37 protein-coding genes and 1 pseudogene (1 of these 38 running past the window's edge) are annotated in these 57,671 nt (G+C 72.2%); 32 read left to right on the plus strand and 6 right to left on the minus strand.

The window, feature by feature from the left end; all coding sequences use genetic code 11:
• From QK440_RS20605 to QK440_RS20625, 5 genes and pseudogenes are all read left to right on the plus strand, one after another.
• A partial coding sequence (locus QK440_RS20605) for an SDR family NAD(P)-dependent oxidoreductase (protein ID WP_282794635.1) occupies positions 1 to 3,766 on the plus strand: 3,766 nt, incomplete at its 5' end.
• A 61-nt stretch (positions 3,767 to 3,827) separates the two neighbouring features.
• Positions 3,828 to 19,484 carry a non-ribosomal peptide synthetase gene (locus QK440_RS20610; protein WP_282794636.1) on the plus strand — a complete coding sequence of 5,219 codons (15,657 nt, stop codon included), beginning with the start codon at positions 3,828 to 3,830 and terminating at the stop codon, positions 19,482 to 19,484.
• Positions 19,485 to 19,575: 91 nt separating this feature from the next.
• A pseudogene (locus QK440_RS20615) lies at positions 19,576 to 20,882 on the plus strand (SidA/IucD/PvdA family monooxygenase).
• Positions 20,879 to 21,007 carry a hypothetical protein gene (locus QK440_RS20620; RefSeq protein WP_282794637.1) on the plus strand — a complete coding sequence of 43 codons (129 nt, stop codon included), beginning with the start codon at positions 20,879 to 20,881 and terminating at the stop codon, positions 21,005 to 21,007. The pseudogene QK440_RS20615 and the gene QK440_RS20620 overlap by 4 nt, the downstream one beginning before the upstream one ends.
• Positions 21,004 to 22,206 (plus strand): cytochrome P450, encoded by a 1,203-nt coding sequence (locus QK440_RS20625; protein ID WP_282794638.1) that lies wholly within the window; start codon positions 21,004 to 21,006, stop codon positions 22,204 to 22,206. Before QK440_RS20620 ends, QK440_RS20625 begins: the two co-directional genes overlap by 4 nt.
• 152 nt (positions 22,207 to 22,358) lie before the next feature.
• Here QK440_RS20625 and QK440_RS20630 read toward each other — a convergent pair whose 3' ends face one another.
• A complete protein-coding gene (locus tag QK440_RS20630; RefSeq protein ID WP_282794639.1) occupies positions 22,359 to 23,033 on the minus strand; it encodes an LmbU family transcriptional regulator in 675 nt (224 codons plus the stop codon).
• Between the two features lie 344 nt (positions 23,034 to 23,377).
• Between QK440_RS20630 and QK440_RS20635 the strand changes: the two genes are divergently transcribed.
• The 12 genes from QK440_RS20635 (at position 23,378) to QK440_RS20690 (ending at position 37,027) form a co-directional block, all read left to right on the plus strand.
• Entirely contained in the window at positions 23,378 to 23,617 is a 240-nt protein-coding gene (locus tag QK440_RS20635) for a hypothetical protein (RefSeq protein WP_282794640.1), read from the plus strand.
• Complete coding sequence (locus tag QK440_RS20640; RefSeq protein WP_282794641.1) at positions 23,614 to 24,102, plus strand: Clp protease N-terminal domain-containing protein; 489 nt, start codon at positions 23,614 to 23,616, stop codon at positions 24,100 to 24,102. Before QK440_RS20635 ends, QK440_RS20640 begins: the two co-directional genes overlap by 4 nt.
• A gap of 441 nt (positions 24,103 to 24,543) precedes the next feature.
• On the plus strand, positions 24,544 to 25,509 hold the full coding sequence (locus tag QK440_RS20645) for an ABC transporter ATP-binding protein (protein WP_282794642.1): 966 nt from the start codon (positions 24,544 to 24,546) through the stop codon (positions 25,507 to 25,509).
• Complete coding sequence (locus tag QK440_RS20650) at positions 25,506 to 26,351, plus strand: ABC transporter permease (RefSeq protein ID WP_282794643.1); 846 nt, start codon at positions 25,506 to 25,508, stop codon at positions 26,349 to 26,351. Before QK440_RS20645 ends, QK440_RS20650 begins: the two co-directional genes overlap by 4 nt.
• 916 nt (positions 26,352 to 27,267) lie before the next feature.
• The gene (locus tag QK440_RS20655) at positions 27,268 to 27,882 is read left to right on the plus strand and encodes a response regulator transcription factor (RefSeq protein WP_282794644.1); all 615 of its coding nucleotides are present in this window, start codon (positions 27,268 to 27,270) and stop codon (positions 27,880 to 27,882) included.
• Between the two features lie 269 nt (positions 27,883 to 28,151).
• Positions 28,152 to 28,859, plus strand: coding sequence for an FMN-binding negative transcriptional regulator (locus tag QK440_RS20660; protein ID WP_282794645.1), 708 nt, complete (start codon positions 28,152 to 28,154; stop codon positions 28,857 to 28,859).
• Between the two features lie 10 nt (positions 28,860 to 28,869).
• Entirely contained in the window at positions 28,870 to 29,568 is a 699-nt protein-coding gene (locus QK440_RS20665; RefSeq protein WP_282794646.1) for an alpha/beta fold hydrolase, read from the plus strand.
• A 13-nt stretch (positions 29,569 to 29,581) separates the two neighbouring features.
• The gene (locus tag QK440_RS20670; protein ID WP_282794647.1) at positions 29,582 to 30,412 is read left to right on the plus strand and encodes an SDR family oxidoreductase; all 831 of its coding nucleotides are present in this window, start codon (positions 29,582 to 29,584) and stop codon (positions 30,410 to 30,412) included.
• Positions 30,413 to 30,743: 331 nt separating this feature from the next.
• Positions 30,744 to 33,641, plus strand: a complete 2,898-nt coding sequence (locus QK440_RS20675) for a non-ribosomal peptide synthetase (RefSeq protein ID WP_282794648.1) — start codon at positions 30,744 to 30,746, stop codon at positions 33,639 to 33,641.
• A complete protein-coding gene (locus tag QK440_RS20680; RefSeq protein ID WP_282794649.1) occupies positions 33,620 to 34,738 on the plus strand; it encodes a cytochrome P450 in 1,119 nt (372 codons plus the stop codon). The genes QK440_RS20675 and QK440_RS20680 overlap by 22 nt, the downstream gene beginning before the upstream one ends.
• Positions 34,739 to 34,764: 26 nt before the next feature.
• Complete coding sequence (locus QK440_RS20685; RefSeq protein ID WP_282794650.1) at positions 34,765 to 35,955, plus strand: cytochrome P450; 1,191 nt, start codon at positions 34,765 to 34,767, stop codon at positions 35,953 to 35,955.
• A gap of 16 nt (positions 35,956 to 35,971) precedes the next feature.
• Entirely contained in the window at positions 35,972 to 37,027 is a 1,056-nt protein-coding gene (locus QK440_RS20690) for a methyltransferase (RefSeq protein ID WP_282794651.1), read from the plus strand.
• Positions 37,028 to 37,057: 30 nt separating this feature from the next.
• Here the strand turns inward: QK440_RS20690 and QK440_RS20695 are convergent, their stop codons facing one another.
• Positions 37,058 to 37,516, minus strand: coding sequence for a flavin reductase family protein (locus QK440_RS20695; protein WP_349239304.1), 459 nt, complete (start codon positions 37,514 to 37,516; stop codon positions 37,058 to 37,060).
• Positions 37,517 to 37,835: 319 nt separating this feature from the next.
• Between QK440_RS20695 and QK440_RS20700 the strand changes: the two genes are divergently transcribed.
• The 5 genes from QK440_RS20700 to QK440_RS20720 all read left to right on the plus strand — a co-directional run bounded on the left by QK440_RS20700 (position 37,836) and on the right by QK440_RS20720 (position 44,507).
• A complete protein-coding gene (locus tag QK440_RS20700) occupies positions 37,836 to 39,434 on the plus strand; it encodes a tryptophan halogenase family protein (RefSeq protein WP_282794653.1) in 1,599 nt (532 codons plus the stop codon).
• 33 nt (positions 39,435 to 39,467) lie between these two features.
• Positions 39,468 to 40,820, plus strand: a complete 1,353-nt coding sequence (locus QK440_RS20705) for a cation:proton antiporter (RefSeq protein WP_282794654.1) — start codon at positions 39,468 to 39,470, stop codon at positions 40,818 to 40,820.
• The gene (locus QK440_RS20710) at positions 40,810 to 41,196 is read left to right on the plus strand and encodes a hypothetical protein (RefSeq protein ID WP_282794655.1); all 387 of its coding nucleotides are present in this window, start codon (positions 40,810 to 40,812) and stop codon (positions 41,194 to 41,196) included. The genes QK440_RS20705 and QK440_RS20710 overlap by 11 nt, the downstream gene beginning before the upstream one ends.
• A 120-nt stretch (positions 41,197 to 41,316) precedes the next feature.
• Positions 41,317 to 42,534, plus strand: a complete 1,218-nt coding sequence (locus QK440_RS20715; RefSeq protein WP_282794656.1) for a wax ester/triacylglycerol synthase domain-containing protein — start codon at positions 41,317 to 41,319, stop codon at positions 42,532 to 42,534.
• An 80-nt stretch (positions 42,535 to 42,614) separates the two neighbouring features.
• A complete protein-coding gene (locus tag QK440_RS20720; protein ID WP_282794657.1) occupies positions 42,615 to 44,507 on the plus strand; it encodes an acyl-CoA synthetase in 1,893 nt (630 codons plus the stop codon).
• Here the strand turns inward: QK440_RS20720 and QK440_RS20725 are convergent.
• Both QK440_RS20725 and QK440_RS20730 read right to left on the minus strand, forming a co-directional pair.
• Positions 44,497 to 45,783, minus strand: coding sequence for a wax ester/triacylglycerol synthase domain-containing protein (locus QK440_RS20725; RefSeq protein ID WP_282794658.1), 1,287 nt, complete (start codon positions 45,781 to 45,783; stop codon positions 44,497 to 44,499). The genes QK440_RS20720 and QK440_RS20725 overlap by 11 nt on opposite strands.
• Before the next feature lie 230 nt (positions 45,784 to 46,013).
• Complete coding sequence (locus tag QK440_RS20730; RefSeq protein WP_282794659.1) at positions 46,014 to 46,769, minus strand: SDR family oxidoreductase; 756 nt, start codon at positions 46,767 to 46,769, stop codon at positions 46,014 to 46,016.
• Positions 46,770 to 46,892: 123 nt separating this feature from the next.
• Between QK440_RS20730 and QK440_RS20735 the strand changes: the two genes are divergently transcribed.
• The gene (locus QK440_RS20735) at positions 46,893 to 47,327 is read left to right on the plus strand and encodes an Rrf2 family transcriptional regulator (RefSeq protein ID WP_282794660.1); all 435 of its coding nucleotides are present in this window, start codon (positions 46,893 to 46,895) and stop codon (positions 47,325 to 47,327) included.
• Between the two features lie 360 nt (positions 47,328 to 47,687).
• Here QK440_RS20735 and QK440_RS20740 read toward each other — a convergent pair whose 3' ends face one another.
• Positions 47,688 to 48,719, minus strand: a complete 1,032-nt coding sequence (locus tag QK440_RS20740) for a Rieske 2Fe-2S domain-containing protein (RefSeq protein WP_282794661.1) — start codon at positions 48,717 to 48,719, stop codon at positions 47,688 to 47,690.
• A 588-nt stretch (positions 48,720 to 49,307) separates the two neighbouring features.
• Between QK440_RS20740 and pcaC the strand changes: the two genes are divergently transcribed.
• The 9 genes from pcaC (at position 49,308) to QK440_RS20785 (ending at position 56,833) form a co-directional block, all read left to right on the plus strand.
• On the plus strand, positions 49,308 to 50,603 hold the full coding sequence (gene pcaC, locus QK440_RS20745; protein ID WP_282794662.1) for a 4-carboxymuconolactone decarboxylase: 1,296 nt from the start codon (positions 49,308 to 49,310) through the stop codon (positions 50,601 to 50,603).
• 112 nt (positions 50,604 to 50,715) lie between these two features.
• Positions 50,716 to 51,348 carry an MBL fold metallo-hydrolase gene (locus QK440_RS20750; protein ID WP_282794677.1) on the plus strand — a complete coding sequence of 211 codons (633 nt, stop codon included), beginning with the start codon at positions 50,716 to 50,718 and terminating at the stop codon, positions 51,346 to 51,348.
• A gap of 63 nt (positions 51,349 to 51,411) precedes the next feature.
• Positions 51,412 to 52,191: an exodeoxyribonuclease III gene (locus tag QK440_RS20755; RefSeq protein ID WP_282794663.1), complete on the plus strand. Its 780-nt coding sequence runs from the start codon at positions 51,412 to 51,414 to the stop codon at positions 52,189 to 52,191.
• Between the two features lie 223 nt (positions 52,192 to 52,414).
• Entirely contained in the window at positions 52,415 to 52,858 is a 444-nt protein-coding gene (locus tag QK440_RS20760; RefSeq protein WP_190135119.1) for a DUF3093 domain-containing protein, read from the plus strand.
• 140 nt (positions 52,859 to 52,998) lie between these two features.
• The gene (locus QK440_RS20765; RefSeq protein WP_282794664.1) at positions 52,999 to 53,439 is read left to right on the plus strand and encodes a DUF6278 family protein; all 441 of its coding nucleotides are present in this window, start codon (positions 52,999 to 53,001) and stop codon (positions 53,437 to 53,439) included.
• Positions 53,440 to 53,600: 161 nt separating this feature from the next.
• Positions 53,601 to 54,344 (plus strand): amino acid ABC transporter ATP-binding protein, encoded by a 744-nt coding sequence (locus QK440_RS20770; RefSeq protein ID WP_282794665.1) that lies wholly within the window; start codon positions 53,601 to 53,603, stop codon positions 54,342 to 54,344.
• Between the two features lie 15 nt (positions 54,345 to 54,359).
• Entirely contained in the window at positions 54,360 to 55,274 is a 915-nt protein-coding gene (locus QK440_RS20775; RefSeq protein WP_282794666.1) for a glutamate ABC transporter substrate-binding protein, read from the plus strand.
• 9 nt (positions 55,275 to 55,283) lie between these two features.
• Positions 55,284 to 55,928, plus strand: a complete 645-nt coding sequence (locus QK440_RS20780) for an amino acid ABC transporter permease (protein ID WP_282794667.1) — start codon at positions 55,284 to 55,286, stop codon at positions 55,926 to 55,928.
• Positions 55,925 to 56,833, plus strand: a complete 909-nt coding sequence (locus tag QK440_RS20785; RefSeq protein WP_282794668.1) for an amino acid ABC transporter permease — start codon at positions 55,925 to 55,927, stop codon at positions 56,831 to 56,833. The genes QK440_RS20780 and QK440_RS20785 overlap by 4 nt, the downstream gene beginning before the upstream one ends.
• Before the next feature lie 36 nt (positions 56,834 to 56,869).
• On the opposite strand, the gene QK440_RS20790 is transcribed toward QK440_RS20785, so the two are convergent.
• Positions 56,870 to 57,671: the end of an alpha/beta fold hydrolase gene (locus QK440_RS20790; RefSeq protein WP_282794669.1), read on the minus strand. The gene runs 842 nt beyond the window's last position; the window shows 802 of its 1,644 coding nt (coding positions 843-1,644); its start codon lies off the right edge, out of view; it ends in the stop codon at positions 56,870 to 56,872.

Here is a 57,671-nt window from a genome sequence, read left to right on the forward strand (position 1 = left end):
CGCGCCCGCCGCACCCGGCCCGCCGCCGCCCGCGGCCGCGGCGGACGGCCCGCTCGCCGACCTCGACGGCGGGCCCCTGACCGTGCCCGACGGCGCGCCCGCCACGCTGCAGGCGGCCCTGCGTACGGCGGCCGCGTACGCCCCCGACCGCGGCACGGTCTTCATCAGGCGCGACCACGACGACGACGTCCAGACGTACCCGGAGCTGCTCGCCGAGGCCGAGCGCGCCCTCGGCGGCCTGCGCGCGGCGGGACTGCGCCCCGGCGACTCCGCCCTCTTCGTGTTCGCCGACAACCGCGCCTACCTCACGGCCTTCTGGGCCTGCGTGCTCGGCGGGTTCGTCCCGGCGCCCGTCGCCGTCGCCCCGACGTACCGGACGCGCAACGAACCCAACCGCAAGCTGCGCAACGCCTGGGAACTGCTCGGCCGGCCGGTGCTGCTCACCGACACGGCCACCGCGGGGGCGCTGGCCGAGGTGCGCGCGCTGTGGGGCGAGCCCGACGTGCGCGTCCTCACCACCCACGACCTCCTGAAGGCGCCACCGGACCACGACTGGTACCCCGCGACGCCCGAGGACCCCGTCCTCGACCTGCTCACCTCCGGCAGCACCGGCGTGCCCAAGTGCGTGCGGCACACCCACGCCACCGTGGCAGCCCGTACGTACGCCGTCGCCGCGCACTGCGGACTGACCGAGCACGACGTCAGCCTCATCTGGATGCCGCTGGACCACGTGACCGTCGCGATGTACAACGTGCGCGACGTGTTCGTCAGGTGCTGGCACGTCAACGCGCGGACCGACCACTTCCTCGTCGACCCCCTGCTCTGGCTCGACTGGATGGACCGGTACCGGGTGACCAACACCTGGGCGCCCAACTTCGCCTTCTCCATGGTCAACGAACAGGGCGCGGAGATCCGCCGGCGGTCCTGGGACCTGTCCCGCGTCCGCGAGCTGGTCAACGCGGGGGAGCCCGTCGTCGCCGCGACCAGCCACCGGTTCCTCGAACTCCTCGCGCCGCACGGGCTGCGCGCCGACGCGATGGTGCCGTGCTGGGGCATGTCGGAGACGTGCTCGGGGGTCACCTACACCCGGCAGAGCCGCGCCGAGCCCACGGCCGGCACCGTCGCCGTCGACCCCGCGTCCTTGAGCGGCGCCGTCCGCCGGCTGCCGCCCGACGACCGGCGCGCGGCGGTGCTCTCCACCGTGGGACGGCCGATTCCCGGAGTCCGGCTGCGCGTCACGGGCGACGACGGGTCCGTCCTGCCGGAGCACAGGGTCGGTGAACTCCGCGTCCGAGGCGCCACGATGATGCGCGGCTACTTCCGCAACGACGAGGCCAACCGTGCCGCGTACGACGAGCACCGCTGGTTCCGCACCGGGGACCTCGCCTTCGTCAGCGACGGCGAGGTCGTCATCGCCGGGCGCGCCAAGGACCAGATCATCGTGCGCGGCATCAACTACCTGGCGCACGAACTGGAGAGCGTCGTCGAGCGGGTCGACGGCGTACGGCCCACGTTCGTGGCCGCGGCGGGGGTGCGGGAACCCGCCGCCACGTCCGACCGCCTCGCCGTCTTCTTCGTGCCCGAGGACCTGCCCGGGCACGACGAGGCCGCGGCGCTCACCCGGATCGCCGAGGACACGCGCCTCGTCCTGGGGCGCGAGGCCGGGCTCGCCCCGGACCTGCTGGTGCCCCTGCGGGAGGCCGAGTTCCCCAAGACCAGCAGCGGGAAGATCCAGCGGTCCGCGCTGGCCGACCGGCTGCGCGCCGGAGCGTTCGACGACCGCCTCATCACGACCACGGGCGAGACGGAGCGACGCGGCGTCGCCCGGCGCCAGTGGGCGCCCCTGCCCAAGCCCGCCCCCCGGGACGACGACGGCGTGCGGCTGCTGCTCGCCGACAAGGAGGTGCTCAGGCGGCTGCGTCCCGACGGCCCGCTGGTCGTCGCGGCCCGGGGCGAGGGGTTCGCCGAGGAGGTGCCGGACCGGTACCGCGTACGGCCGGACGACCGGGCGCGGATACGGGACCTGCTGCGGTCGGTGACCGGCCGGCACGGCGCGATCTCCACCGTCGTGTTCGCTCTCCCGCTGTCGTGCGACGGCGACCCCCTGACGAAGCTGACCGCGACGACGGCCGAACTGACCGCGCTGATCGGCGCGCTCGCCGAGGAGGAGTGCGGCAGCCCCCTCGTGCTCGTCCTCACCGCCGGAGCGCTGCACGTCCGCGACGGCGACCGGGTCGACCTCGGCACCTGCGCGGTGCCCGGCCTGGTCAGGACCGCGGCCGACGAGTCCGCCACGCCGCGGATCCGGCACCTCGACCTGCCCGCCGACCACCGGCGGTGGGAGCAGGCGCTGCGCACGGAACTGGCCGACCGGGACCGCACCGGCGTCGTCGCCGCGCGGGACCAGCGCCGCTGGCGGCCGGTCCTGGTCCCCGTCCCCGAGGACGGCGGCACGGACGGCGCCGCGCCGCCGGTGATCACCGGCGGCCGGTACCTGATCACCGGTGGCCTCGGCGGCATCGCCCTGGACATCGCGGGACACCTGCTGGCCGCGTACGGGGCCAGGCTGCTGCTCGTGGGGCGCTCGCCCGCCGAGGGGGAGAGGGCCGCCCGCCTCGCCGAACTGGCCGAGCTGGGCGACGTCCGGCACCACCGGGCCGACGTCGCCGACGCCTTCGCCCTCGAAGCGGCGCTCGCCTCGGCCGAGGAGGCCTGGGGCGCGCCCGTGGACGGGGTGCTGCACCTGGCCGCCGCCGACCCGACCGGGCAGTGGGCGGCCCTCGAACGGCACACCCTCGACCGGGAGACCGCGGCGGCCTTCGCCGAGCAGTACCACGCCAAGGTGGCGGGAACGCTCGCCGTGGCGCGGGTGCTGCACCGCCGCCCGGACGCCACGCTCGTCCTCTTCGGCTCCGTGAACGGCGAGTTCGGCGGCCACGCGTTCGGCGCCTACTCCGCGGCCAACGCCTTCCTCGTGGGCTTCGCCGACCACTGGCGGTACGAACGCGGCCGCTCCGTACGGTGCCTGGCCTGGAGCATGTGGAGCGGCGTCGGCATGAACCGGGACCGGCCGAGCGAGCCCGCGCGACGCCGCGGGTTCCTGGCCGTCGACCCCGACGAGGGCCTGAAGCTGCTCCTGGGCGCCCTGACCTCACCCCACCACTACCTGCTCCTCGGCCTCGACCTCGCCCATCCGCGGATCGTCGAGGAACTGGCCCCGCAAGCGCTGCGCGTCAGCGAACTCGTGGTCGCCTACACCAGGCGGGACGACCCCTCCACCCCGCGGGCCCCCGCCGAGGACGCCCACCCCGAGGCCGTGCGCGCCGCCCTGGAGCCCCATGTCCGCGCCTGCCCGGTGCCGGTGCGCCTCGTGGAGCTGCCGCGCATCCCCCGGCACGCCGACGGCACCGTCGACGCGCCCCGGCTCCTGCTCGACGCGGCCCCGCGCCGGGCCGCCCGCGCCCACACCCCGCCGGCCACCGAACTCGAACGGCGCCTGGCCCGCATCTGGTCCGACGCCCTCGACCGCCCGCGGGTGGGCAGGGACGACTCGTTCTTCGAACTCGGCGGCGACTCCCTGCGCGCCGCCCGGCTGCTCGGCCTGGTCGACGACCGGATCGCGGTCCGCATGACCACCCAGGAGTTCTACGCGGACCCGACGGTCGCGGGCATGGCCGCGGCCGTCGCACGACGCCGCACGCCCCCGGCAGACGTCACCCCCCTGCCACCCCCCTCCGAATCCCCCCTTCCGAGGCCCCCCTTCTGACGAGCGTGCGCTGTCTACCGGCCCTGGCTCGCGTGGCACGAATGATCGAGGAGCGGACGCAGTGATCCCTATCTCCTTCGCACAACGGCGGCTGTGGTTCATCGACCGGCTCGAAGGGCCCTCAGCGGTCTACAACGTGCCCTTCGAGGTGACGCTCCACGGCGAGCTGGACGTCACCGCGCTGCGCGCGGCCCTGCGGGACGTCGTCGTCCGCCACGAGTCCCTGCGCACGGTGTTCATCGAGGACGAGGACGGCGTGCCCACGCAGAAGATCGTCCCGGTGGACCGGCTTGCGCTGCCCGTGCCGGTGACGGTCGTCCCGCCCGACGACCTGGAGGCCGCGGTGGCACAGGAGGCGGCCCACCGCTTCGACCTGGCCACCGACATCCCCGTACGCGCGTGCCTGCTGCGGTCCGGGCCGGACCGGCACGTGCTGGTCCTGGTGGTCCACCACGTCGCCGTCGACGGGGAGTCGACGGAACTCCTCGCCCGCGACCTGACCACCGCCTACCGGGCCCGCGTCACCGGGCAGGAGCCCAAGTGGCCGGACCTGCCGGTGCAGTACCGGGACTACGCCGTGTGGCAGCGGGAGATCCTGGGGGACGAGCACGACCCCGACAGCGTGCTCGCCACCCAGCTCAGGTACTGGAAGGCCGAACTGGCCGGCGCCCCCGAGCAGCTGCGGCTGCCCACCGACCGGCCGCGGCCCCCGCGGCCGAGCCGCCGCGGCGACCTCGTGGCCGTCGCCGTCGAGCCCGGCCTGGTGGCCGCCGTCGAGGACCTGGCGGCGGCCAGGGGCGTCACCACGGCCATGGTGCTCCAGTCCGCCCTCGCCGTCCTGCTGCACCACCTGGGCGCGGGCGAGGACATCACGATGGGCGCCACCGTCGCGGGCCGCAACGACGACGCCCTGACCGACCTGATCGGGTTCTTCGTCAACACCTGGGTGCTGCGGGCCGACCTCGGCGGCAACCCGTCGCTCGGGACGGTGCTCGACCGCGTACGGGACAAGGCCCTGAACGCGTACGAGAACCAGGACGCCCCCTTCGAGCGGCTCGTCGAGGCCCTCAACCCCGAGCGCTCCACCGCCTACCACCCGCTGTTCCAGGTGATGTTCAGCTGGCAGAGCAACCCGCGGACGGACCTGGACCTGCCCGGCCTCCGGGCGTCGATGCGGACCGTGGCGACACCGACGGCCAAGTTCGACCTCGAGTTCAACTTCGCCGACGCCGCACCGGGGATGGTGTGCAACCTGGAGTACGCCACCGACCTGTTCGAGCGGGACACCGTCGTGCGCGTCGGGGAACGCCTGGTGCGGGTGCTGCGCCGGTTCGCCGCGGACCCCGACGCCCCGATCAGCGCGGTGGACGTGCTGTCCCCGGCCGAGCACGAGCTGCTGAGGCGGTGGAACGACACCGCCGCCCCGGTACCCCGGGCGACCGTCCCCGAACTCTTCGAGCGCCAGGCCGAGGCGACGCCCGACGCGGTGGCGCTGGTCCACGGCGGGCGCGAGCTGACCTACCGGGAGGTGGACGAGCAGGCGACGCGTGTCGCCCGCGCCCTGGTCCGCAGGGGCGCGGCCCCCGAGACGCTGGTCGCCCTCGCGCTGCCGCGGTCGGCGGACCTGGTGGTCGCCCTGCTGGCGGTCCTGAAGTCCGGCGCCGCGTACCTGCCCGTCGACCCCCGCTATCCGAGCGCCCGCCTGGAGCACGTGCTGGCCGAGGCCCGCCCGGTGTTCGTGCTCACCGAGGCGGGCACGGCCGGCGCGCTGCCGACGGGGGACCTCCCCGTGGTGTGCCTGGAGGACCTGGCGGCCGACGGCACGGGCCCGGACGTCACGGTGGCCGCGCCGCACCCGGACGGCCTGGCCTACGTCCTGTACACCTCCGGCTCCACGGGCACGCCCAAGGGCGCCGCGATCACCCACCGCGGCGTGGTCAACGGCGTGACCCAGCTCGCGGCCACGCTCGGACTGCGGCCGGGCGCCCGCGTGCTGGCCGGCACGTCGATCGGCTTCGACGTGTCCGTCTTCGAGATCGTCACCACGCTGGCCACCGGCGGCACCGTCGAGGTCGTGCGGGACGTCCTCGAACTGGGGGAGCGGGGCGGCTGGACCGGCAGCGTGATCAGCTCCGTGCCCTCGGTCTTCGCCGAACTCGTCGACCAGATCGCCCCGCGCACCCGGGTCGACAGCCTGGTCTTCGCCGGTGAGGCGCTGCCCACGTCCCTGGTGCGCCAGGTGCGGGAGGCGTTCCCCGGGGTCCGCGTGGTCAACGGGTACGGCCAGAGCGAGAGCTTCTACGCGACCGCGCACGTCATCCAGGACCCGCCCCCGCCGGACGCGTCGAGCAGCTCACCCATCGGCACCCCCCTCGGCAACATGCGCGCCTACGTCCTGGGCCCGGGACTCGCCCCCGTGGCCCCGGGGGTCGTCGGGGAACTGTACGTCGCCGGCGAGGTGGGCCGCGGCTACCACGGGCGCCCCGCGCTGACCGCCGAACGCTTCGTGGCCGACCCCTTCGGGCCCCCCGGGCAGCGCATGTACCGCACCGGCGACCTCGTCCGCCGGGACGCCGAGGGCCGGCTGGAGTTCGTCGGACGCGACGACGGCCAGATGAAGGTCCGCGGCTTCCGGATCGAACCCGCCGAGATCGAGGCCGCGCTGACCGCGCACCCCGGCGTGACCCACGCCGTGGTGACCACGCACGACCTGCCCACCGGCCGCCACCTGGTGGGCCACGTGGTCCCGACCGGGCGCACCGCGCGCGACACCGGCAGCGGCGGGCGCCACCAGAACGTCGACCTGTCCGCCGGGCTCTCGATCGCCGAGCTGCGCGCCTTCGTCACCAAGCGGCTGCCGGAGTTCATGGTGCCGGCCGCCTTCACGGTCCTCGACCAGCTGCCGCTGACCCCGACCGGCAAGCTGGACCGCGCGGCGCTGCCCGCCCCCGAGTTCACCGGCGGCGCGTACCGCGCCCCGAGCACCCCCGAGGAGGAGATCCTCGTCGGGGTGTACGCCGGAGTCCTCGGCGTGGACCGGGTCGGCATCGACGACGACTTCTTCACCCGGGGCGGCGACAGCATCCGCTCGATCCAGGTCGTCGCCCGTGCCCGGGCCCACGGCATCGAGCTGACCTCCCGCGAGGTCTTCCAGTGCCGCACGGTGGCGCGCCTGGCGGAGCTGGCCTGCTCGCGCTCGGGCACCGACGAGCACCTGGCGGAGCTGGACGGCGGCGGCGTGGGGTTCCTGCCGCTGCCGCCCGTGGCCCGGTTCATGCGGGAGCTGGGCGGCGGGTACGACCGCTTCTCCATGTCCATGGTGCTCGACCTCCCCGAGGGCATCGACGAGGCCGGTCTCGTGGCGACCCTGAACGCCGTACACGACCGGCACGACGTGCTCCGGTCCCGCCTGGACGCCGACGGCCTGCGGATCCCGCCGCCCGGCTCGGTGGACGCCCGCGCCCTGCTGCGCCGCGTGCCGTGGGACGGGCCGTGGGAGGAGCTGGCCCGCGCGGAACTCGACGCGGCCACCGGCCGCCTCGACCCCGCGGCCGGAGTCATGGCGCAGTACGTGTGGTGCGACCCGGGGCGGCTCCTGATGGTGCTGCACCACCTCGTGGTGGACGCCGTCTCCTGGCGGATCCTGCTCCCGGACCTCGCGGCGGCCTGGGAGCGGGTGCGGGAGAACCGGACGCCGACCCTCCCCGACGTGGGCACCTCGCTGCGCCGCTGGACGCACGCGCTGGCGGAGGAGGCGCCGCGCCGGACCGCCGAGATGCCGCTGTGGCGCTCCGTGGTCCAGGGCCCGGACCCGGTGCTCGGCACCCGCCGCCCCGACCCCGCCGTGGACGTCATGTCCACCGTCGAGCACCTGTGGGTGCGGCTGCCCGCCCGGGTCACCGAGGCGGTGCTGACCGACGTGCCCCGGGCGTTCCACGGCGGCGTCAACGACGGCCTGCTGGCCGCCCTGGCCCTCGCGGTCCGGCGGTGGCGGCGGGCACGGGGCGTCGACGAGAGTTCGCTGCTCGTACGCCTTGAGGGCCACGGCCGCGAGGAGGACGTGGTGCCGGGCGCGGACCTGTCCCGCACGGTGGGCTGGTTCACCAGCATGTTCCCCGTACGCCTGGACGTCGCCGACGCGGACGACGGCGTCGCGCCGGACGACGGCGGGCCGGACGGAGCCCTCGCCTCGGGCCCGGCCGTGGGCCGCGCCGTCAAGGCGGTCAAGGAGCAACTGCTCCGCATCCCGGACAAGGGGCTCGGCTACGGCCTCCTGCACTACCTCAACGAGGACACCGCGGCCGAGCTGGCGGGGCTGCCCTCCGGCCAGATCGCGTTCAACTACGTCGGCCGCTACTCCGAGGCCGACATGCCGGAGAACCTGCGCGGGCTCGGCTGGAACCGCACCCCCGGCACCGCCGAACTCCTCGCCGACCTCGACCCCGACATGCCCGCCCTGTCCGCGCTCGACGTCAACGCGCTGGTCACCGACACCGAGGAGGGGCCCCTGCTGACGGCCAGGTTCAGCTTCCCCCGCGGGGTGCTGACCGCGCCTGAGGTGCGCGAGCTGGCCGACCTGTGGTGCGCCGCGCTGACGGCCCTCGCGCGGCACGTCGCCGAGCCGGGCGCCGGGGGCCTGACGCCGTCGGACGTGCCGCTGGTGACGGTGCGCCAGGCCCAGATCGAGGAGTGGGAGCGCCGCTACCCGGCGGTGACCGACATCTGGCCGCTGACACCCCTGCAGTCCGGGCTGCTGTTCCACGCGATGCTGGCGGGCTCGGGCTTCGACCCCTACCACGTACAGCTCGTCCTGCACCTGTCCGGCCGGGTCGGCCCGGACCGGATGCGAGCGGCCGGACAGAGCCTGCTCGATCGCTACGCGAACCTGCGCGCCGCCTTCGTTCCGAACGGCGACGGCGATCACGTACAGGTCGTGTCCGACCGGATCGAGCTGCCCTGGCGGCACCTCGACCTCAGCGGCCAGGAGGGCCACGCCGACCAGGGCGCGGACCTTGAGCGGTTCCTGGAGGACGACCGCAGCACCCACTTCAACCTGGCGTCGCCGCCGCTGCTGCGCCTGTCCCTGGTGACCACGGGTGCGGACACCGCGGAGCTGGTCCTCACCGCCCACCACGTCCTGTTCGACGGATGGTCGGTCCCGCTGCTGCTGCGGGACCTGCTGAAGCTGTACGGCACCGGCGGCGACGCCTCGGCGCTGCCCCGCGTGCGCGGCTACCGGGAGTTCCTCCAGTGGCGCGCGGAGCAGGACCACGAGGCGGCCGCGCGCGCTTGGGCGGCGGAGCTGGACGGGGTGGACGGGCCCACCCTGCTGGCCCCGGGCGCCTCCGCGGTCGGCGCCGCCGACGTGGGCCAGGTGGCCGTCCCGCTGCCCCCCGCCCTGGCCCGCGACCTGTCCCGGCGCGCGGCCGAGCTCGGCATCACCCTCAACACGCTGGTCCAGGGCACCTGGGCGATCCTCCTCGGCCGGCTGACCGGCCGCTCGGACGTGGTGTTCGGCGCCACCGTCTCGGGCCGCCCGCCCGCCGTCCCCGACGTGGACTCCATGGTGGGCGTCTTCATCAACACGCTGCCCGTGCGGGTGAGCTGCCCCGCCGACGACACCCTCGCCGAGCTGCTGACCCGCCAGCAGGACCGCCAGGCGGCGCTGCTCGACCACCACCACCGCGGCCTGGCCGACATCCAGCGGGCCGCGGGCCTGACCCCGCTGTTCGACACCTTCGTGGTCTTCGAGTCGTACCCCATCGACCACGTCGGCCTCAGCGAGGCCTACGCGGGCACCGGGGTGACCGTCACGGGCCTGACGCCCTACGGAGGTTCCCACTACCCCCTCGCGGTCGTGGCGGACGCCGACCCGCAGCTGCGGCTCGTCCTCCAGTACCAGCAGCACGTCTTCGACCACGAGGTGGTCACCGGCATCGCCGACCGCTTCCGGTGGATCCTGCGGCAGTTCGCCGAGGACCCGCGGACACCGGTCGGCCGCGTCACCCTGCTCGACCCGGCCGAGCGCGAGCTTGTGGTCACCCGGTGGAACGACACCGCCCACGCGGTGCCCTCCGTCACCCTCACCGACCTGATCGAGGAGCAACTCGCCCGGACACCGGCGGCCGTCGCGGTGCGGTACGAGGACGAGGCCGTCACCTGCGCCGACCTCACGGAGCGCGCCGACCGGCTCGCGCGCCGCCTCGCGGCCCGCGGCGCGGGGCCGGAGACCGTGGTGGCGGTGATGCTGCCCCGCTCGGTGGAGATGGTCGTCGCCCTCCTGGCGACCCTGAAGACCGGCGCCGCCTACGTGCCGGTCGACCCGGACCACCCCGCCGACCGGATCGCCCACGTCCACGCCGACGCCCGTCCGGTGCTCACCCTCACCACGCCGGACGCGCCGCTCCCGAGCGGGGCCACCCGCGTCACCGTCGACGAGCCGGACCACCCCGTCGACACCGACACCGGCACCGACTCCGGACCCGGCACTGACACCGGACCCGGCACGGACACCGCCGCCGCTCCCGCGGGTGCCGGGCGCGGCACCCGCGCGACCCCCGCGAACCTGGCGTACGTCCTGCACACCTCGGGCTCGACCGGCCGGCCGAAGGGCGTGGCGGTCGAGCACGCCGCCATCGTCAACCGGCTGCTGTGGATGCGCGACCACTACGCGGTGACCGCGCGGGACCGCGTCCTGCACAAGACGCCCCTGACCTTCGACGTCTCGGTGTGGGAACTGTTCCTGCCGCTGCTGTCGGGCGCCACGCTGGTGGTGGCCAGGCCGGACGGGCACCGGGACGCGGCGTACCTGGCCGCACTGATCCAGCGGGAGCGGGTCACGCTCGCCCACTTCGTCCCGTCGATGCTCCAGGACTTCCTCCAGGACCCCGCGGCGGCCGGGTGCACCAGCCTGCGCGAGGTCGTCTGCAGCGGTGAGGCGCTGCCCCCGGCCCTGCGGGACCAGTACCATACCGTCCTCGGCGCCCGCCTGCACAACCTCTACGGACCCACCGAGGCCGCGGTCGACGTCACCGCCGCGCCGTGTCCGGCGGGGCCGGGCCCGGTCACCCTCGGCCGGCCCGTGTGGAACACCCGGCTCTACGTCCTGGACGAGCGCCTGGCCCCCGTCGCCCCCGGCATGGCGGGGGAGCTGTACCTCGCGGGCGACCAGCTCGCCCGCGGCTATGTCCACCGGCCGGGGACGACGGCCGACCGGTTCGTCGCCGACCCCTTCGGCGCGCCGGGCACGCGCATGTACCGCACCGGCGACCTGGTCCGCTGGGACAGCCAGGGACAGGTCACCTACCTCGGCAGGACCGACCACCAGGTCAAGATCCGGGGCTGGCGCGTCGAACCCGGCGAGATCGAGAGCGTCCTGACCGACCACCCCGGCGTCGAGCGGGCCGTCGTCCTCGCCCGCGAGAGCGGCGCCGGGCCCCTCCTGGTGGCGTACGTGGTGCCGGACCCGGGCACGGCGTCGGCCGTGGCCAACCTGTGCCGTCTGCGCCGCGAGGGACGGCTCGACGGAAAGGAGCTGCACGAGCTGCCCAACGGCATGACCGTCCACGCCCGTAACCCCTCGAGCACCGCGTTCCTCTACGACGAGATCTTCGCGCGCAACGCCTACCTCCAGGCCGGGATCACGCTGCCGCCGGACGCCCGGGTGGTCGACGTCGGCGGCCACGTCGGCCTGTTCTCGCTGTTCGTCAGCCGGCAGTGGCCCGACGCCCGGATCCACGCGTTCGAACCGATGCCCGAACTCGCCCGGATGTTCCAGCTCAACGCCGAACTGCACGGCATCGACGCCGTGGTGACCAACTGCGGCATCGGCAGCGCGCCCGGCACCGCCGAGTTCACCTACTACCCCGACCTGTCCCTGCTCTCCGGGCGCTTCGCCGACGAGGGCGAGGAGCGCCGCATGCTGGAGCTGGTCGTCGGCGACGACGGCGAGCGGGCCGGGCTCGACGAGGCGGAACTCGCCGAACTGCTCACGGAGCGGCTGCGCAGCGAGCGGCTCGACATCGAGATGCGCACGCTCTCGCAGGTGATACGCGAGCACGACCTCCCGGTGATCGACCTGCTGAAGATCGACGCGGAGAAGAGCGAGCTGGACGTCCTGCGGGGCATCGAGCCCGAGCACTGGCCGCTCATCCGCCAGCTGGCCGTCGAGGTCCACGACATCGAAGGACGCCTCGCCCACATCTCCGGCCTCCTGCGCGCGCACGGCTTCGACGTCACCGTGCGGCAGGAGGACCAACTGGCCGGCACGGACATGCACTCCGTCTACGCCGTCCGCCCCGGGGCCGCGCCCCCGCCGGCCGCACCCGCACCCGCCGAGCGGCGCTGGTACAACCCCCGGCAGCTCGGCGAGGACCTGCGCGCCCACGCGGCGGACCGCCTGCCCGCCCACCTGGTGCCCACGGCCGTCGTGGCCCTCGACGCCTTGCCGCTGACCGGCAGCGGCAAGCTGGACCGGGCCGCGCTGCCCGCCCCCGACCTCGGCGCGGGCGCGGGGCGCGGACGGGCCCCGCGCACCCGGCGCGAAGAGCTGCTGTGCCTGCTCTTCGCCGAGGTCCTCGGCCTGGAGAAGGTCGGCATCGACGACGACTTCTCGGCGCTGGGCGGCCACTCGCTGCTCGCCACCCGGCTGGTCAGCCGGATCCGGGTGGCCCTGGGCGTGGACGTGCCGATCCGCGCCGTCTTCGACGCGCCCACCGTCGCCGAGCTGGTCGAGCACCTGCCCACCGGTCCTTCGGAGCGCCCCGTACTGCGCCGCGCCGAGCCGCGGCCCGACCGCGTGCCGCTGTCACCCGCCCAGCACCGCGTCTGGTTCGCCCACCGCTTCGACGGGGCGTCCGCGACCTACAACGTCCCCATCGTGCTGCGCCTGGACGGCGCCCTGGACGTCGCCGCCCTGCGCAGGGCGCTGCGGGACGTGGTGGCGCGCCACGAGAGCCTGCGCACGCTGGTCGCGCAGGACGACGACGCCGTGCCCTTCCAGCGGATCCTGCCGATCGACGAGGTGTCCCTGGACGTCCCCGTCGTCCAGGTCGACCCCGCCGCCCTCGACGACGCCGTCGCCGGTGCCGCGGTCCACCTCATCGACCTGGCGACCGAACCCCCGGTGTGCGGCCGCCTCTTCCGGTGCGGCCCCCAGGAGCACGTCCTGCTGCTGCTCATCCACCACATCGCGGGAGACGGCGAGTCCATCGCCCCCCTGATGCGCGACCTGAGCACGGCGTACGCCGCCCGGCTGCGCGGCGCCGCGCCGGAGTGGCGTGAACTGCCCGTGCAGTACGCCGACTACACCCTGTGGCAGCGGCAACTGCTGGGGGACGAGGACGACCCCGCGAGCGTGCTCGCCACCCAGGCCGACTACTGGCGGGCCGAACTCGACGGCGTCCCCCAGCCGCTGCGCCTGCCGACCGACCGCCCCCGGCCCGCCGTCATGAGCCACCGCGGCGACCTCGTGACCTTCCCGCTGGACCCCGGCCTGATGACCGCCGTGGAGGAACTGGCCGCCGCCCGCGGCGCGACCACGTCCATGGTCCTCCAGGCGGCCCTCGCGGCGCTCCTCCGCGACCTGGGCTGCGGCGACGACCTCACCATCGGGTCCCCGATCGCGGGCCGCACCGAGGAGGCGCTGACGGACCTGGTCGGGTTCTTCGTCAACACCTGGGTGCTGCGCGTGCGGACACCGCGGAACCCCACGTTCGCCGAGATCCTCGACGAGGTGCGGCACCGCGCCCTGGCCGCCTACGACCACCAGGACGTCCCCTTCGAAAGGCTGGTGGAGCTGCTCAACCCGGAGCGGTCCACCGCCTACCACCCGCTGTTCCAGGTCATGTTCTCCTGGCAGAACGTCACCGACGGCGACTTCGAGCTGAGCGGGCTCCGGACGGTCATGGACACCGTCGACACCGCCACGGCCAAGCTCGAACTGTCGTTCATCATGGTCGACGTACCCGGACGCGGCGTGACCGGCTACGTGGAGTACGCGACCGACCTGTTCGACCGCGCCACCGTCGAGGACCTGGCGCACCGGTTCGTCGAGCTGCTGCGCGGCGCCGTGGCCGACCCCCGCGCCCCGCTCGGCGTCGTCGACGCCCCGGCCCCGGCCGCCGCCAGGCGGACCGCGCCCACCGTCGCGTACCAGGCGCCGCGCACGGCGACGGAAGCGGCGCTCGCCGCCGTCGTCGTCGACGTCCTCGGCATCGAGCGGGTCGGCGTCCACGACGACTACTTCCTGGCCGGGGGCGACAGCATCCGGTCCATCCAGGTCGTCTCGCGGGCCAAGGCGCGGGGCGTCGAGATCACCCCGCGGGAGATGTTCGAGCTGCGGACGGTGGCCAAGCTCGCGGCGCGGGCCGACGAGCGGGCCGCCCTCGCGCGCACCCCGGTGGAGCCGGGCGACAGCGGCCTCGGCGCCCTGCCGCTGCCGCCCATGGGGGCGTACCTGCTCCAGCACGGGACGGTCGACCGCTTCGCCATGGCCACCGTGCTCGACCTGCCCGCCGGCATCGACGAGGCGGGGCTCACCGCCACGCTGACCGCGGTCGTCGACCACCACGACATGCTGCGCTCCCGCCTCGTGGACGGCGCGCTGCGGGTCGGGCCGCCGGGCTCGGTGGACGTCCGCGCCCTCGTCACCCGGGTCGAGCGCGGCGACGGCGACGGCACGGCCGGCCTCCAGCGCGAGCTGGACGCCGCCCTCGGCCTGCTCGACCCGGCGGCAGGCGTGATGGCGCGCTTCGTCTGGGCCGACCCGGTACTGCTCGTCGTCGCCCTGCACCACCTGGTCGTGGACGCGGTGTCCTGGCGCGTCCTGCTGCCCGACCTCGCCGCCGCCTGGGACCGCGTCAGGGCCGGTGACACGCCGCGCCTCCCGGCGGTCGGCACGTCCTTCCGGCACTGGGCGCGCACGCTCGCCCACCTGGCGGCGACGGACGAGCTGACGGCGGAGCTGCCGCTGTGGCGGTCCGTCCTGGACGGCCCCGACCCGCTCCTCGGCGGCCGGGCCCTCGACCCCGCCGTCGACGTCCAGGCCACGGCGGACAGCCTGGACGTGGAGGTGCCGCCCGACCTGACGACGGCCCTGCTCACGACGGTGCCCGCCGCCTTCCGCTGCGGGCCGGGCGAGGGGCTCGTCGCCGCGCTCGCGCTCGCCCTCGGCCGGTGGCGCCAGGCGCGCGGCGTGAGCGAGCCCTCGACGCTGCTGCGCGTGGAAGGCCACGGCCGGGAGGAGACCATCGCCCCAGGAACCGACCTGTCGCGCACGGTGGGCTGGTTCACCAGCCTCTTCCCGCTCCGCGTCGAGCTGCCCGGGACGGCGCTGCGACCGGCCGCCGACGACGCCGATCCGGCCCTCGTGGACGCGGCCGTCGGCGACGTGGTCAAGGCCGTCCGCACCCAGCTGCTCCGGATGCCGCACAAGGGCCTCGGCTACGGGATGCTGCGCCACCTGAACGAGGAGACCGCCGCCGAGCTGGCGCGGTACCCCTCCGGCCAGGTGACCTTCAACTACCTCGGGCGTTTCACGGCGACGGACATGCCCGAGCACCTGCGCTCCCTGGGCTGGACCGAGGCCCCCTGCGCCGCCGGCCTGACCGTGCGGTGCGACCCGGACATGGCCCTGATGTCCACGCTGGACGTGACCGCGTACGTCACCGAGACCGCGGACGGGCCCCGCCTCACCGCCCGCTTCGGCTTCGCCGGCCAGGTGCTGACCCGGGACGAGGTGAGCGACCTCGCCGAGCTGTGGCGCACCGCCCTCGCCCAACTGGCGCGCCACGCCCCGCGGCCCGGCGCGGGCGGGCCCGTCCCGGCCGACGTGCCCCTGGTGGCGGTGCGGCAGGCGCAGATCGACACCTGGCGGCGGCGCCACCCCACGCTCTCGGACATCTGGCCGCTCACGGCCCTCCAGTCCGGCCTGCTCTTCCAGTCCCTGCTCGCCGGCACCGGCCACGACCCCTACCACGTACAACTGGTGCACGACCTGGCCGGAACGGTGGATCCGGCCCGCCTGCGCGGCGCGGGGCAGGCCCTGCTGGACCGCCACCCCAACCTGCGGGTCGCCTTCGCGGGCGACGCCGCGGGCGAGTGGGTCCAACTGGTCGTGGACGACGTCATGTTGCCCTGGCGGGAAGCGGACCTGCGCGACCTCACCGAGCCCGAGCGGGGCCGGGCGCTGCGGCGGCTCCTCGCCGACGACGCGGCCGCCCACTTCGACCCGGCGGTGCCGCCGCTGATCCGGCTCACCCTGGTCCTGACGGGAGCCGAGTCCGCCGTCCTGGTGCTCACCGCCCACCACGCCCTGCTCGACGGGTGGTCGGTGCCGCTGCTCATGCGCGAACTGCTGCGGCTGTACGCGGCCGGCGGCGACGCCTCGGCGCTGCCGCCGCCGCCCGCCTACCGCGACTTCCTCACCTGGCTGGGCGGACAGGACCGGGAGACCTCCGCCCGCGCCTGGGCACAGGAGCTGGACGGCGTCGAGGAACCCACCCTCCTGGCACCCTCCCGCCGGCCGCGGCCGGCGGCTCCGGAGAGCACCGCCCGGCGCCTGGAGGTCCCCCTGCCCGAGGACATCGCCGCCGAACTGCCCCGCAAAGCAGCCGAGATGGGCGTCACCCTCAGCACCCTCGTGCACGGGGTGTGGGGAATCGTCCTCGCGGGCCTGACCGGACGGCGGGACGTGCTGTTCGGCACCACGGTCTCGGGACGTCCTCCCGCCGTGGCGGACGTGGAGTCGATGGTCGGCCTCTTCATCAACACCGTCCCGGTCCGGCTCACCTGCACGCCCTGGACCACCCTCCAGCACGTCCTCACCGACCTCCAGCGGCGGCAGACCACGCTGCTCGACCACCACCACCATCCGCTGACCGACATCCGCCGGCAGACGGGCCTGCCCGACCTCTTCGACACCGTCGCCGTCTTCGAGGCCGCTCCCTCCAGGGCCTTCGACCCCTCCCGCCCGCAGCCGGACGACGAGCCGAAGGACACCGGCGGCATCACGATCACCGGAGTCACCTCACCCAACGGCACGCACTACCCCCTCGGCGTCGCGGCGTCCGCCGACCCCGCCCTGCGCGTCGTCGTCGAGTACCAACAGGCCCTGTTCGCCTCCGAGACCGCCGCGGAGATCGTCGACCGGCTGGCCGCGGTCCTGCGCACCCTGGCCGAGGCCCCGGACACGCCGATCGGCACGATCACCACCGAGGGCACCGCCGCGCGCCGGCGGGCGCCCGAGCCGGTCCCCCGCACGCTCACGGACCTCTACGCCGCCCAGGTCACCGCGAGCCCCGACGCGACCGCCGTGGCTCACGGGCCGCACGCGCTGACCTACAAGGACCTCGACGCCCGCTCCGACCGGTTGGCCGGGGCACTGCTCAAGCACGGGGTGGGCCCGGAGTCGGTGGTGGCGGTCTCCTCCCGGCGCTCGCCCGAGCTGATCGTGGCGCTGCTGGCCGTGGCCAAGGCGGGCGGCGCCTACCTCCCCGTCGACGCCGGCCACCCCGACCAGCGCATCGCCCACATGATGGCCGACTCGGGGGCGTGCCTGACCCTGGCGGACGCCACCACCGCCGAGGCGCTGTCACGGTTCCCCGTACCGGTGCTGCGCCTCGACCACCCGCTGCCCGAGGGCGAGGAGGTGACCGTACCCGGCACCCCCGACCCCGACGGGCTCGCGTACGTGCTCTACACCTCGGGGTCCACGGGGCGGCCCAAGAGCGTCGCGGTCCCGCACCGGGGCATCGCCGCCCTCGTCGCGGCGCACGCCGAGCGGCTGGAGGTGACGGCCGGCAGCCGCATGCTCCAGATGCTGTCGCCGAGCTTCGACGTCTCGCTGTGCGAGATCTACACGACGCTGCTGTCGGGGGCGACCCTCGTGGTGGCCGACGAGGCCGAGCTGACGGCCGGGCCGGTGCTCGCGGCCACCGTCGCGAAGAACCGCGTGACGCACCTGATGTGCCCGATCGGGGCGCTCGCACAGCTCCCGCCGGGGGCCCTGTCCACCGTCACCTCGCTCGCGACCGGCGGCGAGCCGGTCCCGCCCGACCTGGTGAGCCGGTGGGCTCCGGGACGGCGCATGGTCAACATCTACGGCCTCACCGAGACCACCGCGGCCACCCTCATGACCGCCCCGCTCACCGGGGACGAGGGCATCCCGCCGATCGGCCGGCCCATCCCCGGCTCCCAGGTGTACGTGCTCGACGCCGCGCTGCGGCCGCTTCCCGCCGGGGTCCCGGGGGAGCTGTACATCGCCGGTGCCGGAGTGGCGCGAGGGTATCCCGGCCGCCGTGCGCTCACCGCACAGCGCTTCGTGGCCTGCCCGTTCGGGCCCGCGGGCGAGCGGATGTACCGCACCGGCGACGTCGTCGCGTGGACCGCGGACGGCGAACTGGCCTTCCGCGGACGCGAGGACGACCAGATCAAACTCCGCGGACTGCGCATCGAGCTGGGCGAGGTCGAGGCGGCCCTGCTCGAGCACCCGGCGGTCGACCGGGCCGTGGTCGTCGTCGACGCGCCCGGCGGCGACGAGCGCCTGGTCGGATACGTCACGCTCACCGACCAGGCCGGCGCGACGGCACAGGCCGAGCTGCGGGCCCACCTGCGGGAGCGCCTGCCGGAGCACGCCGTACCCGCCGTGGTCATGGTCGTCGACGACATCCCGCTGACGGCGAGCGCGAAGCCGGACAAGCGCGCCCTCCCGGCCCCGGACTACGCCCGGTCCTCGACCGGCCGGCCCCCGCGCACCCTGCGGGAGCGCCTGCTGTGCGACCTGTTCGCCGAGACGCTGGGACTCGACCGGGTCGGCCTCGACGACGGCTTCTTCGCCCTGGGCGGGCACTCCCTCTCGGCGGCGCGGCTGGTCAACCGGATCCGCGTCGTGATCGGCGCCGACGTACCGCTCGCCACCGTGTTCCAGCACCCGACCGTCGCCGAACTCGCCGAGGCCGTGGCGGCGGACGACGCCCCGGCCGGGCCCACGGACCCGCTGGCCCCCGTCCTGCCCATCAGGACCCGGGGGGACCGCGAACCCCTGTGGTGGATCCACCCCGGCGGCGGGATCTGCTGGCCCTATCTGGGGCTCGCCGCGCTGCTTCCGCGGGACCGGCCGGCGTACGGGATCCAGGCCAAGGGGCTCGACGGGTCGGCCGCGCTGCCCCGGTCCATCGAGGAGATGGTGGCGGACTACGCCGACGAGATCCTGGCCGTCCAGGCGAAGGGCCCGTTCCATGTGATGGGCCACTCGGCCGGCGGGACGCTCGCCCACGCGGTGGCCGCGGAACTGCAGCGCCGCGGCCACGAGGTGGGCCTTCTCGCCCTGCTCGACAGCGCGCCCGGCGAGCACCTGGCAGCCCAGGCACCGCCCACCGAGGCCGCCGTGCGGGACTACTTCGCCGAACACCTCACCGGCGGGGGCGACGCGTCGTTCGTGGACACCGCGGTCGCCGCGATCGTCAACTACACCGGCCTGATCGGGGACTTCACCTCACCCGTGTACCGGGGTGACGCCCTGCTGTTCACCGCGGTGCCGCGGCCCGGGGGCGGCTTCGCCGGGCACTGGCGCCCGTACGTCCACGGCGCCCTGCACCAGTACGACATTCCCGGCGCACACGAGGACCTGTACCTGCCCGGCCCCGCCACCGAGATCTGCCAGGTCATCGCCCGTCATCTCGCCGGAGAGCGACGGCATCCCGCCGGAGAACGACGGTGAACGAGGCCGCGCGCCGCTGGGCGCCGGTGGGCGACGGCGGCGGCCGCCGACCGATGCCGGTGGAAGAAGACGAAGGGACTTCCCCGTGGACATGAAAGGACCGGACACCTACGACGTCGTGGGCATCGGCTTCGGGCCCGCCAACCTCTCGCTCGCCATCGCGCTGGAGGAGCACCCCGAGCCGGTCACCTCCGCGTTCTTCGAACAGCGGGCCTCGCTGAGCTGGCACCGCGGCATGCTGCTTCCGTCGGCGAAGATGCAGGTCTCGTTCCTCAAGGACCTGGCCACCTCCGCAACCCCACCTCGCCCTACAGCTTCGTCGCCTACCTGCACGCGTCGGGCCGCCTCGCGAGGTTCGTCAACAACCAGGACTTCTATCCGACCCGCAAGGAGTTCCACGACTACCTGGAGTGGGCGGAGGCCAGGCTGCGTCCGCGCGTGCGCTACGGCTCGCGGGTCACCGCCCTGCGCACACCGGCCGGGGCCCGCACACCGCTGGACCACGCCCTGCTCACGGTGCGCGACACGGCCCCCGGCGGCGCCACCCGCCTGGTGAAGGCGCGCAACGTCGTCATCGCCACCGGGCTCGTTCCGAGGATGCCGGCCGGGGTGGAGGCCGACGCGTCCGTGTGGCACAGCTCGGAGTTCCTCGACCGGTTCCGGCACCACCACCGCCCGCTGCGGCGCGTGGCCGTCGCCGGGGCGGGGCAGAGCGCCGCCGAGATCGTCCGGTTCCTCCACGACACCCTGCCGGACGCGGAGATCTACGCGATCGTCCCGGCGTACGGCTACTCGATCGCGGACAGCACGCCGTTCGCCAACCAGGTCTTCGACCCGGACGCGATCGACGACTACTTCCACGGGACGCGGCGCTCGCGCGACGCCTTCTGGCACTACCACAAGAACACCAACTACTCGGTGGTCGACAGCGAGGTCATCAAGGACCTCTACCGGCGGGCCTACGACGACGAGCTGGCGGGCACGGAGCGGCTGCGCTTCCTCAACCTGACGCGGGTGGTGGGCGTGAAGTCCGTCCAGAACGACGTCCGGGTCACGCTGCACTCGACGGCCCGCGAGGAGTCCAGCGACGTGAACCTCGACGTGCTGGTCTGCGCCACCGGGTACGCGCCCATGGACCCCGCGGCGGTCCTGGGCGACCTCGCCCCCTGGTGTCTGCGCGACGCCGAGGGACGGCTCCGGGTCGACCGGGACTTCCGGCTCGTCACGGCGCCCGACCTGCACTGCGGGATCTATCTGCAGGGCGGCACGGAGCACACTCACGGACTGTCCTCGTCGCTGCTGTCGAACCTGGCCACGCGCAGCGGCGAGATCACCGTGTCGATCGCGAACAGGCTGGCCGGTGCGCGCGCCGGCGGAGACAAGGGAGTCCGTCCATGAGCGCCACCCCCTTCGACACGGCGGACGGGGACTTCCCCGTCCTGGCCGGCGACGAGGACCAGCACACGCCGCGCGCGGCCATGGCAGCGCCGGCCGGCGGCCCGGCGGCGGGTGCGGGCCGATGACCTCCCTCGCCGAGCGGTGGGGCATCCACCCCGATCAGTTCTGGTTGTACGGCCGCCCGCCGGAGCAACCCGTGCGGTACGACGAGGCCATGGACGCCTGGAACGTCTACGGCCACGCGGAGGTGCTCGAGGCCCTCGGCATGCCCGGGGCGTTCTCGTCGGCGGAGACGGCGCGGCTCATGCCCGACAACGCCGGTGACTCCTTCACCGAGGGCGACCTGCTCCAGATGGACCCGCCCGACCACCGCTGGCTGCGCGACGTGGTGCGGCACGCCTTCACGCCGAAGGTCGTGGCCGAGCTGGAGCCCCAGATCACCCGGCTCGCCCGCCAACTCCTCGACGCCGTCCGCGACGAGGACGAGTTCGACCTGATGACGTCGATCGCCTACCCCCTGCCGGTGACGGTGGTGACCGAGCTGCTCGGCATCCCGGCCGGGGACCGCCGTCTGTTCGAGGCGTGGATGACCGGAGTGGTCGGCGAGATGGGCGATACGTCGCTCGCCGACAGCGTCGAGGAACAGGAGCGTGCCTTCGGGGCCGCGATGGAGTACATGCGCGCGATGCTCGGCTATCTGCGGGAGCACATCGCGCGGTGCCGCCGCAGCCCCCGGGACGACCTGCTGGGCGGTCTGCTCGCGGCCGAGCTGAACGGGCGGCGGCTCAGCGACGAGCACATCGTCGGCTTCGCCAAGATGCTGCTCATCGCCGGGTACCTGTCGACCACGATGCTGCTCGGCAACACGGTGCTGTGCCTGGATCACTTCCCCGACCAGCTGGCGCGCGTCCGGGCGGACCGCACGCTCGTGCCGGGCCTGGTCGAGGAGTCGCTGCGGTACCTGAGCCCCGTCGCGGCGACCTACCGGGCCACCGCCACCGACGTGGAGCTGGCCGGGCAGCGGCTGCCCGCCGGGAAGATGGTCCTGCTGTGGTTCGGCGCGGCCAACCGCGACGAGCGGGTCTTCGCCGACCCGATGGCGTTCGACCCGGGCCGCACGCCCAACCCGCAGCTCGGCTTCGGCCGGGGCATCCACTTCTGTCTGGGCGCCTCGCTGGCGCGGATGGAGGGCCGGGTCACGTTGAACATGCTGCTGGACCGCTACGCGGAACTGCGTACCGACCCTGACAAGCCCCCCACCTTCATGCAGGCGCCCGACACCATGGGCGTCTCGTCGCTGCCGGTCCGCGTCCGCGCCGGCTGAGCGGCACGGGAGTCACGGGCGAGCGGGGCGTGAGCCACGCGGAGAGGCCCGGTGCCGCTCCGCGACCCACGGGGTCGGGGGCGGCACCGGGCCGCGGGGTCGGGGAGGGCACCGGGCCGCGGGGTCGGCACCGGGCCGCGGGGCGTATGCCGTCATTCCACGGCGACGGCCGCTTCGTCGAGCACTTTGGCCATCCAGTCCTGGAGCGGCATGCCGACCGCGGCCGCGGCGTGCGTCCACAGGTCCTTTCGGCCGGCGTCCAGGCTCAGGACGAACTTTATGGAGGTGTCCGTCGGCGCTTCGTCCGCCGCCCCCTGGGTCTGGCGCAGTTCCTTGCGAAGTCGCCGGGTCGACCATTTCTCTCTTTCCGCCTGTTTCAGCCAGCGGTCCTGGTCCGCTTTCGGCAGGGCGGCCACCTCGGCGTGGTGCTGGAGGCTCAGCGTTTCGCGCCGCCGGGAGGGCGGGAACCTCCGGGCCACCCAGGCGTAATTCCGCAGGGTCTTGTAGTCGAGCGTCGTCTCGTCGAGAACGACGCGATATCGCTCGGGGAACCTGTTCTCCCCGTACACCAGCCAATCGCCGAGCCACCAACCGGAAGAGTTGGAGATCATGGTCAGATTGCATCCGATGTGCCGCCAGGAATCGAAGGTCAGGCCCGCGGGTATGCGAAGCTCGGCCCGGCGCGTCTGGATGCCGACATCGTTGCCGAGTCCTGCCGTGACGAACATTCTGTCCCTGTTCCCCGCCGCCGTGGGCCGCGTCGTATGCGAGCCACGCGTGCCGCCGGACCGGTTTCCGGCCCTCGGGTCGGTCAGTGCCAGGTCCATGTTTCTCTCCACTGGTCAAGGTGATGAGAGTTCCAGGTGGAACCCGGATAAGTGAGTAATCGTCCCTCCGTTTTGTGGTGCGCGCATATGAACGTGCGTAGGGGGAATGTGGCTGGGCACAGTATGCACGAGTCAAACGCATATACGCCATTGTGAAATTCATGCGTTGGTCGTGAAATTCTCACGGGAAAAGCGTGAATCGGTCCCGGCGTACGGATGGTGATCGTCCGGTCGCAACCGCCCCCGCCGGGCCCGCGGCGGGGGCGCGGCGGGGCGGTCGCGGGCCCGCCCCCCGCTAAGCAACCTGACTTGACAAGCCCCGGTAGTCAACCTAGGTTGCTTACGTGGCGAACGTAAGCGAGAGGGCCGTGTCGCAGGACCCCGCCGAGCAGTTGGCGGCGGTGGTGGCGCTGCGGCGACTGGCCGATCAGATGGAGGACTCCGCGGTGGAGAAAGCCATGCGGACGGGCTGGAGCTGGCTGGAGGTCGCCGAGGCGCTCGGCGTGACACGCCAGGCGGTCCACAAGAAGCATGCCCGGCGTCTGATCGCTGCCGGGGTCGAGTTGAAGAGGAGGATGAAGTGAAGCGGCAGCTCTTCGACGACTACGCCGGAGCCCTCATGGAAGCCGGTGCGCGCGAGGCCCAGCGGGCGGGCTCCGCGACCATCGAAGCGGAGCACCTGCTCCTGTCGATCGCCGCCGAGCGCGACACCGCGGCGGGGCGGGCGCTCGGCTCGGCCGGGCTCGACCCCGGGACGATCCGGGAGGCGTTGCGGCGGGAGTTCCGGGCGAGCCTGGAGGTGGCGGGCGTGTCGATCGCCGAGCGCGACCTGCCCGTGCCGCAGGTGTCCACCGCACCGCCCTCGAAGGTGGGGCAGTCCGCCAAACTGGCCCTGGAGCGCGGCGTGACGGCCGTCCAGAACAAGAAGGACCTGCGGCCCGGGCACCTGCTCCTCGGCATCCTGCGGCTGGAGCACGGCACAGTCCCGCGCGCCCTGTCCGTCGCCGGAGTCGACCGCGGCGCCCTGAGGCGGCGCGTCGAGCAGTCGCTGCGCGACGACCAGGCCTAGACGGGCGGGCAGGGGCGGCCAGGCCGAGACGTACGCGCCCGGCGGCCGGTGTTCCTGCCCTTCGGCGGCTTTGGCATCGAACGGCCGGGCCCGCAGGCTGAATTGACCGCGCGTCAGCTCCGGTGCCGGGTGTCGCCCTGGACGCCGCCACCGCGCTCCCGGCGGCCTTCCCCGTGCCGCCCGGCCGCGCCGCGTGCCACGCGAGGGGGCGCCGCGCCCGCCGGTCGACCCGCGGTGGCACCCCCTGGAGCCCGCGTTCCTCGCTCCCCTCGAGGCCGTCGTCACGCCCCGCCGACGGCTCACGACCGCGCGCCCTCTCCGCCCGGACGGAGACCGGCCGCCGCGGTCGCCCCGTACACCCCGTACACCCCACCCATGTTCCGGTCGACCGGCCACGGCGCCGGGCACCGCTACGACACACCTTCCTCAAGGACGGCCCCGATGGACGACTTACACCACGACACGAGAGGCAAGTCGATGAAACCGAGCGACGAAGTCGTTCTGAAGGTGGACGGGCTGCGCATGCGCTACGGCGCCAACGACGTCCTCAAAGGCGTGAACTTCCAGGCGCACAAGGGCGAAGTGCTGGTCATGCTGGGCCCCAACGGGGCCGGCAAGACCACCACCATCGAGATCCTGGAAGGCTTCCGGAAGCGGTCGGCCGGGCAGGTCGACGTCCTGGGGATCGACCCGGAGCACGGCGGCGAGGCCTGGTGGGCCCGCGTGGGCATCGTCCTGCAGTCCTGGCGTGACCACGCGAAGTGGCGGGTGCGCGAACTCCTCGCCCACATGGGCTCCTACTACGCCGCCTACTCCACCCCGGACACCCCACGCCCCTGGGACGTCATGGAGCTGATCGACCACGTCGGCCTGAGGGAGCACGCCGACAAACAGGTCAGGATGCTCTCCGGAGGACAGCGCCGGCGCCTCGACGTGGCGATCGGCCTGGTCGGCCGCCCCGAGATCCTGTTCCTCGACGAACCCACCGCGGGCTTCGACCCGGAGGCGCGGCGCACCTTCCACGACCTCATCCTGGACGTCGTCGCGACGCAGGAGACCACGATCATGCTGACCACGCACGATCTGGCCGAGGCGGAGAAGCTCGCCGACCGCATCGTCATCCTCAGCGAGGGCCGGATCGTCGCCGACGGCACGGCCGACGAACTCGCCGAGCAGTTCGTCGGCGAGGACGAGGTGCGCTGGTCCATCGAGGGCCAGCGGTACGTGCGGTCGGTGAGCGACTCCACGCGGTTCGTCCGCGAGCTGTTCGAGCGGCACGGCGAGGCCGTCGCCAACCTCGAAGTCCACCGGTCCTCCCTGGAGGACACCTATCTGTTCCTGGTGCGCCGGGCCGAGTCCGGCCGATCCGAGGCCCGCGCCGACGAGGTGAAGGTGCCGACGCCATGAATCCCGCCACCACACCCATGCGCTCCGGGCTCTCCCGCGGCCTGATCGAGCTGCGCCAGGCATTCGCCCGCTCCGAGCTGATCAACCAGCTGCTGTGGCCCGTGCTGACCCTCACGGCCGTCTTCTTCCTGCGCAACAGGGAGTTCCAGGACAGCGGGTTCAAGCTGGGCACCCTCGTGATGCCCGGTGTGCTGGGCATGTTCATCGCCCTGGGCATGCTCCTCATGATCCAGTACCTCACCGTGGAGCGCGAGGACGGGACCCTGCTGCGCGCCAAGGCGCTGCCGCACGGCATCCGCGCCTACTTCCTGGGCAAACTCGTGACCACGTCCGGGTCGATCGTGGTGTACCTCGCGATCCTGCTGATCCCCGGCACGTTCATCGTCGACGGGCTGAGGCTCGACGCGGTGAGCGCCTGGCTCACCCTGGCCTGGGTGCTGGCCCTGGGGCTCGTGGCCACGCAGTCCATCGGGGCCGTGCTCGGCGCCCTGGTGTCCAACCCGCGGGCGGCGGGCGCCATGTCGGTCCCGGTCATGGGCCTGATCGGCATCTCCGGGATCTTCTACCCGATCACCGCGCTGCCGGACTGGCTCCAGTGGGTCGCCCAGGTCTTCCCGGTGTACTGGCTGGGCCTGGGCATGCGGTCCGCGCTGCTGCCCGAGGACATGGTCGTGGTCGAGATCAGCGACTCCTGGCGGCACCTGGAGACGCTCGGCGTCCTCAGCGCGTGGGCGGCCCTGGGGCTGATCCTCGCTCCGCTCGTCCTGGGCCGGATGGCACGGCGCCAGTCGGGGGCCCGCGTCGCGGAGTACCGCGAGAAGGCCCTGCAGCGCCCCGGCTAGGGCCGGGGTGGGGCGACCGCCCACCACGGTCGGGGCGGCCGGGACACCGCCCGCCCCGACCGCCGTTCGTCCGGTCCGCGCGGGCGTCCGGTCCGTGCGGGCCGTGGCCGGAAACAGACCGGGCGGGACGCGGCCGGAGAAACATGAGTCGTGAACGAAATTGCGGAGCCGCCGATACGGCGTCACCGGACGGCAATGAGCCGCATGCCGCACCAGAATTCCCGGGGGCATCGCGCTTCCCCGAAGACATCGGCCATGGCATGATGGAAAGTCACCTGGAGCCCTTTCACGGTACATCGAGGTACGGGTAGTGAGACCTCGATCGCCGAGGGGCTCCATGCTCGTTCCCGGTCCGGTGTCGCGCTCGCGTGACCGGCACCCGCCGCTCACTCCGGGCATGGCATCCCGCTCGTTCGGATCACGTTCGCTGATATCGCCCCGGCACGGAGATTCTGAGAAGAGGGGAGGCGCGCACATGGTGATCGGCCAGTCCGCCGCTCGCGCCGGCTTGAGCCGCGGTGGAGCCGCAGTGAGGATCCCCTGCGCGCCGACCCCTCGGATTTCCGTCCCCCAGCGATCGGTCCGTGCGGAGACCCGTCCGAAGGCCACGGCTTTCGGACGCCTTTTGGATCAAACGGGGAAAATCTGATGACGACACCGAGCCCGGTCGCGATCCTCTCTCTCGAAAGAACCACCCACGCGTTTCGCGACAACGCCTCTTTCCCGCGCCGCACCGCCTCCCACCGGACACGCCGACCAGCCTGGTCCGGTTGACGGACGCATCGATCAAGCGGCACAGCGTTCAACAGTGGGCCTGCGAGGGCCTGCCAGACACCCACGGCCCATTCCGCTCCGGCAGGATTTCCTGACTGCGGTGGCCGTTCCCGGTATGTCCTGTTGAGGCAAGAGGTGAACCATGCGGGTGCTGAAAGTACTGGTCGCCGACGAACAGCACATGGTCCGTGGGGCGCTGGTGAATTTACTGGAGACGGAACGTGACCTTCAAGTGGTGGCCAGCGTCGGCCGCGGTGAACTCGTCATTCCGGCCGCCCTGGAATGCCATCCCGATGTCGCGATCATCGACCTCGACATGGCCCGGCTCGACGGCCTGACCCTGGCGGAGACGATGCACGAGGCCCTGCCGACCTGCCGGACGGTGATCCTCTCCGGCCTCGCGCGACCGGGCGTGCTGCTGCGGGCGCGCACGGCCCACGTGGCCGGCCTGCTGCTCAAGACGGCCCCGGCCGAACGGCTCGCGGAGGCCGTGCGCGAGGTGGCGTCAGGCCACCGCCTCGTCGACCCCCAACTGGCCGCGCTCATCTGGGACGTCGGGGAGAATCCGCTGTCGGAACGGGAGGCCGAAGTCCTGCGGTATGTCGCGCAGGGGGCCGAACCCATAGAGATCGCCACCGCCCTGCAGTTGTCGGTCGGCACCATTCGCAATTACCTGACGGCAGTGGTGGCGAAACTGAATGCGCGCAACAGGGTGGACGCCGTCCGCATCGCAACCGAGACCGGCTGGCTGCCCTGACCGGCGTCCCCGCACCTGTCCGCGAATGATCCTGGAAATGGCAGGCATTCGTCTGTACGGTAACCACGCTCATGCCCGGTGGAAGAGATACGGGTGACCCGGGAGACCGGCAGGCAATGACCGCGATCTCCGCACCCGATTCGGGTCCATTCGACGGAGCGGTCCCCGATGTCCCGGCAGCAGGACATCGCCCGGTCTCACCTCACCGGAAGCCCGATCGACCCGGCCGCGGGAGACCGACTCGGCAGCGAGAGCGGAAGGAGCGTCCCGTGTTCGTTCCTCGTGTCTACCGCGAGCCCGAGGAGTCCTGGAAAATAGATCTTGTACGTGGGAACCCGCTCGCCCAATTGGTGAGCAATGGAGCCGAAGGCGAGGCCCCGTGGGTGACCCATGTGCCGATCATCATTGACCCCCGGGTGACCGAGCCGGTGACCACGCTCTCCGGCGCCACCTTGTGGGGACACATGAACAGTGGGAATCCCCATTGGCTTGCCCTGGGGGCGGCCACACCCGTGGCCGTGACGTTCAGCGGACCGCACGCCTATGTGTCGCCGTCGGTGTACGAGACCCGGCCGGCGGCACCCACGTGGAACTTCACGGCTGTCCATGTCGCGGGCGTCCTGCGTAAGGTCGATACCGCCGCCGAGACGCTGGCGACGGTGCAGGAGACGGTTCGGGAATACGAGCGTGCATTCGGGGCCGACTGGTCCATGACGGAATCCGTCGAATACTTCCGGCGGATTCTGCCCGGCGTAGGAGCCTTCCGGATCGCCGTCTCCCTCGCGGACGGCATGTTCAAGCTCAGCCAGGAGCAGCCCCCGCACGTGCGCGAGCGCGTCCGGGCCTCCTTCGCGTGCGAAGCGTCCACCGCCCATCGTGATGTCGCGGCGCTGATGGGCCGGCTCGGCACGGAGGACCGCGAGACCGTCGCGGCACGACCGGCCGCGGCGCCACCCCCGTCCACGGGTACGCCTTAGCGAGGAAACCATGACTGCAGTGTCCTTCCCGCTGGTCTGCCTCCCCTTCGCCGGGAGCGGCGCGGGCTTCTACCGCGCCTGGAGCAAGAGGCACGACCACGGCGTCACGGTGCTGCCCGTGCAACTGCCGGGCCGCGAGGAGCTCTTCTGCGAGGAGCCGTTCACCGACGTCGTCGAGGCCGCCGCCGCGCTCGCCCCGCAGGTGGCCGAACTCGTCGCCGACGTACCCCGGTTCGGCCTCTTCGGGCACAGCCTCGGCGCCGTGCTCTCGTACGAGATCGCCCGCGAACTCGGCGGACTCGGCGGCGCCGGCCTCGCCCACCTCTACGTCAGCGGCTCTCCCGGGCCCTGGACCGGACGCGACGACCGGGCGACGGGCCTGGACGACGACCAGTTCCTCGCCCGCGTCCAGGACTTCGCCGGATACCGGCACGCGGCGTTCGACGACCCGGACCTGCGGGACCTGCTGCTGCCCCCGCTCCGCGCCGACGTGGCCATGCACGAGAACTACAAGCCCTCGTCGAACGAACCGCTCGACGTGCCGGTGACCGCACTGCGCGGCGCCGAGGACGCGCTGGTCACCAGGGAGCACGCGCGGCAGTGGCGCGAGGTCACCAGGGGCCCGTTCAGCTATCGCGAACTCCCCGGCGGGCACATGTACCTGACCGACGGGCCCGACGCCCTGCTGCGGGCCCTCGGCCGCGAGTGACCCGGGCGCGGGCATGGGCAGGTCACTCGAAGGCAAGGTCGTCGTGATCACGGGAGCCGCCCGCGGTATCGGCCGCGCGTGCGCCGTCCGGTTCGCCCGCGAGGGCGCCGACCTGGCGCTCCTCGACATCGCCGCGGACCTGCCGGGCGTCGGCTACCCCCTCGGCGGCCCCGAGCAGCTCGGCCACACCGCGACCCTGTGCGAGCGGGAGGGCGGCGCGGTCCTCACCGCCGCGGTCGACGTGCGTGATCCGCGGGCCGTCCAGGCGGCGGTCGCCGAGGCCGTCGACCGGTTCGGCTCGCTCGACGGGCTGGTCAACAACGCGGGCATCGCGGCACCGGCCGGCGTCCCGGTCCATGAGATCACCGAGTCCGACTGGGCGCTCATGCTCGACGTCAACCTCTCCGGCGCCTGGCGCATGATCAAAGCCGTCGCCCCGGCCATGGTGGAACGGGGCACCGGCAGCATCGTCAACGTCTCCTCGACCGCGGGCCTCGTCGGCTACCGCGACTTCGGCGGATACGTCACCGCCAAGCACGGCCTCGTCGGCCTGACCAAGGCGGCGGCCCTCGACTACGCGCCCCACCGGGTACGGGTCAACGCGCTGTGCCCCGGATCCGTACGCGACGATCCGCTGGTCGAGGGGCGGATGCTCCGGGAGATCGGGCACGCGCTGAGGCTGCCGGACGACGAGCACGAGCAGCTCTTCCTGCGGGACCAGCCGATGAACGCCCTCGTCGAGCCCGCCGACGTCGCCGCCGCCGCGCTGTGGCTGACCGGGGACGAGTCCCCCCGGGTGACGGGCACCGTGCTCACCGTCGACGCGGGTTTCACCAGCAGGTGAGCGGCCGAGACCACTCAGACACGGCAGGGGGCCGGGCATGGCGACGACGACCGGGACACCGCCGCGCGCGGCCGGGGGAGCGAGGCCTCCGGCCGCACTCCACGGCCTGCCGCCCTTCCGGCACGCCCGGCCCGAACAGGGCCGCGCCTGTCACGCGTTGATCGTACGGCTGCCCCGTGCGGTCCGGCCGGCGCAGGTCCACCAGTGATGGGACGCGGCCCTGCGGCACTGGCCCGCGCTGCACGGCTCGCGGCTGTGGGAGACCGCCGTTCCGGCGCGGCCCGAGGCACCGTGTGCCCGCGAGCGGACGCGCCGCGAAGCGCTCCGTCCCGTGGGTGAGGCCGCACCGCCCCTGCGCGCGGTCCTGCTGCGGTACGCCGACGACAGCGCCGCCCTCGTGCTCGCGGCCCGGCGCTCCCGGGTCCCCCACGCCGTCCTCGACCAGGTCGCCGACCTCCTGGTCACCGGCTCGGCCCCCGGCCCGCCCCCGGCACTGCCGGACAGGGCGGAGCCCCCGCCGCCGCGGTGCGCCGGCCTCCCCTGGGGGCTGCCCGACCCTGGACGCGCCGGTACCGTCCAGGTGCGCCCGGTGGCCCTGCCCGTGCCCGCCGGAGGAGGCGGCAGACGGCTGGTCATCGGCGCCGTGGCGCTCGCCCTGGCCCGCTACTCCGGCGCCACGACGGCCGAGGTGGGCCGGCTCGACGCGGGCCTCGACCCGGGCCTCGACGCGGCCGTCACCGTGGACGGGATCGACGAGGACCGGAGCCTGGCCGACTACCTCACCCAGGTCGACGCCGCGCTCGACGCCGCGCTCGGCGCCGCCCCCGACACGACGGTACGGACCGAACGGCCCGGCGTGGGCCTCGTGTTCTCCCCGGGGCGGGACGACCGGACCCACCTGCCGTTCCAGACGCCTCCCTTCCCCTGCACCCTCCAGGTCGTGGAGCGGGCCGACGGCTCGGTGGAGGCGTCCTGCTGGTTCGACGAAGGGGCGCTCTGTCCCTCCGTCGCGGCCACGTTCTGCGCCTGCGTCGAGCGGTTGGCCGGATGCCTCGCAGAGGGCGCGGGGGAGGCCGAAGGCCGGGGAGCCGTGCCGCTGTCGGCGCTTCCCCTCCTGGACGCGGACCAGACCGCCCACGTCCTGCGGCTCGGCGGTGCCGGCCGCCCGCGCCCGGGGGCCGGTGACGTGCGGATCGAGCAGCGCTTCGAGGGGGTGGCACGGGCACGGCCGGACGCGGTGGCCGTCACGGCCGACGGCACAGAGCTGACCTACCGCCAACTCGACGAGCGCGCCGACACCGTCGCCGCGGGCCTGCGCGCCCTGGACCTGCCCCCGGCAGGCAGGGTCGGCGTCTGCCTGGACCGCGACGCGCCCCTCGTGGTCGCCCTGCTCGGCGTCCTCAAGGCGGGACACGCCTACGTGCCCATGGATCGCGGCCACCCGCCGGAGCGGCTGCGGTACATCGCCGAGAACGCCCAGGTCCCCGTGGTCATCACCGACCACGCCTCGTTCCCGGCGAGCGCCGGCGTGCGCACGGTCGGGCTCGACGACCTGGCCACGGCTGCGGCCACGCCCCCAGCCGCGACTCCGGCCACGTCTCCAGCCGCGACCTCGGCCACGCCTCCAGCCACGACGCCGGCCACGGCCACGGACCGCGGTCACCGGGCGCCGCCGCCCCGCTCCGCCGGCGACCCCGCGTACGTCATCCACACCTCCGGATCGACGGGCCGCCCCAAGGGAGTGGTCGTCCCCCACCACAATGTCCTCTCCCTCCTCTCCGCCACCGCCCCGGAATTCTCCTTCGGCCCCGAAGACGTCTGGACGCTTTTCCATTCCGCCGCGTTCGACTTCTCGGTCTGGGAGATCTGGGGCTGTCTGCTGACCGGCGGGCGGCTCGTCGTCGTACCGTATTGGACGGCACGGGACGCCGACGCATTCCGCGCGCTGCTCCTTGCGCAACGTGTCACTGTGCTCAATCAGACTCCCTCGGCTTTCTCCGCACTCGCCCAGGCGGACCGCGGGGCGCAGGACGACCTTCTCGTACGGCTTCTGATATTCGGCGGCGAGCCGCTCGACGTAAAGCTGCTCGCCCCCTGGTTCGCCCGCTATTCCCCCGCGCGCTGCCACGTGGTGAACATGTTCGGAATCACGGAGACCACCGTCCACGTCACCGCGCATTCCGTCACTCCGGCCGACGTGGCCGGAGAATCCCGTACGGTCGGCCGCCCCCTGCCGGGCTGGTCCGTCTCCGTACGCGACCCCCGCGGCCGGGTGCTCCCCCCGGGAGCGGCGGGGGAGATCCACGTCGGCGGCGCGGGCGTCGCCCACGGCTATCTGGGCGACCCCGAGCTGACGCGGCAGCGCTTCGCCGTGGACGACGTCTCGGGGGAACGGCTCTATCGCAGCGGCGACAAGGGCAGGCTGCGCCCCGACGGCCGGCTCGACCACCTGGGCCGCCTCGACGACCAGGTCAAGATCCGCGGTCACCGCATCGAACTGGGCGAGATCCGGTCCGTCCTGGCGGCCGACCCCCGGGTGGGCGCGGCCGTCGTCACGGTCACCCAGGCCTCCGCGGCCGACCGCGCGAGCAGCCGGATCGACGGCTACGTGGTGCTCGCCGAGCCGTGCGACCCCCGGCAGATCCTCGCCGACGCCCGCCGGGTCCTGCCGGACTACATGACCCCGGCGACCCTCACCGCGGTCCCCTCGATCCCGCTCACCACGAACGGCAAGCCGGACCTGACCCGGCTCCCGGCGTCCCCCGCCCGCACCGGACAGCGCTCCGGCGCGGTACGGGACCCGGACCCCGGCCCCGGCCCCGACGACGTGGCGGGGCGGGTCCTCGCCATCTGGAGCCACTGCCTGGACACCGAAGCGACCGCCGACGACAACTTCTTCGAACTCGGCGGCAACTCGCTGCTGATCCTGCGCGTCATCACCGCCATGCGGGAAAGGGGACTTCCCCGGGTCGCCCCCCCGCGACTTCTACGTCAACTCGACCGCGAGCCGATTCATCAAGCTGGTCCGAGAGCGCTGCGCCGACGAGAGTTGAAGCGATTCCTTGACAGTCGGAAGCCCATCTTGAACGATGGGCTGGCCTGCATTTTCAGAGACTCCCCGGAAGGACGTGTTCGGAAATGCACGTTGACGAATGGGACGTCCACCCGAAGCATTTATGGCTGCATGGCCGGCACCCGGGAAAGATCGTGGACTACGACGAGTCCCTGAAAATGTGGAACGTCTACGGCTATCCGGAGGCCGTCGAAATCCTCACCCAGCCCTCGGTATTCTCGAACAACTGCGGACGCCTCGACGCGGGCGAGCTGCCCGAGGACATCTGCGCGGGCGACTTCTCCCAGATGGACCCGCCCGAGCACCGCACGGTGCGCGGCCTGGTCGAGTTCGCCTTCACGCCGAAGCTGGTGGCCGACCTGGAGACCCGCGTCGAGGCCCTCGTCCACGAGATGCTGGACGACCAGGCGGGCAAGGACGGCTTCGACCTGGTGGCCGACCTGGCGACACCGCTGCCGCTGACCGTGATCTGCGAACTCCTCGGAGTGCCGCGCGAGGACCGCGCCCGGATCCACCACTGGTCCCAGAAGATGGTCGACGACTCCGGGGACTTCGAGTCGCCCGAGGCCGCGCAGGAGGACGTGCACGCGCTCCAGCGCGCCTTCGACCTGCTCCGCGAGATGCGCGAGTACTGGACCGGCCTCGCCGAGGTGCGGCGGCGCGAGCCGAGCGAGGACCTGCTCAGCCACCTCGTGCACGCGCAGGTCGAGGGCGAGAAGCTGAGCGAGATCGAGGTGTTCAACATCGCCAACCGCCTGGTGATCAACGGCCACCACAGCACGTCGATGCTCCTCAGCAACACCATGCTGATCCTGGACGCCTTCCCCGACCAGGCGGCCCGGGTCCGCGCGGACCGCTCCCTCGTGCCCACCACGGTCGAGGAGTCGCTGCGGTACATCTCGCCCATCTCGGCGGTCGGCAAGGCCACCAACGCCGACGCCGTGGTGGCCGGGACCCGCATCCCCAAGGACCAGATCGTCATGGTGTGGACGGGCGCCGCCAACCGCGACGAGCGCGTCTTCGCCGACCCGCACATCTTCGACCCGGCGCGCACCCCCAACCCCCATCTGGGCTTCGGCCGCGGCGTCCACTTCTGCGTGGGCAGGCGACTGGGACGCATGGTCGCCAGGACCGCGGTGAACGTGCTCCTGGACCGGTGCCCGGCCCTGCGCACCGACCCGGACCGTCCCCCCTCGTTCATCCAGATCGCCGACGCCGGAGGCATGGACAGCCTGCCCGTCCTGGTCAACTGACCCACCCAGCGCAGGGAGAACCCACCATGACCACGGTCGTCGACCGGTGGAACATCCACCCCGAGCACCGCTGGCTGCGCGGCGAACGAGCCGGCCCGGCCATCCAGTTCGACGAGACCCAGAACCTGTGGAACGTCTACGGGCACGCCGCGTGCCGGGAGATGCTCAGCGACTACCGGACCTTCTCCTCCGGCACGGCCCGCCTGCTGCCCGTCAGTGTGGACGCCTCCCTCATGGAGGGCGACCTCTCCCAGATGGACCCGCCGGACCACCGCAAGTACCGCAAGCTGCTCACCCCCGCCTTCGCGCCCAGCCGCATCGCCGCGATGGAGCCGCGGATCGCCGCGATCACCGACGAGCTGCTCGACGCCGTCACGGGCAAGCCCGACATCGACCTCGTCGCCGACCTGGCCTACCCGCTGCCGGTCATCGTCGTCGCTGAACTCCTCGGGGTCCCGGCGAGCGACCGCGCCCTGTTCAAGGGCTGGGCGGACAACGTCATCGAGAGCTTCAGCGGCTTCACCTCCCTGGACACCGAGCAGGGGCCCGAGGACATCCGCGAGGGCACGCAGCAGCTGCAACCACTCCTCGCGTACCTGCGCGGGCACATCGCCGAGCGCCGCCGCCGACCCCGCGAGGACCTGATGACCGTCCTCGCCACCGCCGAGATCGACGGCGAACGCCTCACCGACAACGAGGCGGTCAACATCGCCAACATCATGCTGATCACCGGGCACATCACCACCTCGATGGTGCTCGGCAACACCGTGCTGTGCCTGGACGCCCATCCCGAGCAGGGGCGGCGCGTCCGCGCGGAACGGTCCTTGGTCCCCGGCGCCATCGAGGACGCGCTGCGGCTGCTGCCGCCCGCGACCGTGCTCACCCGCGCCACCGAGACCGAGGCCGAGGTCTGCGGCGTGCGCATCCCGAAGGACCAGTTGATGTTCCTGTGGCTGGGCGCGGGCAACCGCGACCCCCTGGAGTTCCAGGACCCCGACCTCTTCGACCCCACCAGGGACCCCAACCCGCACTTCGGGTTCGGCGGCGGCATCCACTTCTGCATCGGCGCCGGACTGGCCCGCCTCGAAGGACGCATCGCGCTGAACGCGCTCCTCGACCGCTTCCCCGTGCTGCGCACCGACCCGGACACGCCACCCAGCTTCTTCGACACGCCCGACATGATCGGGGTCGACAAGCTTCCCCTCCACACCGTCTGACGAGGGAGCCACCACGATGGAGTCCCCCCTTCCCGCCATGCTGTCGGGCTACGTGTCCTCGCAGATCGTCCACGCGACGGCGGAACTGGGCCTCGCCGACGCCCTCGCGGACACCCCGCGCGGATACACCGAGCTGGCCGAGCGCACCGGGACCGACCCGGCCGCCCTGCGCCGCCTGCTGCGCGCCCTGGTCGGCCTCGGCCTCGTGGAGCAGCTCGACGCCGACCGGTTCGCCCTCACCCCGCTCGGCGGCCAACTGCGCACCGGGACGCCGGACTCGCTCCGCGACGACGTCCTGCTGTCCGTCACACCGGAGCTGTGGCAGGCGTGGGGCGCGCTCACCCACGTCGTCCGCACCGGCGAGCCCTGGCGGCACGCCAGCACCCGGCTCACGGCCCACGAGTCGGCGCTGCGCGACCCGCGGACGGCGGCGCTGTACCGCGCGGCCAAGGCGCGCGGCTCCCAGGAGTTCACCCCCGGCCTCGCCGAGGTCTACGACTTCTCCCGCTTCCGTACGGTCGTCGACTTCGGCGGCGACGACGGCGCCCTCATGGCCGCGGTCCTGTCGTCCGCCCCCGAGGCACACGGCGTCCTGTACGACCTGCCCGCCGCGCTCGACGGCGTCAGAGCCACCCTCGACGCGGCGGGGGTCGGCAAGCGCTGCGACGTCGTCGAGGGCGACGTCACGGCCCGCATCCGTACGGACGCCGACGCCTACCTGCTCAACCACCTGGTCCGGGACGTCGGCGACGACGCGGCGGTCGCCCTGCTCGCCCGGTGCCGGGCGGCCATGCCCCCCACCGCCCGACTGCTCCTGTTCGAGACCGTGATGCCGCCGCTGCTCACCTCCGCCGACTCCGCGAGCTTCGGCCTCACCGACCTCAACAACCTCGTCTACACGGGCGGTCGCGAACGCACGGCGGAGGAGTACCAGGCACTCCTGGAAGCGGCGGGATGCACGCTCGTCACGGCCACCGCCGTACCGGCCGCCGACGGGCTGCCCGACTACCACGTCATCGAGGCCGTGCCCACGCCCGCCGAAGGCGCCTCGACAGGGGCGGGGGAGAGGTGAGCGATGCGGTACGGGAGTCCAGGACCCGCCTCAGGAGTGCGGCCAGACGCTGTAGCGGCGCAGCCCGTACAGCAGCGGCCGGCAGCGCGAGCCGTTGGTCACCCCGTAGACCTCACCGAAGACGATGACGTGATCACCGACGGCCTGTGGCGTACGGGTCCAGCAGTCGGCGACCGCGTGCGCGTCCTGCCGCAGGTGTGGACCGGCGCAGTCGCCGTCGAGGTGCCAGGGCACGCGGTCGAACCGGTCCCGGGCGCCCGAAGCGAACAGTTCGGCCGTCGTCTGCGCCTCGGCGTGCAGCAGATTCACCGCGAATTCCCCCCGGTCGACCATGGCCGCCAGCGTCGGGCTCTTCTCGCGCAGGCACACCAGCAGGGTCGGCGGATCGAGCGTGACACTGCATAACGACGAGCAGGTCATCCCCCACGGACGGCCGTCGAGATCGAGCGCGGTGACCACGGCCACTCCCGTCGGGAAACCACGCATCATCGCGCGGAATCCCTCACCCCTTGTCGCCGCCCTGTCCCTGTGTTCGATCGACTCTGTCATTCCTGCCCTCTTTCTGCCGGCATCGAGCCAACGGTCGCATGCCACACCCATGAAGGAATCATCAACGGACGTGACGCGGGAGGATTTCGACTGACGGGAACGGAGCATCGCGAAAGGGCCGAGCGGTGGCCCGAACGGACCACCGCGGCGCAATGCCCCGGGCATTGGAGCACAGCGAACGTATCACTGGCCGCCCGGCTCCGAAACCTTCGGATTCCAGCGATTTCTCTCGCACCACGACCAGGACAAGGAGTGCCCCATGGACGACAACCGCATACGGAACATCGTCATTCTGGGCGGTGGTACCGCGGGATGGATGTCGGCGTGCTATCTCGGCAAGGCTCTCGGCCCGCAGGTGAACATCACGCTCCTGGAAGCGCCCGCGATCCCGAGAATCGGAGTGGGCGAGGCGACCATCCCGAACCTGCACAAAGTCTTCTTCGACTTCCTCGGCCTCGCCGAGGAGGAGTGGATGCGCGAGTGCAACGCCAGTTTCAAAACAGGGATCAGGTTCATCAACTGGCGCACGCCCGGCGCGGGCGAGAGCGCGGCGCGGCCCGCGGCCGACGGCCGCGCGGACCACTTCGACCACCTCTTCGGGCTGCTCCCCGACCACGAGAACCTGCCGCTCTCGCACTACTGGACGCACCGCCGGGCGTCCGGCGCGACCGACGAGACCTTCGACCGCGCCTGCTACGTACAGCCCCCGGTCCTCGACCGCAACCTCGCGCCGCGCCACCTCGACGGCACCAGGTGGACGAGCTACGCCTGGCACTTCGACGCGAACCTGGTCGCCGACTACCTGCGCCGCTTCGCCACGGGGAAGCTGGGCGTGGCGCACGTCAAGGACCGCTACACGCACGCCGAGATGGACCACCGCGGGTTCGTCACGGCCATCAACACCGAGACCGGCAGCCGCCTGGAGGCCGACCTCTTCGTGGACTGTTCCGGTTTCCGCAGCCTGCTGATGAACCAGGTGATGCGCGAGCCGTTCCTGGACATGAGCGACTACCTGCTCAACGACAGCGCGGTCGCCACCGCGGTCCCGAACGACGACGAGAAGAACGGGATCGAGCCCTACACCTCCGCCATCGCGATGTCCTCCGGCTGGACCTGGAAGATTCCCATGCTCGGCAGGTTCGGCACCGGCTACGTCTACTCCAGCCGCTTCCAGTCCCGGGATGCGGCGACGGCGGAATTCTGCCGCATGTGGAACCTCGACCCGGAGACGCAGCCGCTCAACCAGATCACCTTCCGGGTGGGCCGAAACCGGCGGGCCTGGGTGCGCAACTGCGTCGGCATCGGCCTCTCCTCCTGCTTCGTCGAACCACTGGAGTCCACCGGCATCTACTTCATCTACGCCTCCCTCTACCAGCTGGTGAAGCACTTCCCGGACAAGAACTTCGAGCCGATCCTGGTGAAGCGGTTCAACACCGAAGTGGAGAAGATGTTCGACGACACCCGGGACTTCATCCAAGGGCACTTCGGCTTCGCCCCCCGCAACGACACACCGTTCTGGCGGGCCTGCAAGGAGCTCGAATTCTCCGACGACTTCGTCGAGAAGGTGAAGATGTACAAGGCGGGCCTCTCCGTGGAGACGCCGGTCGTCGACGAGAACAACTACTACGGCAACTTCGAGGCGGAGTTCCGCAACTTCTGGAACAACTCCAGCTACTACTGCATCTTCACGGGGCTCGGCATGCTCCCGGACCACCCGCTGCCGTCCCTGTCCCTGCGGCGGGAGGCCGTGGAGGCGTCGGGCGCCGTCTTCGCCGACATCAAACGCCGCCAGGCCGAACTCGTCGACACGCTGCCGTCGACCTATGAGTACCTGCGCAGGCTGCACCACGGGCAGTAGCGTTCCGCCGGACCGCGAACGGAGAGCCGGACAGTGAGTACACACGTCGTCGCGGCCGGGTCCTCCTCCGCGACCACGGCGAGCCTGCTGGGCGCGCTGGCCCTCGTGCTCGCCGCCGCCTTCCTCTTCGCCAGGCTCGCCAAGGCCGCACGGCAGCCCGCGGTGGTCGGTGAGATCGTCGCCGGCATCGCCCTGGGGCCCAGCGTGCTGGGCCTGCTGCCGGGCGATCCGGTCGGGACGCTGTTCCCCGCGGACATCAGGCCCGTCCTCCAAGCCCTGTCCCAGCTCGGGCTCGTCCTCTTCATGTTCGGCGTCGGCCATCAGTTCCACACCGCGCACCTGCGGCGACACGGCCGCCGCATCACGGCCGTGTCGCTCAGCTCCGTCGCCCTGCCGTTCGCCCTGGGGGCCGGGCTCGCCGTGGCCCTGGCCCCCTGGTTCGAGCGGTCGGACATGAAGACGGACGGCCTGCTGGTGCCGGCGCTGTTCCTCGGGGCGGCGATGTCCATCACCGCGTTCCCGGTCCTCGCCCGCATCATCAGCGAACGCGGCCTCCAGAAGGACCCCATGGGGGCCGTCGCCGTCGCATGCGCGGCCGTCCAGGACGTCCTCGCCTGGATCATCCTCGCGCTGGTCGTCGCGCTCGCGGACAGCTCCGACCCCTGGCCGCTGGCCCGGATGGCGCTCGCCTCGGCCGCGCTGCTCGCCGGCCTGGTCTGGCTCGTCCGGCCCGCGCTGAAATGGGTGCTGGCCCCGGCACGGCCGTGGTCCGGCGCCCTGGTCACCCACGCCGTGCTCGTCGTAGGGCTGCTCCTGAGCGCCTGGGCGACCGAGGTCATCGGACTGCACGCGGTGTTCGGGGCCTTCGCCTTCGGGGCCGTCGTGCCCCGGGCCGAGGTCGACGCGAGCGCCCCCGAGATACCGGAGCGCATCGAGCAGACCAGCCTGCTCCTCCTGCCGGTCTTCTTCGTCGTCACGGGCCTCGCGGTCGACCTCGGCGGACTCGGCGGCAGGGGCGTGGTGATCCTGCTGGCCGTGCTCGCGGTGGCGTGCGCCGGTAAGTTCCTCGGCGCCGCGGGCGCGGCACGGCTCACGGGGGCGACCGGGCGTGAGGCGGCTGTGCTGGGCACGCTGATGAACGCGCGCGGCCTGACGGAACTCATCATCCTCAACGTCGGCGTCGGCATCGGGGCCCTGGACGGCCAGATGTTCACCGCGATGGTGATGATGGCCGTCGTGACCACCGTCATGACCGGCCCGCTGCTCGACCTCTTCCAGCGCCCGACGAGCCGGCGCGGCACACCTGGGGACGCGAGCAGGACCACCCTGAGCCTCTCGACCACGTCACCGGACGAGGCCCGCTGCCGTGTGGAGCATGACTCATGACCGTCCAGACTTCCAGGGGGAGCCTGGAGAACACGTCGTTGAGGTCGTCCGCGGTGACCTGCTGGTCCTGGTCATGGTGCAGGGGGACGGTTCCGTCGGCGAGTTCGGCGGTGCGTTCGCCGTCCTGGCCGATGACGGGTACGAAGCCGCACAGTTCCCTGCCGTACACCTCAGCGCGGAGTTCTTCGCCATCGCCGAAGACACCGGCATGACGCCCCCTTCCAGCAGGCGTGCGCGTCTTGCTCTTGGCCCGGGCTCGCCCGGTCTCGCGCCACCGGGTGGCGCGGTCGGCACTTCCCTCTCATGCCACGACGCCCACTCGACCGGGTCAATCCGGTTGCCCTCACGTTTGGAGCGGCGGCGCAAGCCTGCGTAGCGTGCGTCGAAGCCGGTCGCCGGTCTCGTGCGAGCTGCGGCTGTCGACTGCGTGACCGAACCAGTGGGCTCGAGCCCGGGTGAGGGATGCCGGATCGGGTCCAGCCAGAGGAAACGACGTATGCGGAAGACGCGCGGCATCGCGGCTGTCGACCGGGCGTATCTGAGAGCTCCGCACGACCGAGTTCGGGTGACGGGGCTCTATCTGGATGTGGAGGGTCCGTCGCCGGACATCGAGGTGTTTCGGGCCCGGGTACGGGACCGGATCATCCACCGCCATGTGCCCGCCCTGCGGCGGTTCGCCACCGCCGGGAGCGTCCGCTGGGAGCACACCGAACCGGATATCGAAGAGCACGTCAATGTGTGGCCCGGTACGGAGGATCTGGACGGTGTGACAGAAGAGCTGATGCGGCACCCTTTGCCGTCGCCCACCCGCCCGTTGTGGGATCTCTGGGTCATCAACGCTCCGCGGTCGCGGTCCTTCCGGCTGTGTTTCAGAGTCCATCACGGCTTGCTGGACGGGGAGGGGATCGCGCACACCGCTCTTCACCTGCTCGCCGACGGCGTGGCGAAGGGACCTCACACCCATCCCGCTTTCACCCCCACCCCCGCAGGGCTGCTGATGATGGGCGGTGACCTCATGGCGGCGCGCAGCCGGCAGCGCCAGTGGAGCCTCCTCGCCACGGAGGCGCACGGTCGTGCCAAGCGCTGGTGCTATGCCGACGTGCCCGAGAGCCGGTTGCGCGCGGTCGCCGGGATGTGGCGAGCCACCGTGAATGATGTCTTTCTCGCCGCGGTGTGCGGCGCGCTGGGCGCTCGACGGCAGAGCGCAGCCGCGCGGAGGCCCTTGCCCGCGGACATCACGGCGACCATGCCCATGTCCGTGCGCCGTCCGGGCCAGGAGACGAACCCCGGCAATCACACGGTCTTCTCCCATGTGCGCCTGCGTACGGCGGTCCAGCCGAAGGAGGCGGTACGGGACATCACCGCGTACACCCGCCGGTTGTCCGCCAGGAGGTACCGCGACGCGGCCCTGCCGCTGTACACCGCCCCGATCCTGTCGCCGCTGGTTGAGCGGATGGTCCGCCACGGGCTGAGTCACACGCCCCTGGTGGTGAGTCATGTCACGTTGCCGGAACGTCTGCGTTGCTTCGGCGCGGAGGTGACCGCCGCCTTCCGCCTTCCCGACCTGGGGCAAGGTGTCTTGTGGTACGTCGGGCTGACACGGCTGCCGGGGACCGCAAGGCTCGCGGTTGTGCACGAAGCCGACGCGGAAGGGGCCCGCGCCTTTCCTGCTCAGTGGCTGCAGGCGCTCACGAATCTGGAACAGACCCCATGAGCGCGCACCCGGCCGTCCTCCCACACATCCCCGCCTCACAGCCACGGCTGCTCGCCGTGGCCGCGTACAAGGAGAACTCAATGCAGCCGGCCCCCCACACCCAAGGCGACCGTCCCCTTGTTCTGTCTCCCGAGGACGTACCCGCTGTCGAGGCCGTCCCGCTCGGCGAGCGGAACTTGCCCGACAGCACGTACGAACTGCTGCGACGCTCGGCGGTGGCCCATCCCGATCGCCCCGCGCTGCACCTGCTGGGCGAGAGCGGGCACATGCCGTGGCGGGAAGCACCCTGCTGGACGTACCAGACGCTGTTGCGGCAGGTGCACCAAGCGGCCAACGCCTATCTGGCGTGCGGCCTGTCCGAGGGCGGCGTGGTCACGCTGATGGTCCCCAACCTCGGCGCCACCTATGCGGCCCTTCTCGGCGCCCAGGCCGTGGGCATCGCCAACCCCGTCAACCCCAGGCTCGACGACGAGCACCTGGCCGGGATCCTCACGCTGACCGGCACGCAAGTCCTGCTGAGCGCCGGTCCCCGACTCGCACCGGACGTGTGGGCCAAGGCGGTGCGGGTCGCGTCCCGCGTCCCCGGCGTGCGTGCCCTCATGGCGATCGATACGGACGCGGAAACGGATGAGCCGAGCCTGGGCGACGCGGACTTCGCAGGGCTCGCCCGTACGCAGCCCGGCGACCGGCTGCTCACCTCGCGCCGCCCCGGCGGACAGGACCTGGCCGCCTACTTCCACACCGGCGGCACGACCGGCGTCCCCAAGGTCGCCCCGCACACCCATGCCATGGAGGTGTACATGGCATGGGCCTTGGGGTGCTCGGGCGCCTACCTCGACGACGCCGTCCTCCTGTCCGGCCTCCCGCTGTTCCACGTCAACGCCCTGCACGTCACGGGACTCGGCCCCTTTCTCCACGGCCTCCCCATCGTCTCGCTCGGCCCGCAGGGATACCGCGACAAGTCCCTCATGGCCGACTTCTGGCACATCATCGAGCACTATGGGGTGACCACCTTCTCGGGTGTACCCACCGTCTACGCCACCCTGCCGCCGATTCCTGACGGGGTCGACCTCTCCCGCCTGCGTGCGGGGGCGGTCGGCGCCGCTCCCCTGCCGGGCAAGGTCCGCTCCACCTTCGAAAGCGCCGCCCGTGTGCCTTTGGTGGAGGGGTACGGGCTCACCGAGGCCACGTGCGCCACCGCGTCCACTCCCTTCCTCGCTCCCAGGCCGGGTTCGGCCGGGCTACGGCTGCCTTACCAGCAGGTCAAGGCGGTGCGCGTCGACGCCGACGAGCGCCCCGTCTCCGAGTGCGTGCCAGGACAGAGAGGCGTACTGGCCATCAGCGGCCCCAGCGTCTTCCCGGGGTACCTGCGGCAGGGCCCGGAGGGCGTCTTCCCCGATCCCGAGGGCACGATCTTCGACGGCTGGCTCCTCACCGGTGACCTGGGCAGTGTCGACGCGGAGGGCTATGTCTACCTGTCCGGCCGGGCCAAGGACCTCATCGTGCGCGGCGGCCACAACATCGACCCGCGCTCGGTGGAGGAGTCCCTGCTGGCGCATCCCGAGGTGGACGCCGCCGCCGTGGTCGGTGCCCCCGATCCCTCCTACGGGGAAGTGCCCGTCGCCTATGTCGTCCTGTGTCACGGTGCCCGTACGGATGAGGAGGGCCTACGGGCTTGGGCGCAGGCACACGCCCCCGAGCCGGCTGCCGCGCCCCGAGCCGTGCATGTGCTGAACGCTCTGCCGACCACCGAGATCGGCAAGATCTACAAGCCCGCGCTGGCCGCGGACAGCGTACGACGCGTCGTCAGCGAGGCTCTGGCCCGCTGCGGACTGAGCGGGTCCGTCGACGTCCGTGTGTCCGAGGGACGTCCCACTGTGCTCGTCAAGGCCTGCGCGGGAGACGACTCCGCTCGTGCGGCTGTCCGCGCCGACCTGGACCGGTACCTGTTCACCTACGAGATCATCGAGTAGCCGCCCACGCGGCTGGTGCGGTACGTGGTGACGCGAGGGCGTAGGCCTTCTCGAGTTCGCACAGAGCGTCCTGCCACAGGTGCGGCAGCACGCTCGGGTCGGGGCTGTCGCGGTCGCTGGTGAAGCAGACGGTCGCCTGCCCTTCGTAGGTGGTCAGTGCCACGGTCAACGGCTGCCCGAAGAGCAGCGGCGGCAGGCTCACCACCTGGCGCACAGGATCTCCGTTGACACTCAGCCCCCCTCCAAGATGCATACTCGAGGTCAGCAGAGCGCTCCGGCTGCGGTTGAGCAGCCAGCGGGTGGTGAGACCGCCGATGAGCGGCAAGTGTCGCAGGGCGGCTCGCTGCTGGGGCACGTGGGCGGCGCGTTTGTCCGTGCTGCTGCGCACCAGCTTCAGCCTTCGGCGTGGGTCGGGTTCCGAGCAGTGCAGTTCGGCCCGCATGGCCACCAAGTGGTTGCCCAAAGTGGCCATTTCGTAGCCTGGGGGGCGGCTTTCGACGGGTACGAAAGAGTGGAGCGGCCGCACACCGTGGTTCCAGTCCTCCGGGGTCCAGTGCCGCAGGGCGCCCGCTGTGACGGTGAGGTAGACCTGGTTGACGGAAGCGCCGGCCGCTCGCGCGACCGCCTCGAGGCGGCTCGTGTCGCACGTGGTGAAGTGCAGGGTGCGCGTGGGGCCCGCCGCGGCGCGTACCGGGCTCCAGCGGGCGGTCGGCCGTACGAGGGTCGGCAGGGTACGCGCGAGCCAGCGAGCGGCCGTAGCCACACGCAAGGGCGGCTCGGCATCCGGCGGGACGGTCAGCGGAAGCTCCAGGCCCGGAACCATGACGGCGCTGATGCCCGCCATGCCCCCCGCGGCGTCCTGCAGGGCGTGGTGCACCCGGCAGGCAATGGCGTAGCGGTCACGGGCCCAGCCGGTGACCAGCCACACTCCCCAATTGTCGGCCCCTGCGGGGAAGGGCGCGTCATGGACGGCTTGGGCAACGCGTTCCAGTCCCGCGGGGCCCTCGGGTACGTGCACCGCGTGGACCTGTTCGCGCGGGTCCCCGCCCTCGGCGGGCTCCCAGACCCGCCGGTTGTCGGCGCTCACCCGGTAGTTCCAGGCGGGAACCCGCGGCACGGTGTCGGCGACCAGCTCACGGAGCTGGCCGAGGCTCGGCGGTCTCCCCTCGAGAACGCCCAGAACTCCCAGGTAACCGCCGTTATGGGGAGTGGTGAGCGCGGCGCGGTGCAGATGCCGGTCCACCGGTGAGGGGATGGGCGGAGGGGGCGTGCTCATGTTCCGGTTGCCTCCAAGCGCGGGTCTCGGTCGGGCCAGGATGTAACCACGGGCGTAGCCCGACCAAGGCCGACACGGCGCCTGAACACGGGAAAGTCCCCCTCGGGCGCCCATGCTGCTGACGCCGAGGGCGTCGACCACCGCTGGCAGTCCGCCCTCCGGCGCTGCGATGTCGAGCACACCTTGCCCATGCTCAAGCAGACCTCGGGGCGCGCGGCGGGGGTTCGGGTTCAGGCGTTGTAGCCGCCGTGGGCGTCCAGCACCGCGCCCGTGACGTACGACGCTGCGGGGCTGGCCAGGAAGGCGATCGCCGCGGCGATTTCGTCGGGGTGCCCCATGCGTGGCAGGGACAGCGAGCTGAGCAGGGCCTTGAGGGTGTCGGGGTCCGGCGGTTGCATGCCGCTGTCCATCAGCCCGGCTTCCACGACGTTGGCCGTGATGTCGCGGGGCCCGAGGTCCCGTGCGACCCCCATGGTGTACCTCTCGATGCCTGACTTGGTCGCCGCGTAGTCGGCGACGCCCGGGACGCCGACGCGGGAGCCCAGTCCGGAACTCACCGTGATGATGCGGCCGCCCGTGCGCAGCACGTGGGAGGCGGCCCGGATGACGGCGATCACGCCGAGGTAGTTGGTGGCGTGCATCCGGTCCAGGGCGGCGGTGTCGGCGTCCGGGTCGTCCACCGTGCGGCCCTGCTCCACGGAGATCGCCGCGTTGTTGACGAGGATGTCCAGGCCGCCGAAGTGCGCGACCACGTCGTCGATCAGCGCCGGCGCCCGGCTCGTGTCCGCCTGGTCGGACTGGAAGGCGACGGCCTTGGCTCCCTTGCCGTGCACCTCGTCGACGACGGCTTGGGCCTGCTTGTCGGAGCTGACGTAGGTGAAGGCGACGTCGGCGCCCTGCTGGGCCAGCAGCCGTACGGTCGCGGCTCCCAGTCCGCGTGATCCCCCGGTGACCAGGGCGACCTTGCCCGTGAGTGGCTTGCTCATTCTTCCCACCTCGTTGATTGATCCTTTCCGGCAGTCGCAACGTTAATTGTTACGACAGCCTGTTGCAACCTTCGCTGTTACGACTGCCTTATCATGAAGCGTTGTGACCGAGAGGAGGAGCCCATGAGCGCCAACAGCAGGCTGACCATCGCCGCCCACGCGCTGGCCTGGATCGGCCTCTACCAGCGCCAGGGCCATGAGGTCGCCACCTCCGAGCAGATCGCGACCAGCGCGAACACCAACCCCGTGGTGATCAGGCGGCTGCTCGGCGAGCTGCGCAGGGCCGGGCTCGTGGAGTCCCGGCGGGGCGTGGGCGCGGGCTGGTCGCTGGCACGCGAGCTGGAGTCGATGACCCTGCTCGACGTGTACGAGGCAGTGGAGCCCGGCCCGCTGTTCGCGATGCACCGCACCACCCCGGACCAGGAATGCGTGGTGGGTCACGGCATCCAGCCGGCACTGCGGAGCATCTACGAGGGCATCGAGGAGACCCTGAGACACGAGCTGGCCCGCGTCACGCTCGCGCACGTACTCCGGGACGTACTCGCGGCACCTCGCTAGCCTCTCCGCTACGCCCTGACATCACCAAGATCCCCATCTTTGCCCGGGCCGGCGAACTCGACTGGTCCCGCGCGTGAGCTGCGCAAGCGGCGGACGTTGCCGGTCATCTGGTGCCCGGCGCCCGCGTACGTAGTGGGGGACAAAGAACTGTCGGGTGCCAAAGGAGACCTTCAAGGGCTCAGCGGACACGCGCCGGCGATCACGTGGTTCTGCACGCCAGGCCCGACAGGCAGGTCATGGACAGGGCCTGCACCTCCAACTGGGCACTCCTCGACTGCGACGGCTCGGCGACGACGACGTCACCCTCACCGACTTCTTCAGCAAGGCGGAGGGCGCCGTCCTCGCTGCCTCGTGCAGTGACTACTCGGCGGCGGGGTAGAACTGTCGTGCCCAATACCGCAGTTGGCCGATCGTCTCTTCGCCGGCAGCCAGTTTTGGATGCGTCAGGTAGCGCTGATGGTCCCAGATCCCGATGTCCTGTCGCGCGAAGGCGATGCTCGTGAGCAGGAAGGCCCGCGCCCATGCCCGCTCGGCCGCAGAGTGTGCGAGTGACCTCACCGCTGTCGGTAGCGCGCTGTGGCGGGTCAGTCTTGCCGCGACGGCCAACCGCAGAATGAGCCGGTTGGGGCCGATGGGGGTGGGCAACGTCCAAAGGAGCAGGGAAACTCCCTTGCGCGGCACGTCGACTTCGGTGGTGTGCAGACCCAGCCCGGTCAAGGTGAGATGTTGGTCCGTCATCGCGTTGGCGAAGCGGCGCAGCAACGGGTACTGGGGAGCGTGGATGCGCAGGCGCGTGGTGATCGTGGGTCCGTCCACTACGGAGGGCTGTGGTCTTTGCACCGGCAGGCGGTGGAGCTGGGGCAGATGCAGATAGTCGAAGGTGTTTTCGATCACGACCTGGGCGTGGGTCCTCGTCTTGCGGCACCACCATGCCGTGGGGGCGTGCCAGTGGGCCAGCACGGGCGGTTCGAACCATGGGGGCGTGTCGGCGGGGCCGTGCCATGCCAGGAGCAGGCCGTTGACTTCCCGTAGAGGAATCCGCTGAAGGCGAGCGCGGGGCGGTACCACGCCCGAGGGGGCGACCGTGCAGGTGCCGTCCGGGCCGAACCCGAGCCGGTGGAAGGGGCAGAGCAGGGCCTCGCCTTCCACCTTGCCGCCGTAGCCCAGGTGGGCGCCCAGATGCGGACAGTGGGCATGAGCGGCGTGTGCGACACCATCCTGCGTGCGGTACACGACACAGTCCTGGTCCATGAGACGGCGCGGCAACACCCCACCGACAGGTAGCTGGCGCGACAGGCCCAGACAGAACCAGCCCACGGGGTAGCCAAGACCGGGACGATTACCCGCCGAGGGATGAGCGCTGTCTTCCGGAGAGGCGTGAGGCGAGGTCATCACGCCATCGTGGCAGGACCACACCCTGTGTGACGTGCGCCGAGCGCCGCTTACCCCCTTCGCGGGGGTTGCCCGGGTGAAGTTGACAGGCGAGCGCCAGCTCCGCTGCACATGCACTCCATCTGCGCGAGCACAGCCGGGCGCGCGGTGCGCAACTCGCCCAGGCGGAAGCTGACCGCGCCTTCGGCCTGCTGACACCTGCACTCGCAGACTCCGCCCTCAAGGCGTTCAGGGCTCTCCAGGCCAAGGAGAGGCTCGCTCAGGGGGAGGTGTACGTGGTGTCTGAACCATGCGGTCCACCAGCGAGCCGTATGACCGGCACGATTGAGACGGATTCAGCGTCCGGCTGCCGGTTGCGGACCGGTAGCCATGGGCCGGGGGAGACCATCCGGGCGACGTCCAAGTCTTCTACCCGGGGTGCGCTCGGAGGGCCTGCTGTCAAGGCGGTCATGAGTACACGCCGGAGAACGCATACCTGGATGCTCAAGGGTTCCGGCGGCGCTCGGACCTGCTGTCGCGAGAGGGGCGAGACCCGCTAGGTTCACCCCGGCAATGTGACTTCTCGTGACAGATGAGAGGCTCGGGCGGGTGAGTGAGACACCGATGAACACCCTGCAATACCGCTCCGACGGGCCGGAGGACGCTCCGGTCCTGGTCCTGGGTCCCTCACTGGGTACCACCTGGCACATGTGGGACCGGCAGGTCCCGGAGCTGAGCAGACACTGGCGGGTCCTCCGCTTCGACATGCCGGGACACGGCGGCGCCCCCGCGCACCCCGGTCACTCCGTCGGCGAGCTCGCCGCCCGGGTGCTCGCCACGCTCGACGACGCCGGCGTGCAGCGCTTCGGCTACGCGGGCTGCTCACTCGGCGGCGCCGTCGGCGCCGAGCTCGCCCTGCGCAACCCCCACCGGGTCGCCTCGCTCGCGCTCATCGCCACCTCGCCGCGGTTCGGCACCGCCGACGAGTGGCGCCAGCGCGGGGTGATCGTCCGCACCAACGGCCTCGACCCCATCGCCCGGACCTCGCCCGAGCGCTGGTTCACGCCCGGCTTCGCCGCCGCCCAGCCCGCCATCACCGACTGGGCCGTCCAGATGGTCCGCACCACCGACCCCGGCTGCTACATCGCCGCCTGCGAGGCCCTCGCGGCCTTCGACATCCGCGCCGAGCTCGGCAGCATAGGGGTGCCCACGCTCGTCCTGGTCGGCTCCGAGGACCAGGTGACCGGCCAGGGCGAGGCCCGCACGCTCGTCGCGGGCATCCCCGACGCCCGCCTCGCCGTCGTCCCCGGCGCCTCCCACCTGGCCCCGGTGGAACAGCCCGCCGCGGTCACCGACCTCCTGGTCCGCCACTTCTCCAGCGCCTGGCAGGCCGCGCCGGACCTCGGCGCGACCGGACAGCACGCGATCACGGCACCGCCCGTCAAGCCCGTCCTCGCGCCGTCGCCCGCCGCCCCGGCCGCCGCGTCCACGGCGGTGGCCCAGCCCGAGGCGACGGCCGCCCGGCCCGACGCGTACGCGACCGGCATCAAGGTGCGCCGCGAGGTGCTCGGCGACGCGCACGTCGACCGGGCCCTGGCCGGCGCCGACGAGTTCTCCGGCGACTTCCAGGACCTCGTCACCCGCTTCGCCTGGGGCGAGGTCTGGAGCCGCCCCGGCCTCGACCGCCGCACCCGGAGCTGTGTCACGCTCACCGCCCTCGTCGCGGGCGGCCACCAGGAGGAGCTCGCCTTCCACGTCCGGGCCGCGCTGCGCAACGGCCTCACCCCGGCCGAGATCAAGGAGGTGCTGCTCCAGGCGGCGGTGTACTGCGGCGTCCCCGCGGCCAACACCGCCTTCCGAGTCGCGCAGGCGGTCGTCCGCGAGGAGACGACTCCCCAGGAGTAGCCCCCGCGCCGGCGCCGGGCCGACCCACGAGGCTCTGCCCTCGACGAGGCCCTACCCTGCCTGCGACGAAGCCCTGCCCACCGACGAAGAAGGAGCCATGGCGACCAGCGGTATCAAGCTCACGAAGCAGTCCCACGCGTGCGTGCGCCTCGCCAAGGCGGGGCGGTCCCTCGTCATCGACCCGGGCGGGTTCGGCGAGGCGGACGCGGCGGTCGGCGCCGACGCGATCCTGATCACGCACGAGCACCCCGACCACTTCGACGAGGGCCGCCTGCGCGCCGCCATGGAGGCGGACCCGGCCACGGAGGTCTGGACGCTGGCCGCCGTCGCCGACCAGGTCGCGGCGGCCTTCCCGGGCCGGGTGCACCGGGTCGGCCACGGCGACACGTTCGAGGCGGCCGGGTTCTCCGTCCAGGTCCACGGCGAGCTGCACGCCGTCATCCACCCGGACCTCCCGCGCGTCACGAACGTCGGCTACCTGGTCGACGGCTCCGTCTTCCACCCCGGCGACGCCCTCACCGTCCCCGACCACCCCGTGGACGTCCTCCTGGCGCCCGTGATGGCGCCGTGGAACAAGATCGCCGAGGTCATCGACTACGTCCGCGAGGTCGCGCCGCGGCGCGCGTACGACGTGCACGACGCGCTGCTCACGGACCTCGCGCGGCCCATCTACGACGGCCACATCGGCCGCCTCGGAGGCGCCGAGCACGTGCGGCTCGCGCCCGGCGAGTCGGCCCAGCTGTGACGGTGACCGGCCCTGAGCTGCACGGATCGATGACTGTCGGACCCGGCGGGTAGGTTGTCCGTCATGCGCATCGCCACCTGGAACGTGAACTCGATCACCGCCCGACTCCCGAGGCTCCTCGCCTGGCTGGAGAAGAGCGGTACGGACGTCCTGTGCGTCCAGGAGACCAAGTGCGGCGCGGAGCAGTTCCCCACCGAGGCCCTGCGCGAGCTGGGCTACGAGTCGGCGGTCAACGCCGACGGCCGGTGGAACGGCGTCGCGCTGCTCTCCCGCGTCGGCCTGGAGGACGTCACCCTCGGCCTGCCCGGCGGGCCCGACTACGAGGGCGTCCAGGAGCCCCGGGCCGTCTCGGCCACCTGCGGCCCCGCGCGCGTCTGGTCGGTCTACGTGCCGAACGGCCGCGAGGTCGACCACGCGCACTACGCGTACAAGCTCCAGTGGTTCGAGGCCCTCAAGGCGGCCGTCGCCGGCGACGCGGGCGGCTCCCGCCCCTTCGCCGTCCTCGGGGACTACAACGTCGCGCCGACGGACGACGACGTCTGGGACCTCGCCCAGTTCGACGGCGCCACCCACGTCACCCCCGCCGAGCGCGCCGCCCTCGCCGCCCTCCGCGAGACGGGCCTCACGGACGTCGTCCCGCGCCCCCTCAAGTACGACCACCCCTTCACGTACTGGGACTACCGCCAGCTCTGCTTCCCCAAGAACAAGGGCATGCGCATCGACCTCGTCTACGGCAACGAGGCGTTCTCCAAGGCCGTGACGGACGCCTACGTGGACCGCGAGGAGCGCAAGGGCAAGGGCGCCTCGGACCACGCCCCGGTCGTGGTGGACCTCGACCTCTGAGGCCCCGGCCCTTCGGGCCCCCGGGGCTCCGGAGCCTGGCCGCGGCGGCGCCCGCCCGCGCGCACCGGGGGCTGCCATTCCCGCCGCCCGCCCGCGCGCACCGGGCGCCGCCAACTCCCGCCGCCCGCCCGGCGATCCGCCCGGCCGCCGCCGGGGCGCGCGCCCGTCCGCAAGGCCCGGCCCCCCGCTCCCGCGCCCCGAAGGCCTTTGCCAGGATGGGCTCATGCATCTTTACGATGAGCGCCTGAGCGTTCCGGCCGCGTGGTGGTTCCTCGTCGTGCTCGGCGGCGGGCTGTTCGCCGGACTGCTGCTGCCGTTCGGCCCCGTGGCCGCCGGGTGCGGACTGCTCCTTGTCGTCGCCGTCTTCGGCCCGCTGGTGCACCGGTACGGCTCGGCGCGCATCGTCGTGACGCCGGGCACGCTCGTGGCCGGGGACCGGGCCATCCCGATCGACGAACTCGGGACGACCGAGATCCTCGACGAGGGCGAGGCCTTCGAGTGGCGCACCCGCAAGGCGAACGCCTACGCGCACCTGCTGCTGCGCAGTTACGTGCCGACCGCGCTGCGCGTGGAGCTGCGGGGGCCGCACCACCGGGCGCCGTACCTGTACCTGTCCACGCGCCGTCCGATGAACCTGGCCACCATCCTGGCCTTCACCCGCCGCTGAGGACGAGCGGCCCGTGCCCCGGGCAACACGTGAGCCACGTGGAGCGATTCACCTGATTCCGTGATCAACTGCCGCAAGATACATTCCTGGGAACGCGGATCCGCCGTCCGAACGCCCGGCGCCCCACGGAGAGGCTGATCATGAACATTCCGTTCCTGGACAAGTGGCGCAAGCGGCACGCGAGCGAGCCCGGCCCGAAGCTCGCCGCGGCCTTCGAGGTCGATCCGGACGACATGGCCGAGCTGTTCTCGGAGTGCGAGCTGCTGCGCTCCCAGGCCGCGCGCGCCGGGCTCGAACTGGACGACAGCCCCGCGTCGTTGGCGGCCCTCGACCAGCTCACGCCGCGCTGGCGCGACGACCCCGAGACCCTGCCCTGGCTCGGCAACGACGCGGGCCTCTACCTCGGCACGGTCATCGTGCGCACCGTCCCCGGCGCCGCGTGGCACGTCCTGCCCGGCGGCGACCCGGTGGTCCGGCTCGCCTCCGGCCGCGAGATCCCGGTGGTCGAGGCGGGCCTCGACTGGGCCGTCCAGGGCACCCCCGAACTGTCGCAGACGTACGCCGAGGCGTCCGAGACGTAGCGCCGGCGCCCGCGGCCGAGTCCTGGCCACGCCTTCACACAACAAGCCCGTCGGCGTCGCAAATACGGTTAATGGTCATCAGTGCGTGTCGTCCCGAAAGTGTCGTTTTGCCCTGAGTAGGTTGCGCGGACCGACACCGCTGAGAGTGGGCAGGTCCGGCCATGACCGTCGATCCGTTGATCGAGCTGCGTGACGTGAACAAGTACTACGGCGAGCTGCATGTCCTGCGGGACATCGACCTCACCGTCGGCAAGGGGGAGGTGGTCGTGGTCATCGGCCCCTCGGGGTCGGGGAAGTCGACGCTCTGCCGGACGATCAACCGGCTCGAGACCATCCAGTCCGGCAGCATCCGCCTCGACGGGCAGCCGCTGCCCGACGAGGGCAAGGCCCTCGCCCGGCTGCGCGCCGAAGTCGGCATGGTGTTCCAGTCGTTCAACCTCTTCGCGCACAAGTCCGTCCTGCAGAACGTCTCCCTGGCCCAGATCAAGGTCAGGGGCCGCAGGCGGGAGGAGGCGGACCAGCGCTCCCGGGCGCTCCTGGAGCGGGTCGGGCTCGCCGCGCAGGCCGACAAGTACCCGGCGCAGCTCTCCGGCGGCCAGCAGCAGCGCGTGGCCATCGCCCGCGCCCTCGCCATGGACCCCAAGGTCATGCTCTTCGACGAGCCGACCTCCGCGCTCGACCCGGAGATGATCAACGAGGTCCTGGACGTCATGCGGCAACTGGCGCGCGACGGCATGACCATGGTCGTCGTCACCCACGAGATGGGCTTCGCGCGCTCGGCCGCCAACCGCGTCGTGTTCATGGCCGACGGCCGCGTCATCGAGGACCGCGCCCCCGAGGACTTCTTCACCCGCCCGGAGAGCGACCGGGCCAAGGACTTCCTCTCCAAGATCCTCAAGCACTGACCGGGGGAACGGCCCATGCGTACGACACGTCTGTTCGGGGCGCTCACGGCCCTCGCGCTCGGCGCGCTCGCCACCGCCGCCTGCGGCAAGGACGGCAGCCCCCCGACCAAGGGCCCCGCGCCCTCCGAACTGCCCCGCTACCGTGTCGCCGAGGGCTTCGCGCTGCCGGAGTCCGGCACCTGGCGCAAGGCCAGGAGCCGCGGCCACTTCGTCGTCGGCGCCAAGGAGGACCAGCCCTACCTCGGCGAGAAGGACCCGGCCAGCGGCCGCTACTCGGGGTTCGACATCGAGATCGCCAAGATGGTCTCCGCCTCGCTCGGCCTGGACCCGAAGGGGATCGCCTTCAAGACCATCGCCTCCGCCAACCGCGAGACCGCGCTGCAGAACGGGCAGATCGACTACTACGTCGGCACCTACACCATCAACGACAACCGCAAGAAGCTCGTCGGCTTCGCCGGCCCCTACTACATGGCCGGCCAGGGCCTGCTGGTGCGCCACGACGAGGACGGCATCAAGGGCCCGAAGGACCTCGACGGCAAGCGCGTCTGCTCCGCCGCGGGCTCCACCCCGTACCAGCGGATCCAGCAGGACCACCCGAAGGCCACGCTCGTCGCGTACGACACGTACTCGGTGTGCGTGGACAACCTGCTGACCTACCAGGTCGACGCGGTCACCACCGACGACGCCATCCTCATCGGCTACGCGGCGAAGGTCCCCGACGAGCTGAAGGTCGTCGGCAGGCCCTTCTCGAAGGAGCCCTACGGCATCGGCGTGCCCCGCGGCGACACCGCGCTGCGGCTGGCGATCGACGACGCGCTCGCCGCGCGCGAGCAGAACGGCGACTGGAAGAAGGCCTACGACGCGACGCTCGGCCTGTCCGGGGTCCCCGCGCCGAAGCCGCCCGCCATCGACCGCTACCCGGCGGGCTGAGGAGGCGTCGTGAACGTACTGACGGACAACTTCTCCACCTACGGCGAGGGCTTCCTCGGCACCGTCGAACTCACCGTGTTCGCCTCGCTCCTGGCGCTCGCGCTCGGCTTCCTCATGGCCTCCTTCCGGGTGGCGCCCGTCGGGTCGCTGCGGGCGTTCGGCGCGGCCTGGGTGGCGGTGCTGCGCAACACGCCGCTGACGCTGCTGTTCTTCGCCGTGCTGCTCGGCCTGCCGCGCTTCGGCCTCGTGCTGCCCTTCAAGGTGTTCGCCGTCCTCGCGCTCGGCTGCTACACCTCGGCCTTCATCTGCGAGGCCCTGCGCTCCGGCATCAACACCGTGCCCAAGGGGCAGGGCGAGGCCGCCCGCAGCCTCGGCATGACGTTCGGGCAGACCCTGTCCCAGGTGGTGCTCCCGCAGGCCTTCCGCTCGGTCATCCCGCCCGTCGGCTCCACCCTCATCGCGCTGGCCAAGAACTCCGCCATCGCGGGCGCGTTCAGCGTCACCGAGCTGCTCGGCACGTACAAGACGCTCAGCGAACTCGGCTACGACATCATCTGGACCTTCCTCTGGATCGCCCTCGGCTACCTGATCGTCACCCTCACCATCAGCGCCGTCTTCACCGTCCTGGAGAAGCGCTGGGGAGTCGCCCGATGACCGCCACCGCCCCCGCCGACGAAGCCACCGCCCTCTACGACATCCCGGGCCCGCGGACCCGCAGGAGGCACCGGCTCTACGGCGTCCTGTCCACCGCCGTCCTCCTCGGACTGCTCGCCTGGGTCCTCCACCTGCTGTTCACCACCGACCAGTTCACCCACACCAAGTGGGCGCCGTTCCAGTACGAGGGCATCCAGGAGCTGCTGCTGCGCGGGCTCGGCAACACGCTCAAGGCGTTCGCCGCGGCCGCCGTGCTCTCGCTGGCGCTCGGCGCGCTGCTCGCCACCGGCCGGCTCTCCGACCACCGCCCGGTCCGCTGGCTGGCCGCGCTGTTCGTGGAGTTCTTCCGGGCCATGCCCGTACTCGTGATGATCTTCTTCGTCTTCGTGGCGCTGAAGGTCCAGCCGCTGCCGGCGCTGGTCGCCGGGCTCACGCTCTACAACGGCTCCGTGCTCGCCGAGGTGTTCCGCTCCGGCGTCAACTCCGTCGAGCGCGGACAGAGGGAGGCCGCCTACGCGCTGGGCATGAGAAAGACTCAGGTCATGTCGTACGTCCTGGTGCCACAGGCCGTGCGGGCCATGCTGCCCGCCATCATCAGCCAGCTGGTCGTGGCCCTGAAGGACACCTCGCTCGGTTATCTGATCACCTATGAGGAGTTCCTCCACGCCGGGAAGCTGATCGCGTCGAACCTCGACTACGATTTGCCTTTCATCCCCGTGGTCATGGTGATCTCACCGATCTACATCGGGATGTGCATGCTGCTGTCGTGGTTCGCCTACTGGGTGTCCAAGCGCCAGCGGCGCAGTCCCAAGACGGAGGCCGTGGACGTCGCCCCGGCCGAACCAGGGACGCTGCTGCCGGGAGGGTACCCACCAGGGCCCCCGCCCCACCGGGGTGCGCAGTAGCTGGAAGGGCCAGGCCCGCCCGGCAGCAGCCGGAGATCACTGCTCGCGCAGGGGGATCGACACGTACGACGGGTCGGTCCGCGGCGAGGAGAAGGTCAGCTGCGCGCCGGTCGGGTTGTGCTCGACGTAGAGCGGGTCGACCGTGTCGACCACCAGGGCGAGCCGGTGTCCCGCCGGGACGTCGTAGGCCGTGGAGAACAGCTCCAGGTCGACGGCGAACGGCTCACCGGGGGTCTTGCCGTGGAAGGTGTACGGCGCGCTGCTGACCAGCTTGCCGAGGCCGAGCGGGCCCACGTCGTAGAGGTAGGCGACGAGGGTGCCGCTCTCCTTGGTGCCGGTGACCGTGGTGTGCAGCTTCGCCGTACCGCGCACGCGCTGCGGGTGCTCGGCGCGCGGTGACTGCCACACGGCCGCGTACCGGCGCGGCAGCAGCGGCATCGACGCCGTCGGCGGCAGCTTCAGGAACTGGTCCAGGGCGTTGGACAGCAGCACGGTGCCGCCGTTGGCCCCGGAGTCCACGTTCGCGCGGACGGTGTGGGTGCCCGCCAGCTCCATCGTGCGCTGGGCGGCGCCCACCGACTTCCAGTCCGGGTAGCCCTCGTAGCCGCCCGTCGAGCGGGACTTGAGCTGCACGGGCTGCTCCTGGTCGATGCCGTTCCGCTCGCCCTTGAGGTGGCGGTCGAACCACCGCCGGGTGTGCGACCAGGTGTCGTTGGGCAGCCCGAACAGGCCCGTCACCTCGGCCGTGGCGTGGTCGCCGGGGCGGAACTCCAGGCGCTTGGGGCCCTTGAGCTTCTCGTAGAACGCGGCGTACCCGTTGGGCGGGAAGATGGTGTCG

The sequence above is a fragment of the Streptomyces sp. CC224B genome (genome assembly GCF_030010595.1).
GTDB classification, from domain to species: Bacteria; Actinomycetota; Actinomycetes; order Streptomycetales; family Streptomycetaceae; genus Streptomyces; species Streptomyces longispororuber.

What these genes read in the sequence shown, in the direction of transcription:
- QK440_RS20665 (WP_282794646.1), top strand. Translation starts at nt 28,870, where the DNA reads ATGACTGCAGTGTCCTTCCCGCTGGTCTGCCTCCCCTTCGCCGGGAGC.
- QK440_RS20695 (WP_349239304.1), bottom strand. Translation starts at nt 37,516, where the DNA reads ATGATGCGTGGTTTCCCGACGGGAGTGGCCGTGGTCACCGCGCTCGAT.
- QK440_RS20700 (WP_282794653.1), top strand. Translation starts at nt 37,836, where the DNA reads ATGGACGACAACCGCATACGGAACATCGTCATTCTGGGCGGTGGTACC.
- QK440_RS20770 (WP_282794665.1), top strand. Translation starts at nt 53,601, where the DNA reads ATGACCGTCGATCCGTTGATCGAGCTGCGTGACGTGAACAAGTACTAC.
- QK440_RS20715 (WP_282794656.1), top strand. Translation starts at nt 41,317, where the DNA reads ATGCGGAAGACGCGCGGCATCGCGGCTGTCGACCGGGCGTATCTGAGA.
- QK440_RS20645 (WP_282794642.1), top strand. Translation starts at nt 24,544, where the DNA reads ATGGACGACTTACACCACGACACGAGAGGCAAGTCGATGAAACCGAGC.
- QK440_RS20735 (WP_282794660.1), top strand. Translation starts at nt 46,893, where the DNA reads ATGAGCGCCAACAGCAGGCTGACCATCGCCGCCCACGCGCTGGCCTGG.
- QK440_RS20630 (WP_282794639.1), bottom strand. Translation starts at nt 23,033, where the DNA reads ATGGACCTGGCACTGACCGACCCGAGGGCCGGAAACCGGTCCGGCGGC.
- QK440_RS20710 (WP_282794655.1), top strand. Translation starts at nt 40,810, where the DNA reads ATGACTCATGACCGTCCAGACTTCCAGGGGGAGCCTGGAGAACACGTC.
- QK440_RS20755 (WP_282794663.1), top strand. Translation starts at nt 51,412, where the DNA reads ATGCGCATCGCCACCTGGAACGTGAACTCGATCACCGCCCGACTCCCG.
- QK440_RS20720 (WP_282794657.1), top strand. Translation starts at nt 42,615, where the DNA reads ATGCAGCCGGCCCCCCACACCCAAGGCGACCGTCCCCTTGTTCTGTCT.
- QK440_RS20760 (WP_190135119.1), top strand. Translation starts at nt 52,415, where the DNA reads ATGCATCTTTACGATGAGCGCCTGAGCGTTCCGGCCGCGTGGTGGTTC.
- QK440_RS20655 (WP_282794644.1), top strand. Translation starts at nt 27,268, where the DNA reads ATGCGGGTGCTGAAAGTACTGGTCGCCGACGAACAGCACATGGTCCGT.
- QK440_RS20620 (WP_282794637.1), top strand. Translation starts at nt 20,879, where the DNA reads ATGAGCGCCACCCCCTTCGACACGGCGGACGGGGACTTCCCCGTCCTG.
- QK440_RS20725 (WP_282794658.1), bottom strand. Translation starts at nt 45,783, where the DNA reads ATGAGCACGCCCCCTCCGCCCATCCCCTCACCGGTGGACCGGCATCTG.
- QK440_RS20775 (WP_282794666.1), top strand. Translation starts at nt 54,360, where the DNA reads ATGCGTACGACACGTCTGTTCGGGGCGCTCACGGCCCTCGCGCTCGGC.
- QK440_RS20785 (WP_282794668.1), top strand. Translation starts at nt 55,925, where the DNA reads ATGACCGCCACCGCCCCCGCCGACGAAGCCACCGCCCTCTACGACATC.
- QK440_RS20650 (WP_282794643.1), top strand. Translation starts at nt 25,506, where the DNA reads ATGAATCCCGCCACCACACCCATGCGCTCCGGGCTCTCCCGCGGCCTG.
- QK440_RS20685 (WP_282794650.1), top strand. Translation starts at nt 34,765, where the DNA reads ATGACCACGGTCGTCGACCGGTGGAACATCCACCCCGAGCACCGCTGG.
- QK440_RS20670 (WP_282794647.1), top strand. Translation starts at nt 29,582, where the DNA reads ATGGGCAGGTCACTCGAAGGCAAGGTCGTCGTGATCACGGGAGCCGCC.
- QK440_RS20740 (WP_282794661.1), bottom strand. Translation starts at nt 48,719, where the DNA reads ATGACCTCGCCTCACGCCTCTCCGGAAGACAGCGCTCATCCCTCGGCG.
- QK440_RS20730 (WP_282794659.1), bottom strand. Translation starts at nt 46,769, where the DNA reads ATGAGCAAGCCACTCACGGGCAAGGTCGCCCTGGTCACCGGGGGATCA.
- QK440_RS20690 (WP_282794651.1), top strand. Translation starts at nt 35,972, where the DNA reads ATGGAGTCCCCCCTTCCCGCCATGCTGTCGGGCTACGTGTCCTCGCAG.
- QK440_RS20625 (WP_282794638.1), top strand. Translation starts at nt 21,004, where the DNA reads ATGACCTCCCTCGCCGAGCGGTGGGGCATCCACCCCGATCAGTTCTGG.
- QK440_RS20765 (WP_282794664.1), top strand. Translation starts at nt 52,999, where the DNA reads ATGAACATTCCGTTCCTGGACAAGTGGCGCAAGCGGCACGCGAGCGAG.